Raw genomic sequence first — 57,671 nt, forward strand, 5'->3', positions numbered from 1 at the left:
TTTAAACGCCATGATTAAAACCAGTCAAAAGTGGAAGCCAGCTATGGCTAACTAAATGTTACTACTTGACAGAGAACACAGTTGCTCTGTGGCAACTGCTTTTTCCAGTTTTTTGTATCTGCTACTTCACCACCACCCCGTTCACCTTCAGGCTGCCGTTCTGAAGAAGCAGCTGTCCCCTTACCTCAAGAGTGTTGGCAGTTGAAGCGCCGCTGGTCACCGTCAAACCATTGTTCAGCGTAGTGGGCAGGTCACTCTTGGTCTGATAGGTGGCGCTCCAGCCACCGTTCAGGATGTAGCCTTTATTCAGAGAAACGGCACTATCATAGGACGTACCCAACAACAACAGTTCATCACCACTTACCGCTGATCTGGCCAGATCGGTCAGTGCATCGACAAGCGTCTGGTAGGCCTTGTTGTTGTAGGTTTTATTGATTGCAAGCGGGGCAAGGACAAAGGATGCGGTTACATTTTTCGCAGCATCCATGGTCACAACGCACGGGTCGCTGCTGCAGGCACCACTCCAGCCGCCAAAGGTGGAAATTGAGGAAGGATACTGGCTAAGGGTAACCACGGCTCCGCTGGCAAATGATGCCTGGCACATGGCTGGGCAACCGATTCCCGCGTGGTCCGCATCACTGGTAACCGTGCCGCTACCGCTGCCTGACACGCTGACGGTCAATGGCCAGGTTGGTGCCACCCCGGTACCGTTCAGGGTGATGTTCCGGGTTGCTGTTGTCGTTCCATTGGAAGCGATGTTCAAGGTTGCGTTTTTTGCTCCAAGAGTTGCAGGGGTGAATATAACCGAGACCGTACAGCTCGCCCCCGGAGCCAGGGTTATGGGTGCGGCTCCGCAGGTACCGCTACCGACAGAGAACCGGGAGCTATCGCTGCCGCCGGATGTAATGCTGCTGACCACCAGATTGCCGTATCCACCACTGTTACTGATGGTGATGTTCCGGCTGACGGGTGCATTAATTGGCTGGCTGCCGAAATCAATGGCTGCCGGTGAGGCGGTCAGGCCGGAATAGACGAACGTGCCGGTGCGTACCGGCCAGAGTAAATAGTTCTTGTCATAATCTACAATCGTCCCACCGCTGTACATATTGACAATATAGTAGAAACCTACGCTGCCGTTACCATAGTCAGTAGATGTCCAATACAGTGATCCCGAAACTCCACTAAAACCGGCTGAGTTAAGGGTAGCGTACCGGTAACTGTCCGGGGCGGCAACCAGAGATTCCAGCTCTGTCTTGGTCGGCGCGTGCCAATCACCTGCTACGGATCCATCGACCAGTTCGCATGCGCCTGAGGCCAGTGCCGCAGACTTGGTATTGCTTTCCGAAAAAGTTGCGCTCCCCAGACAATTGGCCTTTTTCAGCCAGCGCAGACTATTGGCTGTATCCAGCATGGTGCCATCAGCCAGATCAACAAAGCGCCTGATAGAAGTGGTGAAGGCCATGTCATTGCCATAGGTCGTTCCGGTTACTCCATTAACCGCTTTGATACGATAGTGATAGGTTTTATTAAACTCCAGGTTGCTTATGGCCGCGCTGACAGAAACATCGGTACCGCCGCTGACCGGACTCTGGCTGATAGTTGCCGTGTTGCCATACGCTGTTGTTGTGCCATATTCAAAGCTGACCGTATCACTGCTGTAGTTGGCATTAACCGTAGCATTCAGAGTTGCACTGGTCGTTGTAATGGCAGTTGCGGCTGTCGTGGTCAAGGTTGGAGCAATGGCAGCAAAAATGGTGAAGCTTTGGGTGGTCTGGGTCGCTTGATTGTAAATACCCAGGGCCGGTTGGTTGGCGGCGATGGTGCAGGTTCCCTGGCCGATACCGCTGACTACCGTGCTGTTGATGGTACAGATTGCCGGAGTGAGTGAACTGAGTGTTACCGGAAGACCGGAACTGGAAGTGACATTGACCATACCATTGCCACCAACAGCGATGGTTGGCGCTTCGCCAAAGGTGATAACCTGATTGATCCTGGCCGTACTAAAGCCGGCACTTCCAACGCTGTAGATACTTTGAATTTCCGTTACCGTCAAAGCGCGGTTAAAGATATGCAGCTCATCCAGCAGCCCGGCATAAAAACCATAGGAATTTCCGCCAAACTGGCTGGAGGGGTAGACCGTTCTGCCGCTGCTCAGGCCGGTCTGTTTTAGCACACCGTTGATATACAGCTTGGGGATCTGGTTTTCATAAACCACGGCAATATGCAGCCAGCCATTGGTGGGAATCTCTCCGTCAGCCAGAGGATACACCAACGGCGCCGGCAGATAATCACCGGCATGTTCAGTGACCATGATGCCGTTGGTGCCAACGGATACACCTGCACCAGCCTCTGTTGTACTATCCTGCATTTCCGGAAAGATGGCATAGCGTTGGCCTGATGTACCGGCATACCCACTGGTGGTCTGGGATGCGGCCAGATTGGTGATGGTTGCTGTTGGTTTGGCCCAGAACTCCATGGTAAAGGAACTGCTTGCGCTGCTGGAGGCGATCCCTTTGTGGGTTCTCCCCTGAGTAATGTTGTCGGTTGTACCATTAAAGCTGAAAGCCGAACCAACCTCGCCTGCGGCGTAGGTAACTCCGGTGGCGACACCATTGTTTTGCGAGACCAGATCCTGCACATCGTTTTCAGCCCGCCACCAGCTGACAAGCCCGGAGGGAACAATCATGGCGGCAGTCCACTTCGCGTAAAGATTTACGCTTGAGGTGATGGTAAATGCACTGCCGACATTATAATTGGTACCGCTGCCATCTGTGTTGCTGTTCCAGCCGTTAAAATTGTAACCGGTTTTTCCAAGGGCTCCGCTATTGCCCAAAACCGTAACCGTTGCGCCGGAGGCGTAATTGGTACTGTCATGTGGCGCCGAACCGGACGTCTGGCCATTACCGGCATAGGTGACAGTAAACGCATAACCGGTAACGGTCAGGGGGAGATCTTTGGTGCCGCTGGCCGTGGCGAGGGTAAGGGTGGCAGTTTTACTACCCGACGATGTGGGTGTGGCCTTTACAGTGACAGTACACTTGGCGCTTGCTGCCAGAGAGGGAGTCAGACTTGAACAGGCGTCCGGAGCGTCAAGAGCCAGACTGAACTGGTCCGCATTGCTGCCGCTGATGGTAATACCTGTTATTGCAAGCGGGTTGGAACCTGTATTTATCAATGTTAACGCGCCGGTGGACGTACTGTTTAACAATTGATTTCCGAAGCCTGTTTTCCCGCCGATCACTAAAGAACCTTGAATCCAGTACTGCTCATTGCGGACAGGCCAGGTGCGCATATAACAGTTTTCCTTGCCGCAGGTTCCTGAGGATCCATTGCCGATGTTGATAATCCATGCCTCGCTGGCATCATTGGCATTGGGAGTGGACGTCCAGTACCCCGCCCCCACATTGGTAAACCCGGCGTTAATGAGATTTGTAGCTCTATAGTTGTCCGGGAGGGCGATCAAGGAATAGAGTTCATCAAAGGTCGGCAGGTGCCAGTCGCCGGCAGCCGAGCCATCGGTCAATCCGCAACTCCCCGTCGCCAGGCTATTTGCCTTATTGACATCGTTATCCCAAAGATCACCGCCCCCATTGTAGCTGCTGTAGCAGTTGGCGTCCCTCAACCAGCGCAGGTTGGTTGTGGCATCCAGTACCGTGCCGTCATTCAGGTTTACGAAACGGTCCGCCAGGGCGGAATTGCATACCAACAGAAATGTAAACAGCACCAGCACCATCAATTTACCTTGTCGCATACCCAAACTCCTTGAAGAATATGTATCCTGTAAACCTGAAAACGGCAGGTACTCACGCGAAGCCGCGAAGCTCGCGGAGGAAAACAATATAGAGATCTAACAGCGACCTCTTTACTTTGCCGTCTTTTCTTGTAATCCTCTATGGCAACTGCTTTTTTCAGTTTTTTGTATCTGTTACTGTACCACCACCCCGCTTGCCTGCAGACTACCGTTCTTGATGTTCAAAACGCCTTTGACGGTTACGCTGTCCACCTTGGCAGTGCCGCCGTCCACCGTCAGGCTACCGTTCAGGGTGGTGGGCAGGCTGCCCTTAACGTTAAACATCTCATCATAACCACCGTACAGGTTAAGCGAGGTGCCAAGAGTAAAGTCGCCGTCAAACTGACCACCATAAGCCCGGATATCCTCAACAATTGATGTTGATGCAGCAGAGATCGCCCCTGCAAGGGTGCTGTAGGGGGTGTAGGGATTGGTACTATGATTTTGGGCCTGATACTGCAGGGTGTAGCTGAACTGGTCAAAAGAGCTGGTGGCGCTGGTGCCGCCCGGTGTGGTGACGGTGATATCCACGGTCTGGCCAACCAGACCGGCTGGTGAGGTGGCGGTAATCTGGGTGTCGGAACCAGCAGAGAAACCGGCAGCATCCGTTGCGTCAAATTTGACGGCAGTTGCGCCGATCAGGTTAGTACCGGTAATGGTGACGGTGGTACCGCCAGAAGCAAAGCCGCTGGATGGTGAGATGTTGGTGACGGTTGGGACAAGTGCCAGCCCGGCTGGTCCGGCACTATAGATACTCAGGATTTCAACAGCGCTCAGGGATCGGTTAAAGATCTGCAGTTCATCCATCAGGCCGGAGTAAATGCCACCATTGGATTCAGTAAACCATTTGCCCATCTCAAGCGGGGCGCTGTTGTCCAGATTCCACCCGTCATCGGTCATGGAACTGTTCTCAACGCCGTCAATGTAGAGACGGTAGTTCCGGGGCGTACCTGCCGGGTCTCTGCTGACGGCAATATGGTGCCATTTCCCGTCATTCACGGCAACACTGGACGACATGCTGACACCGGCGGCTATTTCAAAGGTTACTGCACCGGCAACAGGGCCGTTGAGTGTCAGCGAATACCAGTTACCGCTGGTTCCCCGTTTGGTGACCAGACGTTTCCAGGTATATGCGGCGGAGGGAAGCGTTGTCTTGATCCAGGTGGCGATGGCAAAGTCGTTGGTGCCGAAATTAAGAGAAGCGCTATTGGGCGCATCAACGTACTCCGTTGTTGCCCCGCTGAAGCTGAAAGCCTGACCGACCTTGCCCGTTGCAAAGGCAAAACTTGAGGCACTGTGAAGCGTGCCGTTGTTTGCTCCCAGGGCATCCAGCCCGTTCCCTTCCCCGCGCCACCAGGAGACCAGCCCTGACGGCGGCGCAATGGGGGCTACCCATCTGGCATACAGCGTGGTTGGTGCGGCAATGCTGAAGGTTGCACCGGGCTGGTAACTGGTGCCGTTACCATCAGCAGCTGTGTTCCAGCCGTTAAAGGCGTAGCCGCTCTTTGCCAACCCGCCGCTGTTATCCAGAACCGTGGCTGTGGCGTTCAGGGCATAGCCGGTGCTGTCAACCGGCACACTGCCGCTGCTGTTGCCATTGCCGTTATAGGTGACTGACAGCGCTGCGCCAGTGGCGGTCAACGGGACGTTTATACTCAATCCACCTACAGTAGCGGTCAGGTTGGCGCTTTTGCTGCTGATGGTTGTTGGTTTGGCGCTGACCAGCACGGTGCAGCTTGCACCACCAGCCAGGGTAAGCGAGGTAAGGCTGCTGCAAGGGTTGGCTCCTCCAGTAGCCACTGCAAACTGGCTGGCATCAGTGCCACTCAGGGTAACGGAACTGATCAACGGTGAGCTTGCCGAGCTGTTTTTCAGGATAAATGAATGGCCGGATGATGTGGAACCGACAGGCACACTCCCGAAATCAGCACCTCCTGAAACAATCAAAGAATCCAGTGTCCAATACTGTCCGCCTCGAACGGGCCAAACATAGCTAGCATTGAACTTGCCGTCGAAATACGAGTTGCCGTCGGTCAATTTTACGTCCCAGGCAAAATTTGAGATATCTATGTAGGGACTGGGGGTCGTGTAGGGACTGGAGGACCAATACCAGTAAGCCTGAACATCAGCAAAGCCTGCTGCATTGAGTGTGTCATAACGGTAGTTGTCCGGGGGCGCAACCAGGGTTTGCAGCTCTTCAATGGTTGGCAGGTGCCAGTCACCTGCCACCGATCCATCCGTCAGGCTACATGCAGGCGCAGGCGCTGCCAGACCGGCTGCTGTGGAGATAGCCGCATCCCATTTCTGCTTCCCCAAACAACTGGCATTCTTCAGCCAGCGCAGGCTGCTGCTGGTATCCAGCATGGTACCATCGTTCAGGTCAATAAAGCGGGGCAAAGCCCAACCGGCGCTGCCGGCATTGTAGATGTTTGCTATCTCTGAGGCGGACAGGGTGCTGTTGAACCAGCCCAGCTCATCAAGCTGCCCGTTGAAATTCGCACCGGAATAGCTGGCTGCGATCAAAGGATTGTTGCCCAGATACAAGGTGCCGTTGCTGTCACCAACGTCATTATTGGCAGGTGTACTGGCACTTAGCGCCCCATTGATATAGATCTTCATATTTGCGCCGTCATAGGTTGCAGCCACGTGGGTCCAGACGCCGGTTTGCAGGGCAGCGGTTGAGGAGACACCGGAACCGGCGGTCGTGCCAAACAGATAGTAGAAAACCTTTCCGTCGGCGTTGATGTTGATCTGCTTATGTTCTGCCGCATTGGTCCACTTACTGACCACATAGTACGCTTTACTGGCAGGAGGCAGCGTGGTGAGCTTGACCCAGAAGGAGACGGAATGGGTGCCATAGATATTCAGGAATGAAGAGGAAGGTACGCTGACATACTGGGCTGTGGCGTTGTCAAAATTGAAGGCTTGCCCCACCAATCCGGGGATATAGGTAGCGCCGCCCTGTAATGTGCCGTTGTTTCTCCCCTGGGTGTCGGTAGCGTTGCCTTCTCCACGCCACCAACTGACCAGACCGTTTGGCGGTGCTGTGGGCACAGACCACTTGGCATAGAGCGTAACAGGCCCGGCATAGCTGAAGGTAGCGCCGGGCTGGTAGTTGGTGCCGCTACCATCAGCAGCCGTGTTCCAACCGTTAAAGAGATAACCGGTCTTTGCCAACCCGCCGCTGTTATCAAGTACGGTGACGGTTGCACCTGCAAGATATTCCTGGCTATCAGTCGGTACTACGCCTGCGGTACTGCCGTTGCTGTTGTAAGTAACTGGTATAACCCCAGTAACCGATAGCGGAGCAATCATGCTCTGGCTATTAGCAGTAACGACCAAGTTGGCGCTCTTGCTGCCGACAGTTGTTGGCTTGGCACTGACCAGCACAGTACAGCTTGTACCGGCTACCAAGGTAAATGATGTAAGGCTACTACAGGGGGTTGTTCCACCTAGCGCCAGGACAAACTGATCGGCATCACTGCCATTCATGGAGATTGCCAAAGAGGTCAAAACCGAACTGCTGGCGCTATTTTTCAGGATAATCTGATGGCCTGTTGAAACAGAGTTAACTGATATGCTACCAAAATTACCGTTTCCCAACATAATATAGGGGTCTACCGACCAATACAGCACAGGACGAACAGCCCAGGCTCTACCCGCGCCACCGTTGCTGCTCTCCCAACCGCTCTCCATACTCACACTCCAGGCGTTACCAGTAGAAGCGTCAATAGTGGAAGAATGGAAGTAACCCCAGGGATTTGTAAATCCTGCTGCAACAAGCGAATCTTCACGGTAACCGGCGTAAGTAACCGCACGTAATTCATCCAAGGTTGGCAGGCGCCAGTTCCCGGCCACCGAACCATCCGTCAAACCGCAGACACCTGATGCGAGTGCAGCGGATAATAACGTAGATTTTTCCCAGTTATTATTATAGTAACAACCGGCATTTTTCAATCGTAGCAGGCTGCTGGCCGTATCCAACATGGTGCCGTCGTTCAGATCCACAAAACGATCCAGTGACCAGGCCTGACTGCAGAAAAGCAGCGTTGAAAATAGTACCATCAGCATCAGCTTCAATTGTCGCATACCTAAACTCCCTGAAGAATATGTATCCTGTAAACCTGAAAACGGCAGTTACTCACGTCTTTTTGATGGGGGGCCAAAACCGTTTATCTTGTCATGCACGGGGTTCCTGCAAAAGCCACAGCACATACATCTGCGGTCTGATGCAGACCGCATCACTTGATAATCATCTTCTCCACCACCAGTGTTCCTGCCCCGCTTATCGCCAATTTTCCGCCTATTGTCGTATATCCGGAATTTTGTAAAAAGCTGCAATCATACCCCCCCTTGAAGGTAACCCGACCAGGCTGGGAAAACAGCAGATCTCCCGTAAAAACATGGGCAGTGGCACTGATCACACTGAGGCTACCGGCATCATTCATGGCCTGTTGCAGTGAAACTGAGGGCACAGCATCGATCCTGACCGTAGAAGAGCAATGGGGAATGGCAACATCATCCACGAATATATTTGTTAGATTCGATGATGAAACGTGGGTCGTAGACTGAAAGCTGAGGGTGTGACACATCCCGTCGGCATAGGAGGAAAGGTCCAGGTCTACCAGGGTATAGCCGCCGGTATAGGCGGGATTCCCTGCCAGCATACCGAAAACTTCGTTACCATCAACAAACACCTTGAGAAAATCTGTGTTATCACTACCGATAGCTGGATTATAGAGATAGAAATTGAGCCGCGGCAACGAATTGGCTGGTATCAGTACCGATTGTGTCATAGAACCAATTTCATCAGCTTCTCTTATCCCCCCGAACCATACCCACCAGTTTCCCGTTCGGACGGCGCCCGACGGACCACCGCAAGTTCCAAAGGTACACAACGGCGTACCAAAATTTGTGGATGCCTCAGTCCAGTATGGATTAGGCGTTCCCGCTTCAAAACCGCCATCATTCAGGAGTGTGCATCCAGGAGTAGTAAAGGTCATATCATCACCGTAACGTATGCCGCCAGTACTGGCCCCCTTAACTCGATAATGATAGGTCGTGCCTTTATTGATACCTTCAATGACTGCACTGACCGGTGTATTCAGGTCGCCACTGACCAGATTGGGAGACGCAACAGCAGTACTGCCATACGATGAACTGGTGCCGTACTCAAAGGTGACTGTTGTATCAGAGTTATTGGCACTTATCCTGCCGTTCAGGGTAGCAGTAGTTCCGGTGACAGAACTGGCTGCAAGTGTGGTGGCGGTTGGTGCCGACACGAGATAGGTAAACTGGTCTGCGCTGCTGGTGGCACTGATGCCGCCGGGGGTGGTGACGGTGATATCAACAGTTCCAGTGGAACCGGCAGGCGCTACAGCGGTTATCTGGCTATCAGAGTTAACCGTAAAGCCGGTGGCAGCCGTACTGCCGAACATCACTGCAGTTGCGCCGGTCAGGTTGCTGCCGGTGATGGTGACGATGGTTCCGCCGAAAGCCGGACCGCTGGAGGGCGAGATTCCGGTGACGGTTGGAACAAGTGCCAGACCGGCTGGTCCGGCATTGTAGATGCTCTGAATTTCCGTGACGGTCAGGGCACGGTTGAAGATATGCAGCTCATCCAGCAAGCCGCTGTAAAAACCATATGATGTGCCGCCAAACTGGCTGGATGGGTAGACGGTTCTGCCGCTGTTCAGGCCGGTCTGTTTCAGTACGCCGTTGACATACAGCTTGGGGGTCTGGCTCTCGTAGACTACAGCGATATGCAGCCAGCCATCAGAGGGCATATCCCCGTCAACCAGAGGATACACCAGCGGCGCAGGCAGATAGTCACCGGCATGTTCAGTGACCATGATGCCGTTGGTGCCAACGGAGACACCTGCACCAGCCTCGGTTGTACTACCCTGCATTTCCGGAAAGATGGCATAGCGCTGGCCTGACGCACCCGCATACCCACTGGTGGTCTGGGATGCGGCCAGATTGGTGATGGTTGCTGTCGGTTTGGCCCAGAACTCCATGGTGAAGGAACTGTTGGCACTGCTGGAGGCGATCCCTTTGTAGGTTTTGTCCTGGGTTACATACTCGCTGCTACCGTTAAACCTTATGGCTTGACCCACCTTGCCGGTGGGAAAAGCGCCGGTGGACACCGTACAGGTCAGGCTCAAAGTACCGCTCTTGGCCGTTCCGATGGCCGGATCGGTGCAGTTGGCGTTGCTATAGGTGACAGAGCAACTGTTGGCTCCGAAGGTACAACTACCGCAACTTATCGTTTGTGAACCAGCACCGTAGATTGAACTGTATGACACTATGATTTCGCCGCTGTTACAGGTTGCGGTGGCCGTTGCGTTTTCCGCCGCAGTGGCTGTGACAATGCCGGTACCAAGGTGAGACGTACCGGTATTACCCCCGACCGAGTCAACAACAGCTCCTTCACCTCGCCACCAGGATATCAGACCTGATGGTGGCGCAATGGGGACAGTCCACCTGGCATACAGGACAGTGTCCGCCGATATGGTAAAGGTTGCGCCGGGCTGATAGCCGGTGCCGCTGCCGTCAGCAGCCGTGTTCCAGCCGTTAAAGATGTAGCCGCTCTTTGCCAGCGCACCGCTGTTATCCAAGACCGTGACGCTCTGGCCGGTGGCATACGCGGTACTGTCAGTCGGCACGCTGCCGCTGCTGTTACCGTTGCCGCTGTAGGTTACGGACAGAGGTGCTGAACCAGTGGCGGTCAACGGGACGTTCAGACTTGAGCCGCCTGAGCTTACCGTCAGGTTGGCGCTTTTGCTGCCGGAAATTGCTGGTTTGGCGCTGACCAGCACGGTACAGCTTGCACCGCCGTTCAGGGTGAGCGAGGTAAGGCTGCTGCAGGGGTTTGTGCCACCAGCGGCAAGGGTAAACTGGCCGGAATCAGGGCCGTTTAAGGCGATTGAAGTAACCGACAACGAACTTGCGCCGCTGTTTTTCAGGGTAAACGGATGGCCGGAGGATGTAGTGCCTACAGATACCGTTCCAAAATCAACAGCCCCCAAAATAACCAAAGGGTCCAATGACCAATGCTGTCCGGCACGAACGGGCCACACGTAGTCGACGTTGGTCTTACCGTCGATGTTCATGTAGCCGGTTCTCATGTCCACGGACAAGGCGAAGCCTGCGTTGCTCGTGTAGGTACTGGAAGACCAGTAGGTGTAAGCCTGGACATTACTAAACCCGGCGGTATTGAGGGTGTCGTAGCGGTATTTGGCTGGGGCAGCAACCAGGGTATTCAGCTCGTCAATGGTGGGCAGGTGCCAGTCACCGGCAGCAGATCCATCGCTTAAGCCGCAGGCAGGGGCTGCCAGGCCAGCTGTGGACGACATAGCTGCATCCCAGTTTTGCCGCTCAAAACAGTTGGCATTTTTCAGCCAGCGCAGGTTGTTGAACGTATCCAGCATGGTGCCGTCATTCAGATCAACAAAACGGTCCAGCGACCAGGCAGAGCTGCTACACAGCAGAAGCATTGAAAACAGCAGCACCAGCATTAGTTTGAATTGTCGCATCATAGTAGCCTCCTCAGCTGAGGTTTATAAAAATCCATGAATATCAGATCTGGTTATTTTTGCAGGTAGCCAGGGTCCGGTTTGCCAGACTCTGGGCAGCTTGCGGACTAAGGTGGCGCTTGCCAGCCAGAAGATCCGCTAATGCGGCAAGCAGAACTTCATCGGCTTCACACTTGGTAACATAGCCAGTGGCTCCGGCAGCAAAGGCCCCGGAGATGGAGTCTGCATCTTCACGCATGGAGTAAACCAGCACACTAATACCAAGCTGACGCGCCGCTGCTATCAGCCCCAGCCCGCTTTCGGCACCAAGTGCAAGATCCAGCAAAACCAGATCAGCGCCGGATTCCTTTAGCTGTTCAGCGGCTTCTGCACTGCTACCGGCCTCGCCACAGATGGTGTGGGCCTGTTGCAGCAGCAGGGTCAGCCCCTGACGTACGGCAGGATGATGATCAATTAAAAACAGACGGGCCACACGGTTCTCCAGGTAATGAAATGATTCCAGTTACTCTGTATACCGCAACAGGAGAAGCGTGTCTGTCCGTGAAACCCCGGACATTACTAAAAAAACAGGAGAGGAAATTGATTATTAGGAAGGAGTTACTGGCGGTGATTTTTGATGGCAAAACGCCTGAGTTCTTTCATCCCTTCAAGACTCAATTTGGTAATGATCCGGTTACAGTAAGTTTCTACGGTACGGACACTTATTCCAAAATCAGCGGCCATATCCTGAAGGCCATCCCCCTGGCCCAGCATGGCTAATAGTTGTTGTTCCCGTTCACTGAGCAGGGCTTCCGGCCTGGGCAACGGCGTGGCAGCAGGGTTGGCTAGCAGCGCCTGGGTAATGCGGGGGCTTAAGTAAGCTCTGTCTGCCAGCAGTTCTGTTACCGCCACCAGCAGGATATCTTCCGGTTCCCGTTTGGAGACATAGCCACGGGCGCCTGCACTTCGGGCCTTCTGAATGGTATCGGCATCCTCATGCATGGAGTAGATCAGCACACTGATACCAAGGGCGCCAATAACCGGGATAAGATCCAGACCACTCTCATCACCCAGGGAAAGATCCAGAAAGGCGATCTCTGCGCCGGATTGATCAATCAGTGCAAGCGCCTCTGCAGTGCTGTCGGCCTCGCCGCAGATACGGTGCGATTCCTGGAGCAACAGTTTCAGACCTTTCCGCACCGCAGGGTGGTCATCGATCAGAAAAATGGTGCCGGCTTGCACGTTATCAGTCATGGGGCACAGCCCTCCGTTGTCTGCAGATCACAGGGGATGATGCAGCTGACCAGAGTCCCCCCGCCTGCTGCATCAGTCACCGTCAGGTTGCCGTTGATCAGACGGGCGCGATGGGCCATGATCCCCATCCCCAAACCGCCTCTGGTCCGTTTGGCCTGATCTCTGCCAACACCATTATCCTGAACCGTCAAGGTCAGCTGTCCCTGATTCAGGCAGGCAAGTTCCACAACAATCCGGCTGGCCCTGGCATGCTTGACCGCGTTGGTCAGCGCCTCCTGGGCGATGCGGTAGAGCTGGGTCACCCCTTTGTTTGTACAGGCCTGGCAGGTGCGCTGCTGGCGAAACTCAATCAGAATACCACTGGCCTCGGCCATACGACGGGTCAGCTCTTCCAGTGAAGGGCTCAGCGCGTTGCAATCATGCTCCACCGGCCAGAGCCCACGGGAAAGGTCATAGGCATGGTTAACCGATTCTTCCAGCAGGGATGATACTTCCGCCACTTCCGGCTTCTGGCGGTCAACATCGGACAGCTGCCGCCTGAGCGAGGAAAAATGCAGCCGGGTCCCGGTCAAGAGCTGACAAAGCCCGTCATGCAGCTGGTGGCTGATACGACGGCGCTCTTCTTCGCTGATGTTGACTATCTCCCGCTCCAACCGGGTCCGCTCCGCCATTTCATCTTCCAGTGTCCGGTTTTTATCAAAAAGCTCACCGGAAAGCTGCTCAACGGCATAAAAGGAGCGGGAAAAACGGAACGAAAGGGCGATTGCCTGGAAGAAGATAAAGATAAACATGCCGATATGAATCAGATAGACGGACTGAATCAGCTGCAGGTCATAGAGCATGTCATTGATACCGGTTGCCCCCATCACCAGAAAACCAGCCAGAATCAACACGGCGGCTTCCCTGCCGGTACGCATAGCACGCAACAGCATGACCAGACAGTAGAGGATCATGGCCATGGCAAACAGGTAGAACGCCGGGACAATGGTGGTAAATGCCATGGTGGGCAGGATCAGCCCCAAAACAGTAGCAACCAGGGCCACAAACAGGGTGATCTGCTGCAGACGACGGGAAAATTCAGCGGGATACAGGGTGCGGAAGAAGCTGTAGCCAACCGGCAGCGACAGCACAAAACAGATCAGGTCAAAGCGGTTGATAAACCAGGGCGGATAATGGGCCACCAGCAGGTTTACAGCCCAGTCCGTAGCGTTTGAAGTAAGCGAACTGCCTGCCCACAGCAGGCTGTAAATGCCGAAATAGAGCGGGGCACGGTCCTTCTTCCTGATACCGTACAGACCGATGTGGTAGAACCCCATCACCAACAGGCTGCCGATGCAGAGCAGAGCCAGAGCCCATTGTTTCAGCTGCGCTGATTCCAGCTTTTCCGTTGCCCCCAGCCTGATCGGGCCAACAACGCCTCCGCTGCGATGATGGTAGTTGGACACCTGCAGCAACAGCTCAAGCGGTTGACCATCAAGTTGCAGACGGGTTTGCCGGATGGCTTGGGCCGGTATCTCTGCGGTGCTGTTTTTCCCGATTACCCCGTTTTCAACACACAAGCGACCGTTTACCCAGAGCCGATAGGCAGAATACAGCTCACCAAGCTGAAGCGTCAGTTCCTGTCGGGCCGGGCCGGGCAGTATCCGCAACCGGAAGGTGGCGTAGCCTGCACTTTCACGTTTTCTCCCGTTACTCAGCGTATCGTTCCAGGCTGCAGGAAGCGCAAGATAGCCCGGCGTTTGAGGTGGCTGACCGGCTTTAAAATCAGCGGGGGTTAACAGCTGTTTCCAGTAGAACTCCCAGTCCCCGTCCAGACGGATCGGATCAGCCTGCTGCAGATCAAGCGCAGAAAGATCAACGACCCCCTGCCGGGCACGGGGCAGCGGATCATCACTGACGCGACAGCCGCTGCAGAGGCAGAGCAGTGCCACAACGGAGAGCAGCAGTAGCAGATGTATGATTCGGTGGTTCATAACGTTGGCACTATAGATCAATGATTTCGTACTATTCAAACAAGCTTTTGAGGAAATTAAGGCAACACGGTGACGTTGTTCACCCGCAGACTACCGCCCTGGATGGTCAAAACGCCCTTAACATCCGTTTTTTCAAGGCTTGAATCACCACCCTGCACGGTCAGGTTACCATTCAGCACCGTAGGCAGACCGCTAGTGGTCTGGTAGGTGCCATACCAGCCACCTTTCAGGGTCAGACTCTGATTCAGGGTAACAGCCCCATCCAGTTGAATCCCCAGCAGTCTGATTTCATTCTGTTCTTGAGCTTCTCCAACTGAAACTGCAGTGGCAAGGCTGGTGTAGAAAAGAGTACGGGTCTGATTTTTAGCCACCGGCGCAAGCACAAAACTGGCAGTTACGGTTTTGTCTGCGGCCATGCCGAAACCACAGGCCCCGCTGCCACTGCAAGCACCGCCCCACCCGCCAAAAACAGAAGCGGCATTGGCTGCCTGCGTAAGCGTAACATTTGTCGTTGCAGGAAAGCTGGTTGTACAAGGCCCAGAGGTACAGGAAATACCAGCAGGATTTGTCCCCTGGGGATTACTGGTAACCGTTCCGCCGCTGCCAACGCCGGAATTGGCTACGGTCACGCTTAGTTGCGACATCGGTATAACCTGGGCTGATCGAACAGGCCAGACACGGAACAAGTGTGATTTAGTACTACCAAATACAAGACCGTACCTCATGTCTACTTCCCACGCGAGTACGTAATTGTTGTTAGTTTGAACACCGGTGCTGGATGACCAGTATTCGTTTTCGGCAACATTGTTGAAGCCCTGCATCTGCAACCAACCAGCCTGGCTTTCATACTGCACGTTAATCAGACTTTGGAGCTCATTACGGTTTGGCAGACGCCAATCGGTATGTCCAAGATAGCCATCGGTATTGAGGGTTTTGATGTAATCCAGAGCCTCCAGCCAGGTTTTTGTCACCCCTGCAGGATTCCCGCTTTTTGTCCAGATCAGCCCGGTCAGGTTGTCGGTCATCGACAGATCTGTCGGTGTTACAGAGCTGTTATCCGTAAAGCGGGGGCTGGGCCAGGCAAGCCCGATTTGTGTTTCAGCATCTTCACCAGTGCCGGTGCATGACCGTTCTGCCCCGCTGTCTCCATAGCACAATGTCTGACCGGTCACCGGCAGGCTTACGGTGCCAGCCCCATCCGAACGGACCGGTAGAAAATAATGATAATGCGTCTTGTCATCGCGTGTTACATAGCCTTGCCACATATATACTTCCCAGGCGAGACCTCCAGCATAGGTGCTATCGAGATCAGAACTTGAGGTCCAGTAGTGGTTTGATTGAATATTCTTAAAACCTTGTGAATTTAACCAGACGTTTTGATCCGTCACCTGTTTATTGACAAGGCTTTCAAGCTCGTTCCGGTTTGGCAGACGCCAGTCATTGTGTCCCAGATAGAGGTTGGTGTTAAGGGTTTTGATGTAGGTGAGAGCTGCCTGCCAGGTAACCGTATCTCCGGCAAGCTTACCATTTTGCGCCCAGATCAGCCCGGTCAGGTTGTCAGTGACTGACAGGTTCTCCGGGTTTGCGATACTATTGTCAGTAAAGCGGGGTACAGGCCAGGCAACCCCTGCCTGAACAGCACCATCCTGCCCGGTTTCAGCACAGTCAATGACCGCATCTGATGAATTGTAACAGATGACCTGTCCGGTAACCGGCAGTTGAATGGTGGCCGCAGAGGAAAACGGCACAAAGCAAAAGCAGCATAACATCAAAATAATACCAGGTTGCTGCAGGTTCATGGTGATAGCTTCCTCTCGTTACTGCCCATAATTTTAAAAAAGATCAACAATCTGAAACTTATACCAGAGATCGACGGGAGCACAATCGGCACAGCAAAATATATTCTGCTACAAAATTACTCGGAATAGCACCTGGATGAGCCTGACTCCGATTGACACTCAATCTACAATTGTCATATAGTTTTTAGATGCAAGATTTCAAACATCTGACCCGACGCAAAAAGAACTTTTTTCAACGCCACTGGCAAAGCGCCGCTCTCGGTACGGCTGTGGCACTTCTGTTCATCCCCCTGACGGTTATGCTGGTTCGCAAAGCTGCCCAGGCGGTATCTGTCTGGCAGGATACCCGCAGCCAGATAGAACTGAAGGCCCAACCGATCTCTTTGGGGGATGATCTGTTTGCCATTGCCAGCGGCCTGCTTCCTGCCGCTGTTAGCTCGGGAGAAACTCTGACAGCGACCGCCCCTGATGGTACGTCACTGAAGCTTTCAATCAACCCGGCGCTGCAGCAGCGGGTCCAGGGCTATCTGGAGCAGACCCGCCCCCCCTACGCGATCTTTGTTGCGGTTGAACCGGCCACCGGCAGGGTGCTGTCCCTGGCTGGTTACTCAACCGTTGATCAGAACTGGCAGCAAAATGCGGCCTATCAGGTCTATCCGATGGCCTCACTGTTCAAGATGGTGACGGCTGCTTCAGCTTTGGAAAATAACAAGATTAACCCGACCACCGTACTGGAGTTCCGGGGGCGTCTGGTTTCTGAGACCCCGAAGAACTGGGACCCCAGCCCCAAAGGCCGTAACAACAAAATGGATGTGACAGAGGCGATGGGAAAATCGGTCAATCCGATCTACGGCAGGATTGCCAGTGACCTGCTGGGCAAGGAGAGACTTAAGCAGACCTGCAACAACTTTGGTTTTAACCGTCCACTGCTGTTGCCCGGTGTTCCTGCGGTTCCCAGTCCTGCCCCGGCGGTAGAGACCAGCAATGATCTGCGCCTGCAGGGTTGCGGGCTGGATCACGGCCTGCAGGTTTCACCGATACATGCCGCTGCCATCACCGCAGCCATAGCCAACCGGGGCAGGATGATGGCCCCGCGGCTGGTTGATCAGGCAACCCGTAACGGCAAGGAGCTGAAGGTACCGGCCACCCGTGAGCTGGCAAAGGTTATCAGCCCTGAGGCCGCCGACAACCTGACCCGTATGCTGCTGACCACAGTTACCAGCGGCACGTCACGCAAGGCGTTCCACAGCCCTGAAGGCCGCAGGCTGACCAGCGATATGAAGATTGCAGCCAAGACCGGCTCGATTGATGGAGATAATCCCAAAGGCCACTATTCCTGGTTTGCCGCCTATGCGCCAGCGGACCAGCCTCGCATTGCACTGGTGGCACTGGTGATTAACGGTGACAAGTGGAAGATCAAGGCCTCACAGCTGGGGGAACAGGCCTTGGCAGAGTTTTTCAGGCAGGGTAAGTAAGCAGACGGAAGCTGCCGTCAACCAGCTCGGCATAGGAGTAGTGGGAGATCCAGTCTCCCAGTGAAACCAGGCTAAAGTCCTGCTGTTGATCGATAAACGGCTGATGGAAATGCCCCAGCACCAGGGCATCAGCCCCCTGTGCATGAATTGATGCTGCATAGCTGCGGATCATGCTACTATAATCCCAGCGCTTCCGATCTTTATGGTAACGCCCCTTGCTGGAACGCTGCAGCCTGCTGCGCAGCCCCTGCACCGCTGACGCAGGGAGCATACGACCGATCTGCAGGGTTACACGGCTACGCAAGGTTCGATAGAGCAGCCGATAGCGCCAGTCAGCCTTGTTAATCAGATCGCCATGGCAAAGAAAGACCTGTTTGCCCTGTAACTCAAGCAGCACCGGCCCTGGGTAGATCTCGGCCCCCAGCCGTGCAGCCAGATCAGCGCCAAGCTGGAAGTCGTGATTCCCTTCCAGCCAGATCAGACGGGTACCGGCAGCATGCAGCTGTTCAAGGGCCTTTAGCAAAGGTTCCTGTTCATCAAAGGCCAGCGCGGGTAGACCAACCCTGAAATCAAACAGGTCGCCCAGGATACAAAGCGTATCCGCGGTACCCTGCAGAGACTGAATAAAACGAAGTAGCAGACGGTAGTTGGCGTCATCCGGGTGATGCAGGTGGGCGTCGGCAAGAAAGATAGTACGCATAGTGGGCAGATTGTGCCGTTGCCGGGGCTGGCTGTCAACTGCTAGAAAAACAGGGAGTACTTTTCATGATACACAGCGTAGCCATAGCCTGGGATGATCTCCTGAGGGCGTTCTCAAATATGGAGCAGGACCGGGTCTATTTTTTTGATCGGATGACCGGTGAGATCTTCTCTGTCCGATCAGACAGCGAGGATGATTTCTGGGACCAGATTGAACAGCAACAGGGGCGTTTTTTGGAGATCCCTGTTCTGGATACGGCTGCAGAGCGCACACTTATCAACGGTTTTCTTGAAAAACAGGCCAACCTGGAACTGCGCGGTCTGCTGGATCATGCCCTTTCCGGGCGCCCCCCCTATGCCAAAACCGCTGACATTCTGTCGTTCTTCCCGGAAGAAGAGCTGCAACTGTCAGAACTGCGTGACACCTTCCTGAGCAACCGCGTCAAGCACTGGCTGGAGGAAAACGAGCTGTTTTCCCTGAGCACCTCCCTGAGCGCAGTCCACTAAAGGAGTCTTACATGTCTCCGCTGGAAACCTTTAAAAACCAGCACCCAATCAGCCAGATCAGGCTGATTGCAGGCATACTGACGGTTGCTGCCATTGCCTGGCTTGGTCATGCCTTAAGCCACACCCTCTCCTGTTTCCTGCTCTCCTTTGTGATCGCCTATCTGCTTGATCCGGTGGTGGTTCGTCTTGAAAACAGGCTACTCAAACGGATTCACGCCATTGCACTGCTGTATGTGGTGCTGGGGATTATCTCCACCTTCAGTCTGGCCTTCCTGCTGCCGATGCTGACCATCAGCTGGGACAGTTTCCTGCACAACCTGCCCCAACAGCTGCAACAGATCAAACAGGCGCTGCTAAGCTGGCAAAGCACGCTGCCGACCCGTTACGGTTCAGAAGAGATCACCTGGCTGCTGGACAACGTGATCGGCAATGCTGACAGCATGGCTGAAAAGGCAGGCATCTGGGCCTACGGCTTTGCCACCCGTATGTTCTTCAACGTCTTCAACCTGATTCTGGCGCCAATCCTGGTTTTCTTTATGCTTAACTACAAGCAGAAGATTATGGAAACCACGGCGCTCTGGATACCGGAGGCCCGCCGCGACCTGATTCTGCAGATCGGCAGAGAGATTGACAGCAGTGTGGGTGGGTATATCCGGGGACAGGTAATGGTCTCCATTGTAGTGGCCCTGGCCACCATCCCGACCCTGATCTGGCTGGGAATACCCCACCCGATTCTCTGCGGCATCTTTGCCGGGGCAGCCAGTATTCTACCCTTTGTGGGGGTGATTCTGGCCATGCTGCCGCCACTGTTGTTTGCCTGGCTGACCTACGGCACCGGCGCCATCATCATCAAGGTACTAATCGCCTTCGGCATCATCTATTTCCTGGAAGGCTATCTGGTCAAGCCGCTGGTCTTCAAGGAATCGATGAACCTGAACCCGCTCCTGACCATCATCATGGTAATGGCCTTTGGCGAACTGATGGGGTTCTGGGGCATCCTGCTGGCGTTGCCGATCACCGCCGCTCTGCTCATCGCCTCACAACACTGGCTTAAGGGCGATTTTGCAAACCCGGAAAATGAACCATGACCACACTTTCTTTGCAGATAACCGGCATGTCCTGCGTCAACTGCGCCGGGCGGGTAGAGCGGGAGATCAGCACGCTGACTGGCGTGGAATCCGCAACTGTCAATTTTGCCATTGCCCAGCTGACTGCTTCGTTTGATGAAACCGTTATCAGCGCTGACAGCATCATGGAAAAAGTCCAGTCATTGGGCTACGGCGTGGTGAAACCGGAACCGCCGGGGGAGCTGACCTTTTCCATCACCGGCCTGCATTGCGCCAACTGCGTAGCCCGCCTTGAAAAAATCCTGCGAGAGCAGCAGGGAATCAGCACCGCCGTGGTCAATCTGGTGGCAGCCACCGGCTTTGTCCGCTTTGATCCTGCCCTGTTGGACAAAGGGGCCATCTTCAGGATTGTGATTGATGCCGGTTACACCCCGGCTGAGCTGGAAGCGGGCGAAGAGGCGGAAGCAGGAGAACTGACCAGCCAACGCAACTGGTTCCTGTTCTCGCTGGCCCTGTCTCTGCCGATCATGGCCACCATGACCCTGCACGGTCTGCGCAGTGTGGGCTGGATGAACCTGGTTCTGGCCACCATTATCCAGTTCAGCGCCGGTCTGGCCTTTTACCGTGGTGCCTGGTCTGCCGTGAAGAGCAAAAGCAGCAACATGGATCTGCTGGTGGCCTTGGGTACCAGTGCTGCCTGGGGCTACTCACTGCTGGCCTTCTTTGGTCTGCTGGGGGATAGCCATGAGGTCTTTTTCGAGACCTCGGCCTGGCTGATCACCTTTATCCGCCTGGGCAAGTATCTGGAGGCACGGGCGCGGGGCAAGGCTGGTGAGGCGCTAAAGAAGCTGCTGCATCTGCAGGCCGACAAGGCCCGACTGGTTACTGCTGACGGAGAAAAAGAGGTGCCGGCCTCGGTGATCCGGATCGGTGATCTGGTGGCGGTTCGACCTGGTGAAACCATACCGGTGGATGGCCTGGTGGTGGAAGGTGCATCCAGCGTTGATGAGGCGATGGTCACCGGAGAATCACTGCCGGTTACAAAACAGGTGGGTGATACGGTCACCGGTGCCACCATCAACAAAAACGGGCGCCTGATCGTTAATGCCACCCGGATTGGCGAAGAGACCCTGTTGGCCCAGATCGTCAGGATGGTCCGGGATGCCCAAGGGGACAAGGCACCGATCCAGCGTTTTGCTGATGCAGTCTCAGCCTGGTTTGTACCAGCCGTCATCACCCTGGCACTGGTAACCTTTGGCAGCTGGTTCTGGCTGCTGCATGCCCCGTTTCTGGTGGCCTTCAAGTTCGGCGTTGCGGTGGTGGTAATCGCCTGTCCCTGCGCCATGGGCCTTGCCACCCCCACCGCCATCATGGTGGGTAGCGGGGTTGCCCTTTCCCGCGGCATCCTAGTTAAGAAGGGATCTGCCCTTGAGACCATTGCCAAGCTGCAGGTGATGCTGCTGGACAAGACCGGCACCCTGACCAGCGGCAAACTGGCCATGAGCAATCTGGTGACCGCACCTGGCGTTGATGAACAACGGCTGCTGGAATGTCTGGCAGCTGCCGAGGCATCCTCCAGCCATCCACTGGCCCAGGCTGCCGTGGCTGCAGCAAAAGAACGGGGCTGCGTCCCCGGCGAGGTGAAGGAGTTTCACGAGTTAGAAGGACATGGTGTCACCTGCAGCTACAACGGCATCCGACTGGCAGTCGGCAACCAGCGCCTGATGGATGCAGAAAAGGTAAAGACCGCCCACCTTGAAGAGGCAGCTGAAGAACTGGCAGCAGAAGGCAATTCATTGATGTATGTTGCGGCAGACCAGGTATTAGTGGGGATTGCCGCCTTCAGTGACACCATCAAGCCCACCTCCTGCCAGGCGGTTGCAGAGTTGAGGCAGTTGGGTATCCGCACCGTGATGATTACCGGCGACCATGCCGCAGTGGCTGCCACGGTTGCTGCCCAGGCTGGCGTAGACAGCTTTGATGCCCAGGTACTGCCTGGCCGCAAGCAGGAACTGGTCAAGGAATGGCAACAGAAGGGGCTGATAGTGGGGATGGCCGGTGACGGCATCAACGACGCCCCTGCCCTGGCTGCTGCTGATGTCGGCATCGCCATTGGCGGTGGTACCGATGTAGCCAAGGAAACCGGCGATATCGTGCTGATCAAGGATGACCTGTTGGATGCAGTACGGGCCATCAAGATTGGCCGAGCCACCCTGTCCAAGGTGAAACAGAACCTGTTCTGGGCGCTGTTTTACAATGTGATCGGCATCCCGGTGGCAGCAGGTCTGTTTGTCGGTTATGGCATCTTCCTGAAGGCCGAGTTTGCCGGGCTTGCCATGGCCTTTTCATCGGTATCAGTGGTGCTGAACTCACTGCTATTAAAACGAATTGCACAGAAGCTCTAACGCAAAGTTTGAAAGCAAGACACAGAGGCGCAAAGAGTAGAATCGTGTGGTTACGTCATGTCACTTTTTTGCCTGTATAGGTTGTTCCCTGTTTCAGGTAACTACTTAACTTTCTCCGCGAGCTTCGCGGCTCCGCGTGAGTAACTGCCGTTTTTAATTGGGTTTATATGCTTTTCTCTGTATCTCTGCGTCTCTGCGTAAAAAAACATCTGGGGGTTACACATGAAGGTCATCGCATTTAACGGCTCTGCCCGCAAGGATGGCAACACTGCCAAACTGATCAACTACGCCTTTGAGGAGCTGGCAAAAGAGGGGATTGAGACGGAGTTGATGCAATTGTCCGGCAGGCCGATCCACGGCTGTATCGCCTGTTACAAATGTTTTGCCAGCAAGGATCGCCGTTGCGCCGTGACCGATGACTGCGCCAACGAGTGCATTGAAAAGATGGATGCTGCCGACGCAATCATCATCGGCTCTCCCACCTACTTTGCCGCAATAACGCCGGAGGCCAAGGCGTTAATTGATCGCTGCGGTATGGTTTCACGGGCCAATGGTGACATGTACAAACGCAAGGTTGGGGCGGCAGTGGTCTCGGTACGTCGGGCAGGCGCCATCCATGTCTTTGACACCATCAACCACTTCTTTACCATTGGTCAGATGATTATTGTCAGCTCAAGCTATTGGAACATCGGAGTGGGCAGGAATATCGGCGATGTGGATGGTGATGAGGAAGGGATCAAGACCATGCGTGACCTGGGCAACAACATGGCCTGGTTGCTGAAAAAGCTGAAAGACTAGAGATCTTCCCTCACAACGCCAACCGGCTTACAGTTGTGGTAGAAACAGTAACTGTGCTTACCGCTACGCTTAACCTTATACATGGCGTCGTCTGCTGTTGCCAGCAGACTATCGCCATCCTGGGCATCATCAGGAAAGACACTGATACCGACGCTTGCACCGATTGAATCCTGCTGCCCGTCCGGCAGGGTGATTGGCCGACACAATGCATCAAGAATCTTGCTGGCCACCTGACCGGCATCTTCGTCGTGGGACAGGGTTGCGAGCAGAACAGTAAACTCGTCTCCACCGATCCTGCCTACGGTATCTGAGATCCTGATGCAGGCCGCCAACCTGGCAGCAACCGTTTTAAGCACCCGGTCACCAGCCTCATGGCCATAGGAATCATTGATCCGTTTGAACCCGTCCAGATCAATAAACAGGAGCGCAAAGCGCTGCTCACTGCGCTGGGCAATTGCAACGGTCTGGGACAACCGATCCAGAAACATCCTGCGGTTGGGTAGGCCGGTCAGCATGTCAAATTGCGCCATCTGCTCCAGCCGGTCCCGTAACTCCTTCCGTTCTGTGATATTTTCCTTAACGGCAACAAAACTGAGGATCTCTCCTTTTTCGTTCAAAATAGGCGAGATAGAGGCCATTTCCCAAAACAGGGAACCATCCTTGCGCTTGTTATGAAACTCTCCGCGCCATTCTTCTCCTCGCAGCAAGGTTTCCCACAACTCCAGATAAAACTCTTCCGGCTGATCTCCTGCCTTCAGGATGCGTGGATTTTTCCCCAGCGCCTCCTGCATACTGTAGCCGGTCAATCGACTGAAAGCCGGGTTAACATATTCAATGGCTCCGTCCCGGTCAGTAATTACTATTGAAGCTGGACTATGCTCTACCGCAGCCGAAAGTTTGCGTAGCTGTGCCTCTTTTGCCCGACGGGCTGTAACATCCCGCAATGTTGAGGCACGCATGGTATGTCCACCACTTTGAAAAGTTTTGCCACGCACCTCCAGTAGATAACGGCTGCCATCTGCATGCATCCCTTCGATCTCATAGGGACCATCAAAACCGTCATCGATAGCTCTACGAACCATTGCGTGATACTCAGCAGCGATCAGGTCATAGAGCGAGCATTGCAACAGCTCTTGACGGCTGAATCCGCTCATCTCGGAGGCCCGTTCATTACAGTCACAGATGGTGCCGCCATTGCGTGAAAGAATAATCCCTTCAAACGAAGCCTCCGCCAGATTGCGGAAATGTTCTTCGCTCATACATAAGCGCCGACGCGTATTCAGATACCACGCCATCACTGCCAGCAACATGCTGCAAACCAGCAGCGTCAGTGGCAGCAGCACAGCGTCCCATCGATGTATATATGTTTGGTATGATTCGTAAAAAGTATGTGTATGCGTAGCCACTAGTATCTCACGATTTAATTTGAATACCGAGGGAGTGATACATTACTGTCTGCAGATGCCACCCTTATTGAAAATCAAACAAAGCACAAACGATGCCAGACCACGCAATCGCCACAACTACACCAAACATCAACATATTACAGACCACAAACAAAGGGCTGTCTCTAGTGACAACTCAGACCCGTATCATAATGAGACAAACACGATTCAGGATTGAGCCTGAGACAGCGACACACGCTGGGTAAATTTTCATCTGATTTTTGGCGGCTTAACTTGTCATGTTGCCAGCAATGTCACAAATTCATCCTCAGAAAGTACCTTGACCCCTAGAGCCCTGGCCTTCTCCAGCTTGCTGCCAGCCTCTGTGCCCGCCACCACGTAATCGGTCTTTTTTGAGACTGAACCGGTCACGTTGCCACCTTCTGACTCAACCAGCTTTTTGGCCTCATCACGTCCCAGATGGGCCAGTGTGCCGGTAAAAACAAAGGTCAGCCCTGTCAACCGGCCACCAACCCGTTTTTCTTCCACGGTCGGTGCAACACCGGCTTCTTTCAGCCGTTGCAGCACCGCCTGATTAGCCAGGGCATCAAAAAAAGAGCGGATGCTGATTGCCACTGTTGGCCCCACATCACGGATGCTGGTCAGTTCTTCCAGGGTAGCAGCCTGTAAATTATCAATGCTGCCGAACCGCTCTGCCAGCGTCTTTGCGGTCCGCTCCCCCACATGCCTGATCCCCAGGGCAAAGATGAAGCGGGCCAACTCCTGCTGTTTACTGGCGGCAATGGCAGCCAGCAGGTTTTCCGCCAGCTTGTCCCCCATCCGTTCAAACTGCATGAAGTCATCACGGGTCAAGCGGTAGAGATCAGCAATATCCTTGACCAGCCCCAGGCTGATCAGCTGCTCGATATACTTGCTCCCCAGCCCGTCAATATCCATGGCATCGCGGGAGGCAAAGTGGATGATCGACTCAGCCAGCTGCGGCGGACAGGCCAGCCCCCCCTGACAGCGTACTGCCACCTCTCCTGGTTCCCGGGCTGCCCTGGAACCACAGACCGGACAGAGATCCGGCTCCGGCAGTTCCTGTTCTGCACCGCTACGCTGATCAAGCAGCACCTTAACTACCGCCGGAATCACGTCCCCTGCCCGCTCCACAATCACCCGGTCACCTACCCGGATATCCTTGCGTCGCATCTCATCCCAGTTGTGCAGGGTGGCCCGTGAGACCGTGACACCAGACAGCTCCACCGGTTCCAGATTGGCCACCGGCGTGATCACGCCGGTCCTGCCCACTGAAAGGATGATCTCGTTGATCCAGGTGGTTGCCTGCCGGGGAGGGAACTTGCAGGCGATAGCCCAGCGAGGTGAGCGACTTTTTTCCCCCAGTTCCTGCTGCAGTCGCAGATCATCCACCTTGATCACCATGCCGTCGATCTCATACTGCAGGGAATCGCGCCGCTCTTGCAGATCCAGAAAGCAGGCAACCGCGTCTTCAATACCGCAGACCTGTCTGGCCTGATCACTGACCGGCAGGCCCCAGCCTGCCAACTGCGCCATGAGTTCAGTTTGTGTCCTGACCTCAGTTTCTATCATTCCCACCCCGTAACAGACCATGGCCAGCGGACGTCTGGCCACCACTGCAGGATCAAGCTGGCGGATGGACCCGGCTGCAGCATTACGGGGGTTGGCAAAGGGTGGCTCTCCTTCTTCTTCCCGCTGCTGATTCAACTGTTGAAAGGCAGCCAGCGGCAGGTAGACCTCTCCGCGCACCTCCAGCAGGCCAGGTAGCTGTTCACCAGACAGACGCAGCGGCACATTGCGGACCGTGCGGATATTGGCGGTCACCTCTTCACCGACCTCCCCATCCCCACGGGTTGAGGCCTGCACCAGCAGACCATCCTGATAGACCAGCTCCATGGCCAGACCATCCATCTTTGGCTCACACTGATAATCAACTACGACATCATCAGGCAGGGCCAGCAGGCTGCGGACACGCTGCTCAAAACCCCGTATTTCCTCCTCCTGCAGGGCGTTTTCAAGCGAAAGCATCGGCAGCCGATGGCGAACCTGAGAAAAACGGGGCTGAGCTTTACCCCCCACCCGCAGGGTAGGCGAATCAGGGGCCAACAGGTCCGGGCGCTCTGCCTCAATCGCCTGCAGCTCACGAAACAGGGCATCGTACTCGGCATCGCTGATCTCAGGGGCATCCAGCTCGTAGTAGCAACGATTATGGTATTCAAGCTGCTGGCGCAACTCTGCTGCCCGTAATTGGGCTGTATCAGGAATAACAACAGAATCTAACAGGGAAAGTTGCTGCATAACGGCTCCTCTATCGGACATTGGGTTTCGTACTATAGCAAAAATTTCAAAACGCCCCTTGATTTTTCACGGGGCCATCGCTATATTCCCTCTCGTTAGCACTCAGCCCAATAGAGTGCTAGCAGACACAACACACAACACCACACACCATAGCAACGAAAGGAGTAGTACCAATGAAACTGAGACCACTGCATGACCGTATCATCGTGAAGCGCCTTGAAGGCGAAGAGAAGACCGCAGGCGGCCTGTTTATCCCTGACACCGCCAAGGAAAAGCCCCAGAAAGGTGAAGTAATTGCCGTTGGTAATGGCAAGAAAAACGATGAAGGCAAGTGTGCTCCCCTGGATGTAAAAGTTGGCGATTCCATTCTGTTCGGCAAGTACGCCGGTACTGAAGTTAAGGTTGACGGCGATGAGTTCCTGATGATGCGTGAGGACGATGTCCTGGCTGTAATCGAGAAGTAATGAAAACCTTAACGCAGAGAGGCATGAGGGGCAGAGACACAGAGAGGTCATAAAACTCTTTTATTAGAGTCTGTTTTGTTTTTCTCTGCACCTTTGCGTCTCCGCGCCTCTGCGTTAAAATATTTTCTAAAAAAACCAAAATGGAGGAATAGTCAATGTCTGCAAAAGAAATCCGTTTCAATGAGGAAGGCCGTAATGCCATCCTGCGTGGTGTTAACGCCCTGGCTGATGCAGTAAAGGTAACCCTGGGTCCTAAGGGCCGTAATGTCATCATCGAGAAGTCTTTCGGCTCCCCGCTGATCACCAAGGACGGCGTTTCCGTTGCCAAAGAGATCGAGCTGGAGAACAAGTTCGAAAACATGGGCGCTCAGCTGGTCAAAGAAGTAGCAAGCAAGACCTCTGACGTTGCCGGTGACGGCACCACCACTGCAACCGTACTGGCTCAGGCCATCTACAAGCAGGGCTCCAAGCTGGTTGCTGCCGGCCACAACCCGATGGAAATCAAGCGCGGCATCGATAAGGCGGTTGAGGCGATCGTGGCTGAGCTGCAGAAAATCTCCAAGCCGATCAAAGACCACAAAGAGATCGCCCAGGTTGGTACCATCTCCGCTAACAACGACAAGACCATCGGTGATATCATTGCCGAGGCAATGGAAAAAGTCGGCAAGGAAGGCGTTATCACTGTTGAGGAAGCAAAGGCGATGGAAACCAGCCTTGAGACCGTGGAAGGGATGCAGTTTGACCGCGGCTACCTCTCCCCTTACTTTGTGTCTGATCCAGAGCGTATGGAAGCAACCCTTGAGAACGCTACCATCCTGATCTACGACAAGAAGATCTCCAACATGAAGGATATGCTGCCGGTACTGGAGCAGACCGCCAAGTCAGGTCGTCCCCTGATGATCATTGCTGAAGATATCGAAGGGGAGGCGCTGGCTACCCTGGTGGTTAACAAACTGCGTGGCGTGCTGAACGTCTGCGCTGTCAAGGCCCCTGGCTTTGGCGACCGTCGCAAGGCTATGCTGGAAGATATCGCTGTACTGACTGGCGGTACCGTCATTTCTGAAGATATGGGCTTTAAACTGGAAAACGCCACCATGGAGATGCTGGGCCGCGCCAAGCGTATCGTGGTTGACAAGGACAACACCACCATCATCGACGGTGACGGTTCCGAGGCTGATATCCAAGGCCGCGTCAAGCAGATCCGCGCTCAGATTGAAGAAACCTCTTCAGATTATGACCGCGAGAAGCTGCAAGAGCGTCTGGCCAAACTGGTTGGCGGCGTTGCCGTGATCAAGGTTGGCGCTGCAACTGAAACCGAAATGAAAGAGAAGAAGGCTCGCGTTGAAGATGCACTGCATGCTACCCGCGCAGCTGTTGACGAAGGTATCGTCCCTGGCGGCGGCGTTGCGTACATCCGCGCCCTGAACGCCCTGAACAGCGTAACCCTGCCTGCTGAGCAGCAGTTTGGCGTTACCATCATCAAGAGCTCCCTGGAAGCACCGATCCGTCAGATCGCCGACAACGCCGGCATCGACGCATCCATCGTGGTGGACAAGGTCAAGAACGGCAAGGAAGCCTTCGGCTACAACGCTGCCGACGACACCTATGTTGATATGCTGGAAGCCGGCATCATTGACCCAACCAAGGTGTCCCGCTGCGCACTGCAGAACGCCTCTTCCGTGGCGGGCCTGATGCTGACCACCGAGTGCATGATCGCCGAGAAGCCCAAGAAGGATGGCGGTATGCCTGCTATGCCCGGCGGTATGGGCGGCATGGGTGGTATGGGCGGCATGGATTACTAAGCCAACCACACCCAGTTGTAATTACTGCAACCAGAACGGGCAGAGAGTTTCTCTGCCCGTTTTTTGTTGAACCTCGGAAACAGGCCCCAGAATGATCGGTTTTATCTAGACAGAAACACCCCGCATAGGGTAAAAAAGTCAATCAATTTCAGTTTATGGAGGCTTAATGTCACTCCTCGCGGTCGTCAGCTACGACGCCGATGCCATTCGGATCGTCACTGCTCAAAAGACACGAGACAGCTTGATCTGTAAACAAGCTCTGACGCTGACCGATGATGAGCTTGAGGGATTTCTTTCTCAAGATCAAAGTAAAGCCTATCTAATAACCGTCAACCCGCCCGACGCACTTTATGAAACTATCTCCATCCCACCGGTCGATGACAAACTTATTGCTCGCATTGTTGATGCAGAACTCAAACGGATGCACCCGGAGTTGTCGGCGTTCAGCATAGGTTTTCAGGTTATTGGTGACAGTGTACAGGATGGCAGAACCATCCGCAGAGTGGCCTGCTGTCTTATGCCCGATGAACTACTCAACATGCTGCTTGAGCCGTTCATTCGTCATAATAAATCTGTACGCATGATTGCAGCTACCCCGCATGCTCTTGCCGGGCTGGTTATCAACACACCGTCAGACCTACCTGACACCTTGCTTTGTGCATATGATGAAGGCGAACGCAAAACGTTGCTGGTACTGGAGAACGGCGCAGTACTGTTTACCCGTCAAGTCCCTTCGGAATGCCGTGGCTGGAACAGCCTTGACCGGCAGAACGTTACCATGACTATCGATTACTGTTTTCAGACGCTGCGGGTCAGACCAGGAGGTGCCATAGCCATTAACAGTGAAGACCCACCACCACCCTTTGTTGCATTTGAACCACTTATTCCTTCTGGTTTTCCCGCTGCTATTATCAACGAGTATCCGGCTCAGTTGGCATTACTGATGTACCCTCCACCTGCATCTCAAGACCTGCGACCCGCGGCCTACTGTTCTGCCCTGCGGGAACAGGATCTGATCAAAAACACCAGCCTGGGCTTTGTCGCTGCGACAGCTCTCGTTATCCTTCTGCTCATAGTACATGCCTTTTTAATCACCGCCATGCAAACGGATCTGGACAGCCTGCGTCAGCCACCTGATTTGCTGCACAGTGTCATTACAACACATCAAAAAGCCATGGAAAAGCGAACGGCAGTTGAGCCGTTGATCAGCATACTCAACAGCCAGCATGCAGAACCATCGATCCCCGGCTTGCTGGCTACACTTGCCCTTGCACCTCTCACGGATGTGACGATCAGCAGCATGACAGCCAAAAGGGATAAAGACGCTATCGGGCTATCTCTAACCGGTGTAATCTCCAAACCCTCTCTTGCAGATGCGCAATCGCAGCTGGAGGCACTCGGTGCCCAACTTTCCGCGACCAAGGGGATGACCCTAGGCAACCGCACCCTAGACCCTAAAAATAATAAATTCAGTGTGGAGGCCACTCACAAGCCATGATTGCCGCCATGCAACGACAGACCCGACAAAAACTCATCAAGCTGGGGATTATACTTATCTGCTTTACCCTGTTAGCATCACTGCTAAGCGTTGTTATACGGTACAAAGAGATGCTTGCACGCACGATCATCAACCAGAAAACCATTTTTCAAAATGTGGGCAGAATGCGCCTTGCTGCAAAGGATGCGGATAAAACAGTAGCCGATTTCAAGTCCCTCCTGCCTCCGGCTTACGGGACACACACTCCCGAATGGCTGGCATACAGCAGGATTGATGACTTAAAGTCCCGACTACAGGCAACAGAAATGGTTGTTAAAGCAATAGAAAACAAAGAAGGCATGGTGGCCGTTGACTTCACAGCTACACTGCCACTACGTGACTCGGGCACCTATAGCAGAATTATCAACCTGCTTGGCAAGCAGGAAACACTGGCCTTTCCGTTTGTCAATGTTCGCAGCATACAGATTGACCAGTCCGGCAGAGAGGCACAACAAAGTTTAAAACTCGTCATGGAAGGGGTTGTGCAGATGCCAGCTCCGCAGGAAATCAGCCAATGACCATCAAACTTTCCAGAGAAGCCATCACAGCTTTGTGCTGCACGATTGCAGCCCTGATTATACCGGTAATAGCCTTTCTGACCATCAAATTCCAGCTAAAGCAAACTCCTGATGAACGATCGTTGCTGAGCTTTTCTCCAACGCCAATCACACTCAGCCCCCGGACCTGGCGGGAAGCATCCTTCAACTGCCCGGTAACCGTCACTTTACTGTCGTCTGAAAACCGGGCACTAGCAGCCCCTCTGACCGACCAGACACGCAAACAATCAGAAGCCGATCCGGCACACCTACCACAATTGACGTTTATCCTGTACGAAGGCAATCCCAAGAAGGATACTGCCATCCTGGATGGACATCTGCTACGACAAGGGAATAGTCTCAATGGATGGCGCGTCACAAAAATTGAACAAAAACGGGTACAGTTAGCAGGCAGGAAAGGAACACAATGGCTCAGCATGGAATAACATACGTATTTGCACGGATACCCCTGTTGGTTACCTTGACACTACTGAGCGGCTGTGCATCCAGCAGCATCAAGCAGGCAACCACGCCGCCCCGCTCTGCACTTGACACCTCTCTGTCTGCTCCTGCGGGAAAGCATGACCCGTTTGTCCAGCAAAACATTAAGGAGCTACAGAGCCAGCAAAAGCTACCTCCCCTCACAACACCAGACTATCAACCGGTAAGTGATGATGTTTCTCCCGCCAAAACCCGTTTGGTTAATATTCAAGCCCGGAACAGTGCTTTGGGGGATATCCTGCATGTGATTGCCGATACTGCCGGACTAAACCTGATTATTAACGATGGCGTACATCAGGACCGACCAGTCACCCTGACGCTCAAGAGAGTGACGGCCGATGACGCCCTTGCAACTCTGCTTAATTCCGCTGACTACTACTACACTATTAAAGACAACACCATCACTGTAGATGCGACCGGAACCAAGTCGTTTGAACTGGGCCACCCTGCCATGGTACAGAGCTTTAACGTAGAAGTCGGGGGTGATATTCTTGGAAGCGGCGCGGCACTATCTGCCGGTGGAGGTGGTGGCGGTTCATCAAATGTCAAGGGAACCATCTCCCAGACGACCAAAAACGACACCAAGGCGTTTGATTTCTGGGAGTCACTGGAAAAATCGCTACAAGGAATGATTGACAAACCGGCAGCACAGTCCGGCAAGGTGGAGACTGCCACTCTGACCAACAGAACCAATGCTGCAGGCGTCACCACAACATCCCAAACCAAAACGATTATTGAGCAGCCACCAAAGCCCGTAATCGCATCCCCTGCACACGAATCATCCGCTAGTGGTGAAGATTCTGGTCCTCGCCAACAGATTGTGGTAAACCGCCTGACCGGCACCATTATGGTCACTGCTACCCGTAAGAACCTGCAGCGAATTGAGACCTATCTGGACCTGCTACGCAAGACCCTTAATCGTCAGGTACTGGTTGAAGCCAGAATTATTGAGGTACAGCTTAATGATTCATTGAAATTTGGAATTGACTGGGATTTTCTTGGCGACATCAGGTGGTTCAATACAGCTGGGGCGCCTCTTGGAGGTTTTGGTAATGTCACCACCTCGCTCGATGCGTCTATCAAAAACGGTACCTTCCGGCTTGGCTATAAAGGCGGCAACGCCAATACCCTGCTTACCGCTCTTAAGACGCAGGGAGAGGTCAAAACACTTTCCAATCCCAGAATTAACGTTATGAACGGCCAGACGGCATTATTAACCGTCGGTCGTAATACTAACTACATTGCAAAGGTAACCACCACGACTACAACAGCTGCTGGTAGTGCGCCTACCATTTCCTATTCAGTAGAAACCGGCAATGTACTTTCTGGCATCATGTTAGGGCTGGCTCCCTTTATCAACAACCGGGGAGAGATCAGCATGACCATTTCTCCCATCATCTCTGATCTGGTCAAGCTGGAAGACAAAGCCATCGGAGGTGACCCGACCAACCAGATTACCATTTCCATACCCACGGTGGACCTCAGAGAGCTCTCCACCACCATTAAAGTAAGAAACGGTGAGATGATTGTAATTGGCGGCCTGATCTCCAACAAGCAGAACCTTAAGGATGAAAAGGTTCCTTTGCTGGGTGAAATCCCCTGGCTTGGCGGCCTCTTTACCCGTAAGGACAACACTGACACCCGCTCTGAGCTGGTTGTAGTGCTGCAACCATATCTGATTAACAACGACTGACGGAGGTATCGTCAATGGCCGCACCTATCAAGATTGGTGAACTGCTCCTTTCCCAGGGGGTTTTAACCCAAAAACAACTCCAGATAGCCCTGGAACAGCAGCAGGTCACCGGCGCTATCCTGGGCGATTTACTGATTAAACTGGGATTTATCACGGCCCCTGAATTTGCACGAACTATTGCTGTTCAGAGTGGTCTTGAGTACCTTGAACTGTCGGAATTTGAACCTGAAGAAGAGGCGCTGCGTCTCATCCCCAAAGAAACTGCCGAAAAAATAGGGGTAATTCCTCTTGCTTTAGTAGAAGGTCAACTTACGATAGGGATCACCAACCCAAGTAACATCGTTGCAGTGGATACCGCGACCAAAGTCACCGGTAAACCGCCCAAGGTATATCTGGTGGATAATGACCACTACCAATCTACCCTTGAAAAAGCGTACTACTTCATTGCCCACCCGATTCAGAAACGGATGCAGGAGATCATTAGCCAGCTGCGCCAGGCCACCGGCGTTATTCCTGGAGCAACAATCTCTGAGCTGGTAGAGCTGATCATGATGGATGGCATCCGCAAACAGGCTACGGACATCCATATCTCGCCCACTGAAGATGTTACTAACATTTTTTATCGAATTGACGGGGTGTTACAGCATGGACACTGCATCCAGAAGCAGGCCCACGCTGGCATTGTCTCAAGGATTAAAATCCTGGGGCAACTGGATATTGCGGAGCAACGCCTGCCCCAGGACGGATCGTTCTCTCACGCCTTCCTCTCTAAGAACTTTGAAGTCAGGGTCTCAACGGTTCCCTCAATATTTGGCGAAAATCTGGTTCTGCGTCTTCTGGCAGGGGCCGGCCCCTTACTGCGCCTGGAGGCACTGGGAATAAGCAGCATAACCGTGCAGCAGATCCGACGGTTGTTCAATAAATCCTACGGCATCATACTGATTGCCGGCCCTACCGGCAGTGGTAAGACCACCACCCTCTATGCCGCGTTACGGGAACTGAATCGTCTTGAACGAAATATTTTAACGGTGGAAGATCCTGTTGAATACCGCTTAAGCTTTGTCAAGCAAACCCAGGTAAACGAAAAAGCGGGCTATGATTTTGCCCTTGCCGCCAGGAACTTCATGCGACAGGATCCTGATGTCATGTTGCTGGGTGAGATTCGGGATGAGGAAACTGCCCAGATGGCGGTACGGGCCGCCATCACCGGCCACCTGGTGTTATCAACACTGCACACCAACGATGCGGCAACGGCAATCCCCCGCCTGCTGGACCTTAAGGTGGATACCTTCCTGCTATCTTCTGCGCTGGTAGCGGTCATTGCACAACGCCTGGTGCGTAAAAACTGCAAATACTGCAGTGAAGAATACCTGCTTAACGATGACGAACTGCAGGTTTTCAGACAACACCAGCTTGAGATCACGAAAGGTCGTCGTGGCGTTGGCTGTTCAAAATGTGGCAACAGTGGTTTCAGCGGCCGCGTATCAATCTGCGAGGTACTGGTGGTAGACAGCAGGATTCGTCAGTTAATCTTTGAAGGAGCATCCACCGGCGCGATCATGGAACTGGCAGTAGCTGAAGGGATGATACCCCTACAGCAGGATGGCATCAACAAGGCTGCCGCCGGAATCACAACGCTTGCAGAAGTACTGCGGGTGGCAGGATGAAGCTGTTCACCTACCAGGTGGTTGATGCCTCCGGCAGCACGATCAAAAGCAGTATTGAAGCAGAATCAATTGAAGAAGCAACGGCAAGCCTGGTTAGTCGCGGACTCTATATCCTCAAAATATCGCAATCATCCAACTTTTCAGCTATTTTTGAAGGGTTATTGGGCCGTAAGAAGGTCAAACGTGCTGAGATAATCGATCTTGCCAACAACCTTTCAGTTATGGTTGGAGCAGGTCTGCCACTGTTGACCACCCTGGGAGATATTGGTGCAGCCGTTACCAACCCACATTTGCAGGCTATTATTGCAGAAATAAAGCAAAGCGTTGAGCAGGGCACCAGCTTTTCTGATGCACTGGAACCCCACGCCAGAGTATTCCCTGATGTTTTCAGACGTCTGGTACGGGTAGGAGAAGAAACCGGCAGTTTTGAGAGAAGCCTCAAAGATGTAGCAGAACACCTTCAGAGAATGGAAGACCTGTCTGGATCAATCAAACGAGCGCTGATCTATCCGGCATTTGCCATAGCCACCACACTGGGCGCCCTGGCATTTTGGATGATCTACGTTCTACCCAAAATTATTGTGACGCTGAAAGGTCTGGGAGTCAAACTTCCTCTTTTAACCAGAATATTAATCGTTACCAGTAACCTGTCACAGCGTTTCTGGTATGTAGGTATTATTTTACCGATCACTCTGTTTGTACTTATTAAGTTGTTCAAGCAAACTGAACGTGGTCGTTATCTGGTTGACCTTGCAAAACTAAAACTACCAATCTACAAGCTCATTGAATACAATCGACTATTAGCACTCTTTGCCGAGCAGATGCGTATCCTGATTGTTGCCGGACTCACGGTTGACCGGACACTAAATATAGTCTCAGATATTATGGGAAATGTCATATTCCAACAAGCCATAACCACCATTCGTGACGAAATAACCTACGGCAGCACGATTGCTGAAGCACTGAAACGTCAAAAGGTTTTCCCTCCTCTGCTGGTTCGTCTGGTGAGTGTTGGAGAAAGCAGCGGTACTCTGGATGAACAGTTCAGCTTTCTGGCACGCCACTATCTTAAGACTATGGACGATGTATCGGATAAGCTTGGTAAAATCATTGAGCCGCTGGTTATCACCGTTGTTGGTGTGCTGTTTGCTGTTATTATCAGTGGTCTTTTATTACCGATTTACGACCTCGTTTCCAAAGTTGGTAAAGGATAGCCGTGAACGCCACCTACCTTAATTTTTTCGGATTACATGATGACCCATTCCGGCTTACCCCGGATCCGGCCTACTACTACCCCTCTCACGACCATGCCAATGCCCTGCTATCACTGGACTACACCCTCAATAACCGGGAAGGATTTTGTCTACTGACCGGCGAACCAGGCACCGGCAAGACCACCTTGTTGCGTATATTCATCAACAAATGGCAGGATCAGGCCGAAATTGCGCTGATCATGACTCCACGTTTGTCCCCTGAAGAATTTCTACAAGCAATCCTGGATGACCTCGGGGTCATCTTTCCGCTCTCCGGCAACAAAAATGATATGATCAAGGAATTCAGGGATTTTCTGCTGGGACACGCAGAGAATGGGCGACGGGTAGTCATTATTGTGGATGAGGCGCAACAACTGCCCGATGCCACCCTTGAGGAACTACGCCTGCTGTCAAATCTTGAAACCACTAAAGAAAAACTGGTGCAAATTATTCTGGTAGGTCAGCCGGAACTGGCTGACAAAATGGAGCAGGACCAGTTCAGGCAGTTGAACCAGAGGATATCGGTTCGGGCCTCATTGTCACCATTGGCAGAACGGGCTACCGCAGACTATCTGACGACCCGGCTTATGAAAGCAGGTGCCCTGACCGCAACTTTCTTTGACAAAGCAGCACTGGACACTATTTTCCGACTCTCCTGTGGCATCCCCCGCCTGATCAACCTGATCGCATCAAGGGCGCTGATGGCAGCTTATCTGGAGGGGAAACCCGGCGTTCAGGAACGACAGGTGATCATTGCCGCAGCAGAAGTTATGAAAAAAGAACGAAAGAAGATGGGTTCACCAAGGAGAAACCAACTACTCTGGTGGGCAATTAGTGGGTTGGTTGTAATTATAGCGCTATTGTCAGTCTTTAAAATTCGTTTCTAATGCAAACAATTACCGATCAAGCACGTTAATCCGCTCTCTAGCTGCCTCACGCACCCGTTGCCCTGCTTCAGGCAGCGCTGTCACTTCACGGTACAGACGCAATGCATCCTGATGCTCTCCACGTCGCTCCCGTATTCTCGCCATCCCCAACATCCCCTGTGCATCGCCCGTGTCAGACAGACGACGATAACTGCTTAACGCATCATCCAGCAATGCACTGCGTTCCTGTGACAAGGCCAGATTATACAATGCCATACGATTAACAGGATCAACAGCAACAGCACGACCGAGCATTATACGAGCACCATTTTCATTACCTAATCGCCCCTGAGCTATACCACCATTAACCAGCGCGGAAACATAATCCCCCTTCAGTTGCAAAGCCCGATTTGCATAGCCAAGCGCATCAGTAAACATCCCCATACTGAGACTGGTGCTGGCAAGATTATTCAAAATCCTATAGTTATGCGGATCTGCCTCAAGGGCCTTTCGGTATTGATGCATAGCCTGACTGTAATCACGGCGTGCCTCGGCACTACGTGCAGCAAACAGATAGGCATCCAGAGAGGCCCTATCTTTTACCACCGCTTTACGCTCTACAGCAGGGGTTTCCCGTGGAGCAGTCGAAGCGGCAGTTGCATGCTTTGCTCCTGTTGCCTGTAGGTGGCGGGGGGAAGGAGCTGTCTTTTCAGCTGTCTGGCGAGCCACCGGCACCTTTGTTTTTAGCGTAGAAGTCACAGGTGCAGCCACCGTACGAACAGAGGACTGCTGCATCTGCGGCACTGGTGTTTCCACTACCTTAGCTGCCATCTGCGACTGTGGCGGTATTACCTGACGGGTCAGCGAAGGAGAGCTGGGAATCCGGGTTTGCAGATAGACCACTAACAACCCGCCACCAGCGACAGCAGCTGCAGCCACGGCACCAATTACCAGATAGGTTCGCCGACTGTTTTTCCCAGGGGCGGCACTGGACACAGACTGCAACAATCCAGGTGGAATTTGACCAGTTTCTTGGCTTAAATCATTTTTTTTCAGCAAATTTGCAAGAATACTCATATCTGATACACCTGTAATTTATTGAATGTACATCGAAAAATCGAATAGCAGGCCAAAGGCTGGAAGTCAATACAATTCAAAATCCGTCTATTCAATATTGATGATAAAATCACACACTCTCCTTTCAACCCTATTTTACTTGATTTTTTTAAACAAATAGCCGATTTAAGAAACCTGTCTAAATTAATAGGTGCGATAAAACAAACAATACAGGAGGTCAGACATGCGCAGTAACAAAGGTTTTACCCTGGTAGAAATGGCAATAGTTCTTGTTATCATAGGTCTTTTACTAGGAGGAGTATTAAAAGGACAAGAGCTGATTGATAACTCGAAAGTTAAAAAGGCTGTTAATGATTTGAATGCCATCTCTGTTGCTTACAATGGCTATTTAGACAGATACAACCGGATTCCAGGTGATGATGGCCCACTGGCAACACTGCAAGCACGTGGAGCAAATTGGAACATCACTGCCGCCGGCAACGTCAGCGGTATTCTTGGAATTACTCCGGCACAAACATTTACTGGTGGGGGAGAAAGTGTTGCTTTTTGGCAACATGTAAAAGCAGCAGGCTTTATTGCTGGCAACCCTGCAGATGCTGCTGTAGCTGCGCTACCAATCAATGCCTTTCAGGGGTTAATTGGAGTTTCCAATAACACCACCGCAATAACAGGTATGGGGACAGGACTGTCCGTATGCATCAGCCAAATCCCCGGTAAAGCGGCGGCACAAATCGATGCACAGCTTGACGACCGCAACCCGTCAACCGGATCCGTTCGCGCAACACTGGGGGTAGCTGGTGCAAACACAGCGCCCGGTGCAGCTGCAGCTGCGTATTCGGAAAACTCGCAATATACTGTCTGTCGAACATTATAAAGCAATCCTGTTCGTTTAAGGAGGCCTAACGGCCTCCTTTTTTTATTTATGCAATATGCTATAGTGAAAACATGAAAAATATTCGTCTCAATAGCCGCGGTTTCTCTCTGGTTGAAATGGCTCTTGTACTGGTTGTCGTTGGTATTGTGATCGGCATCGGCGCTGGCATGATCGGCCCGCTAACCACCATGAGCAAGGTCAGGGAAAGCCGCGAAATTATTGAAAGCAGTATAGTTTCTGTAAGCGGTTGGTCAGCAAGTAACAATCGCCTGCCGACATTTACCCCAACCCTGCCTGATACCGCCAGGTTTGATCAAATTGTCAAAAGCCCTATTGACTCATGGGGGCGCCCATTAATTTACCTTTTTGACGCTAATCTTGCACCTTCAGGAGCTAATTTACCAACCAAAGACACTATCTGCGGAAGAAAAACAACCGCAATTTCTATTACGGACAACACTGCTATCCCGGCTGTAACCATAACTAATGTTGCTTTTGCCATAACAAGCCAAGGAGAAGACGCACTAACCCAGACCACTTTAAACGGCACTTTAAACGGGGCAGTTATAAACGGTGTAATCACAGGTTCTGGCACAGCTACCGGCACGATTACACTGGACCCTACAGTAAGCGACATTGCCCGCTGGGTAACACTGGATGAACTGCGCAGCAAGATCGGTTGTCAGGGGGCACAGCTAAAGATTTTAAACAATGAGTTGCCAGCCGGATCAGCTACTACTGCGGCATACGCTGTTACCATGACTGCTGACGGAGGCATACCCTACCCTTCCCCCAACCTGTATCGTTGGTGTATTCAGACAACAACAGGACTAACTCCCAATGCTAATATGACGTTCGCTCCTGCAGTTTTTAGTGCAAACTGTGCGGCACTGGCTGAAGGCTCATGGGGGCAGGCCGGACAGCTTGCCATTTCATGGCCTCTTGGAACGGCTCCACCCTCAGCGGCCTATTCATTCACCATCTTTGTCCGCGACAACAATGACGCAGCAGCCACCAACGACAACATCGCCTCAAAAGCGTTTGTGCTCACCGTAAACCCCTGATGGGATTTATCCACAAAACATACGGCTTTACCATGCTGCCGCTAATCCTGTTCATGTTTGTAATTGTAGGGTTATTAAGCGCAGGCTACATGATGCTGGGACCAAAGGTGCAGCTGGGCAAGACAGTTGAGACAAAGGCAGGGCTTGAAAAGGCTGCTGATGCAATTATCAGTTGGTCGGTGGCTAACGGACGCTTACCGGATACTGTTTTACCAGCAACAAACCCAACGTATTTCTTAAATATCATTCCGTCTCAGACTGATTCCTGGGGAAGACCTTTTGTCTATCTATACGAAAACACCTTGGCGAATCAGGCATCCGGCGGCATTTGTGGAAGAACCACAACATCCTATCCCGCAGGCTGTACTGATGAAACAACGTGTAACGCCTTCATACTCATAAGTGGCGGTGAAGATCAGACCGTCAACTCCGTACCTGCTACTTCGCAATCGTTTCCTGCAACTATTACACTTGACAACAGAGATCTAACGAGAACAGTCACCCTTGCAGAGCTAAAAAACCGTGCCGGATGCTACGGCAGCACCCAGGGACGGCTAAAAATCCTGAACAATGAACTGCCCAAGGGCTGCAGTGGAACAGCTTACTCCGCAACCATTTTTGCTGGCGGCGGTGTGCCCCCTTATCCGACCTATACCATCACCGGTCTGGCTGGTACTGGACTTTCTGCCTTAGGTGCCAACATTTCTGGTTCGCCTTTGACCACAGGCAGCTTCCCTGTTTCCGTGCAGGTTACCGATAGCCATACACCGACAGCTACTACGGTTCAAAAAAATCTAACTTTGACTGTCAACTCATGTGGTGCATCACTACCCACGCCCACCGCTGCCTGGAATTTCAATGAAGGTGCCGGGAACACCATCGGTTCCGGCTCTACCCTGGGCACCATCACCGGCACGGCAAACTGGGTAGCGCGAGGTGGCGGCTATGCCCTGCTTCTTAACGGCACCACCAACTATATCTATTTCAATGATATCAATTATTTCAACATTGGCACCGGAAACGTTACACTCTCTGCCTGGGTTAACTTCAGTGGCACGCCAGCGCAACACTGGTGTGATTCTGCTACAGGAACAGATATGGCCATTGGTGCCATTGCAGGTAAGGGATTCCTCTATCCGGCAATCGGCTACGGTATGTATGTAACCCAAACCCGCCCATGCCCTTCATGCACCTCATGTAGCGGAGCCTGGAGCAATTACAAGGTGGCGTTCCAACTGCGTAACCCAGCCAACAGCGACATCCATAGTGTCTACTCGGACTCCGTAATTGCCGGCGGCAGCTGGGCTCATGTCGTAGCGGTTCTTGACAGAAACGCATCTCCAGCAACAGACCAAATCAAACTGTATATCAACAACGTCAAGCAAACCGATGCATCAAACGACTACCAGTATACCAGCCCAACGGCACTCAACTTCGACAACACCTTTAAATTTACAATTGGTGCTCGACATGATGGTGGTTCAGGCTATGGATTCCCTTACTGGGGCTACATTGATGATGTCCAGTTGTACAAGGCTGCCTTGACTGATGCACAGATCAGCGCCCTCTACACCACCGGGCTTAATCCCTGAAATAGTACCACCGAACGAGGCTAGACTTTTCACGAAGACAAAAAGGGTTAACCATGACAGATACCGCCGTTATTCTGCTTCAGATGGGTGGACCGGATTCTCTGGAAGCGGTCAAGCCGTTCCTGCTAAATCTGTTTTCTGATCGAGAAATCATCAAGATCGGTCCGGCCTTGCTGCAGCCGTTCATCGCCCGGATGATCGTCAGACGACGCGCCCCGGTGGTGGCGGAGAAGTACCGCGAGATCGGCGGTAAATCGCCAATTAAAGAACTGACCCAGGCCCAGGCAGATACCCTTGCTACCGAACTGGGTATGCCCTGTTTTGTCGGTATGCGCTACTGGCATCCATTTACCAGAGAAACCTTGCTCCGGCTACGGCATAGCGGCATTAAAAAGCTGGTGGCGCTGTCACTCTACCCCCACTATTCCCGCGCCACCAGCGGCTCAAGCTTTAACGACCTGACCCGCTGCCTTGCTGATCTGGATAGCGACTTTGAGCTTATCCGGATTCCCCATTTTTACGATCATCCACTCTACATTGACGCCCTGACTGAAAAAATTGAAGCCGGGCTGGCCAGCTTCCCTGACCGTGATACCGTACAGCTGTTATTTTCAGCTCACTCTCTACCGCAATCATTTATTGACGAAGGCGATCCCTACCTTGAGCATATCCAGACCACGGTCCGGCTGGTGATGGAACGTTTTGAGGGGGTGCAGCACCAGCTGGCCTTTCAATCACGGGCCGGGCCGGTGAAATGGCTGGAGCCCTCCACCGATGACAAGCTGAAGGAGCTGGCAGCAAACGGCTGCAAAAACCTGCTGATGGTACCGCTTTCCTTTGTGTCGGATCATATTGAAACCCTGCACGAAATTGATATTGAATACGCTGAAGAAGCCCATAAAATGGGTATCAGCGACTTCCGCCGCATAGAATCACTCAACAGTTCCCCGACCTTTATCCGCTGTCTGGCAGAGTTGGTACGAACAGCCCTGCAACAAAATTTGAAATCTTCATAATTGTTCATAATCCCTTCACAGGTTCTTCCATCTCCCTTGCTATGGTAGCACCATCAAAACAAGGTTGATTACCAACCACTACCAAGACACGGAGGAACAGAATCATGAAAAAATCTTTTTTAGCACTCACCGCAGCAGCAGCCCTTGCCATCGCCGGTTCAGCCATCGCCATGCCCGGTATGGGCGCAGGTCAGGGCATGGGACCTGGCATGAGGGGCCAAATGGCTCAACCAGGCACCATGACACCGGAAATGAAAAAGTTCATTGCCGACACCATGCCGATCCGTGAAGAAATGCATGCCAAGCATATGCAACTGCAGAAGGAGATGATCAAGGATGCGCCTGATCAGACAGCCATCAAGAAGCTGCAGGGTGAGATGGTTGAACTGCGCAAAAAGATGATGGATGCCCGCGCCAAGGCAGGGCTCCCCATGGGCAAGATGGGTAAGCGCGGCCATAAAGGGATGCGCGGCGGCGGCATGGGCATGATGCAGATGGATTGCCCGATGATGCCAACTCCTCCAGCACCGGCCAAGTAACAAGGTCGAAATAGATTAAGACCATAACGCAGAGAGGCATGAGGTGCAGAGTCACAGAGAATCAGCTTACAGGCCATATTTTGAATTTCCCCTGGTTTTCTTATCTTTCTCTATATCTCTGCTTCTCTGCACCTTTGCGTTGAGATTTTGTAGGGGTTCCTGATGAAGTATTTTTTATCCACATATTTCCTACTATCCCTTCTGCTCCTCACCGCCCTACCGGCAGCAGCAGAAGAACCTGAGCCAGGTCAAGGCCGGGGCTGGCGCGGTGGACGCACGCCTGGCGAGATGGGACCGCCTCCCTTTGGTGATTACTGCCCCCGCCGTCATGCCGACCACTACGGAGCACGCCAACCGTTACAGACGCCGGACGAGGCAAGGCATCGGCTGCGGCTCTTTTTTAACGTTCCCCCTGCTCAAATAACCCTGCGCAAAGAGGTTCGGATGGGGTATATTGCTGATATCACCAATGCCGATGGATCACTGTTTGACCGGGTAATTATCGACAAACGGTCTGGCAGAATACGTTCTATCCGCTAATGGGACAGCCATGCAGCCACCGATTCTGATTGTTGAAGATGACCAGAAGATTGCCCGGATCATCAAGGCCTACCTTGAAGGGGCTGATTTCCGGGTCATCCATGCCGACACCGCCCGCGCCGCACTAGAAAAGGCTGAGGCTGAACTGCCCCTGGCAGTTATCCTTGATCTGGGCCTGCCGGACAGAAGCGGTGAAGAGTTGTGCCAGGATCTGAAAGAACTGGGATCATTTCCGGTTATCATGCTGACCGCCAAATCATCTGAAGAAGAGCGGATCACCGGCTTTGCCCTGGGGGCAGATGATTATGTAGTCAAACCGGCTTCCCCCCGTGAGCTGGTCTACCGGGTCAAGGCGGTACTGAAGCGCTACGATGGAGCAGGCTCCGGCGAGCAGGCGCTCAGCTTCAACAACGGCACGCTGATCCTGGACAGCCGCCGCCACACCGTAACCTGCCGCGGCGAACAGCTGAGCATCACTCCCACCGAGTTTAAATTACTGCAAACCCTTGCCGCTGTTCCTGGCCGAACCTACAGTCGGGACGAGCTGGTTTCAAAGGCGCTGGGCTACCAGTTTGATGGCTACGAACGCAGCATTGACGCCCATATCAAAAACCTGCGTCAGAAGATCGAACTGGACAGCCGCAAACCTGAGTTCATCAAGACCGTCTATGGCATCGGCTACCTGTTTTGTGGTGAGCGGGATGCGGTTTAGCCTGCAGCGCAAACTGCTGGTGCTGCTTGGGCTAGTGATTCTGATCGCCCTCTCCTCCTCTGTCCTGCTCAGAAATTTTGTGATCCGCGACTTCAAGGCCTTTGGCGAAGGCCGGATGCTTGATCGCCTCTATCAGGTACAGGCCGTGCTTGAAGGACGCTACCAGCAGGCAGGCGGCTGGAAACGGGAGCAGGTTGCCAATGATCTGGTCTGGGCCTGGCTTTCCGGCATTGAACTGCGGCTCTACAATGCAGACAGCCAGCTGGTGCTGGACACCAGACAGGCCCTGGCAAGCCTGCCCCCGGTGATGCAGCAGCGGATTGCCGCTTCAACCAACAGACGCCCGCTACCGCCGGACTCCACAGAATTCCAAAGCTACCCGCTCTTTCTGAAAGGTGAAGAAATAGGTCACCTTGATCTGCAGCTCCCCAGACCGGTTCACGAATCCTTCTTTATCCGCTCCTCAAATTTGTTCCTGATCTATTCGCTGCTGGGACTTGGCTTAACCGCTGTCATACTCAGCTTTCTGGCAGCCCGACGTATTTCACGTCCCCTGCAGGAGCTAACCGCTGCCGCAGAAGGGCTGGCCAGTGGTGATCCTGCCCAGAGGGTACTGACGGAAAGCAGTGATGAAATCGGCCGTCTGGCAACCACCTTCAACCGGATGGCTGACCGCCTGGAGGCACAGGAGCAGCTGCGTAAACAGCTGGTATCAAATGCTGCCCATGAGCTGCGTACGCCGTTGATGATCATTCGAGGTGAACTGGAAGGGATGATGGACGGCCTGCTGCCTGTCACCCCTGAGGCGTTGCAGTCGCTGCATGATGAGGCCAGCCGCCTGACAACCATCCTTGACGGTGTTGATGAACTGACCAGGGCACAAACAGCCGCACTGCAGCTTCATCAGAAGGAAATCGCGCTGCTGCCGTTTCTGCAAGGGATTGTTTCCCGCTTCAGTCACACAGCCGAGGAACAACAGGTCACAATCAGCGTTATTGGTGATCAACACAGCACCGCCTGGATCGACCCGGACCGTTTTACCCAGATCATGGTCAACCTGATTGCCAATGCGCTAAAGGCAATGCCCAACGGCGGCAGACTGGAAATTCACCTTTCAGCAACAGCGCAAGCACGCTATATTGAGGTCATCGACACCGGACCAGGTATCCCGGCTGATCTGCTGCCCCATGTTTTTGAGCGGTTTGCCAAGGGCAAAACAGGTGGCCTGGGATTGGGACTGGCCATTGTCAAAGAGCTGCTTACTGCCCATGGTGGCAGCATTTTCGTCGCTCGTTCATCTGACAAAGGCACCTGCTTCCGTATCGAACTGCCTGATAAAAATGGAGGATCAGCATGAGCATGACCGACGAACTGGTTGGATGGAGCTGGGAACAAAAATGTCAGAAGGCTGTGGAGGCGCTGGGGACTAACAGTTTTACCGCCGTCTACTGCCAGACCCCTGACGATGCCCGTCAGTATATTCTGGAAGCAGCAGCAGATGCAGCAACTATAGGCTTTGGCGGCTCCATGACCATTGCAGACCTGGGAGTACAACAGGAGCTGGCCACCCAAGGCAAAGAGATCCTGAACCACAGCATTAGCGGACTGTCTCGAGATCAGAAAATGGAGATCATGCGCCGTCAGTTGACCTGCGACCTGTTTCTCTCCGGCAGCAACGCCTTGACCACGCGGGGCGAGCTGATCAACATCGATGCAACCGGCAACCGGGTGGCAGCCATGTTCTTTGGCCCCAAAATGGTGATTGTGGTGGTGGGACGTAACAAGCTGGTGGACGGCACACCGCAGGAGGCGATCCAGCGGGTGAAACAGTGGGCAACGCCCCCCAATGCCAAGCGCCTCAACTTCAACACCCCCTGTGCCAAGACCGGTTTTTGTAGCAACTGCAACTCGCCTGACCGGCTCTGCCGGGTTACCACCATCATTGATCGCAAGCCACGCTTTACTGATCTGCGGGTGGTGGTGGTCAATGCAGAGCTGGGGTTCTAAACAGCTGGTCGGCGTGCTGCAGACATTGGGCAGGGCATTGCAGGATCTGCTGCTGCCGCCCCGCTGCCCTATCTGTCATGAGCTGGTCGCAGGTGCGGACCAGCTGCATATCTGTGCCGATTGTCTGGCAGCCCTGCCAAGGGTGGCTTCACCGGTCTGTTCAATCTGCGGTATTCCATTTGATGGCGCAGGTTCCGATCACCCCTGCAGCCGCTGTCTGCAGACGCCACCGCCCTATGCTGCAGCCAGGGCTGCACTGCGTTATGAAGGGGCCTGCCGCGATCTGATCCACCGCTTCAAGTACGATTTCAAATCGCACCTGCGACGCCCCCTTGGCCTGCTCACAGCCCACCTGCTGGCTGATTTTGCAAACCAACAGCAACCTGATCTGCTGGTGCCGGTTCCACTACATGTCAGCCGCCTGCGCCATCGCGGCTTTAATCAGGCCGTATTACTGGGGGAAGTTCTTTCCCACCAGTGGCAGATTCCTTTGCTGCGACAGGGTCTAAAACGGACCCGCCCCACCACTCCCCAGATTGAACTGACCTTTGAACAGCGCACCCACAACCTGCATAACGCCTTTAGCGTCACCAACAGCAGCGCCATTCGTGACCGACGGATCATGCTGGTGGATGATGTCTTTACCACCGGCAGCACGCTGGCTGCATCTGCCCTGGCACTACGTCAGGCAGGCTGCCATTCTGTATCTGCTGTTACCGTTGCCCACGCCCCTTAGCACCATCCATGAATACATAGGTAATCATTGGACAATCCCCGACCAAAGTTCTTGACAACGGCACTGCAGTATCATATACCGATACCCTGTATACAGATTTCAGGAGGAGCATGTTATGCGGTTGTCAACCAAGAGTCGATATGGTCTGCGGGCGCTGTTTGATATTGCGTACAACAACAATACTGCCCCGGCACAGATTCAGGATATCTCACGCCGTCAGCAGATTTCCCCACGCTATCTGGAACAGATCTTCCAGAATCTGAAAAAAGCCGGTGTCCTGAAGAGCAAGCGGGGACCTCAGGGTGGCTACACCCTGGCACGCAAGCCAGATCAGATTACGGTGCTAGAGATCATCCAGGCCACTGAGCAGGATGCCTTGATGGTGGATTGTGGTGGCCAGGGCAAAAAGACCCGCCGCCGCAAGAACGAGTGCCCCTTTGAAGGCAACTGCGTGACCCAGACCGTCTGGAAGGATGCCAATGACCTGTTGGCTGAACTGTTTGGCAAGATGACCCTGGAAACCCTCTGCCAGCGTGGCCAGGAGATGGGTGTGGAAAAGGATCAGGACGCCAAGATGATGTACTATATCTAACCCTGCATCCCGGACTTTAGATCAGGTCACCCAAAGGTAGGTTTTCGTCTGCTACGGGTGCGAAACATCGGAACCGAGCCCGGCTGGAACGTGAAGATGGGGAGCTGGCACAGGCCATGCTCCCCACCACTATGCTGATTCAGCTTAAACTATCCTTGAATTAAAACTGATACATCAGCAACATCCCGCCACCGGCTGCCGGACTTGCATCAGTAAAGCCTGCCAGGGCATACAGCTCCCACGACATCCTGCGTGACTGCAGAAAATTCAATTTCACCCGGCCCTCAACCGGTGCTGTACCGCCATCAACCCGGCTAGACGAGCCTTTTGCGTACAGGGAGACAAACAGGCGATCCGTTGCCTGAACCCCGCCACCAGCGCTGTAGCTGACATAGTTTTTACCCTGGTAATCACTGGTACTGTCCTGAAAGATATACGCCCCTTCTGCAAAGAGCTGAATATCCCCCAACCATTTTGAGACAGAAACACCGGGACCGCCTTCAAAGGTACCGGTACCCAGACCATGCTCCTTATCGCCGGTCGGCGCCTTCAGATAAAGTGTCGGCCTGATCTTCGGGGTCTGCTCTCCATCCGCCAGTACGGTCCAGCCAGCAGAAAGACTGATATCCCCCAGACCTGCTTCTGTGGCTGTCGTGGTAACGGCAGCTGTGGTTGTCGTAGTAGCACTGCTTGGCCTGCGCCCCCGTCCGCCGCCGCCAGACTGGGTCACCACCACACCGCTTCCGCTTTTGCTGGTTAAAAAGACCATTGGCAGCTCAAGTGTGAGATCAATGGACTCAGTCGGGTTAACCGCCAGCAGTACCGGCAGGGTAACCACCGTTGCATCGGCATTGCTGCCATAATCACCATGGGAAACTTCAGCGCCGATACCGGCGGCAAACGAGACACCCTGGCCCAAACGATGCTCACTGTTTTCAGCCCTTGCGGCAACAGCTGCCAGCAAGATGACCAGACTGACAATCAAACTATAGATAATCCTATGTATCTGATTCATTTCATGGGTACTATGCACACAATCCTCCATCAGCGGCCTCTGCGCCCGCCGCCTGTTCCGCCACGTTGCTGCTGACCTGCACCTTGTTGCCCGCCCTTAAAACCACCTGCCCAGGCAGGTCGGCCGGTTTCATTACGCAACACCAATGGACTACCGGATGGACTACTGATCCATTGGGCCAGCAGATAGCTGCGTCCATCCTTGCCCTGGGCCTTGGATCCACGCACCGTTACGGTGTCACCAATCTTCCAGTCCAGATGGTCGTCTTGCAGATACCAACGCGGTCCTAACACCACAACAAACCGTTCTGATCCGGCAACCAGCTCAATGGTTACCGGATCAGCCGACGAGTCAGGGGCAGCCGCAACACGGCCAACAGTTGTTACCACCGTGTTGCGGTCATACCCCTGCACCAGATCCAGGCCACTTGTTCCTCCCTCGCCACCGGAACCAAAGCCCCAAAACGCTTCAGCCGGTCTTTGCAGCATGACCACCACAATCGCTGCTGCAATCAGGAAAAAGAATGATCTGAATCTGCCCATGGTAAAATTGCCTTTCTACGGAGTCGTCGTTGTAGGGGTTGTTGCATTCACGCCCGTGCCATCCATGACACCACGACCATTAGCCGGACGGGTGGTTGAACCGTTTGCCGTGGTTCCGGTCTGCAGAAAGGTACCGTCACGGCGCTGCGAACCTTCAGGACGGGTCTGAGTCTGGGTAGCGGTCTGTGATTGGCTGCGGGTCTGGGTCATTGTCCCTTTCCCCATAGAAGCACCATTTCGGGCGCCGCCCCCCATACTGCCACCACCACCGCCGCCACGGGCAAAGGACTCTCCACCAAATGCCAGAACTGCTGCTAATACGGCTGCCGTGATCAGAAGATTACGTGTTTTCATGATTGTCTCTCCTTACAATAGTTTCGAGATCCGCGCTCGTTAATCATAGGGATTACAGCAACCATGCCAACATCAAGCAATCAAGTAACAACCAGATATCACACACTATTTTAAAAACCACTTGGTCATCGGCGCAATGCAGCTGGTGCAGCATTTGCACTACCTGCTGCAGCTCTTGCACCATACTCTTTATGGTTCAACCAGCCCATACTCCTTAAGGCGGTACTGCAGGGTCCGCTTTGAGATGCCCAGTTTTTCTGCTGCCAGCCGTCGGTTATTATTGCAGCTTGCCAGCGCCTCCAGAATACTGGCTCGCTCACGATCCCTCAGACTCCCGCCTTCTCTTGTGCTAGCGTTTGTCACGACAGGTTGGCGCAAGGCATCAGGCAGGTCTGCAGCTGTTAGTGCCCCTTTACAGAGAATGACCGCCCGTTCAATCACGTTCTGCAACTCACGGATGTTGCCGGGCCAGCTGTATCCAGACAGTATCTCCAACGCCTGTGGTTCAATATCCTGCAGATCACGACCGGTCTGCAGGGCCGCCCGCTGCAAAAGATAGCGGACCAGAACCGGTATCCCGTCACGGCGATCACGCAGTGCCGGCAGCTGCAGCGGAAAGACGTTCAGGCGGTAGTAGAGGTCTTCACGAAAACGGCGTTCCCTGACCTCTTCTGCCAGATCTCGGTTGGTGGCAGCAACAACCCGCAAATCAACGCGAATCTCACGACTGCCCCCTACCCGTTCAAAGAGCCGTTCCTGCAGCACCCGCAAAAATTTGGATTGAAGCGCCAATGGCAGTTCACCGATCTCATCCAGAAAAATGGTGCCGCCCGATGCCAGTTCAAACTTGCCCTGTCGGGCCTGGGTGGCACCGGTAAAAGCCCCTTTTTCATGGCCGAACAGTTCGCTCTCCAGCAGAGTTTCCGGTATGGCGGCGCAGTTAAGCGCCACAAAGGGAGCATCCCGACGGGGGCTGGCCTGGTGAATCATCCGGGCAGCCAGCTCTTTACCGGTACCGGATTCACCGCTAATCAGCACCGTTGCCTGGGTGGAGGCGACATCCACAATCAGACGCCTCACCTGCTGCATGGCCTGTCCGGCAAACAGCACCTCATCGGGCGGCAGACCGGCTGTTTCACGCTCTTTCAGCACCTTGAGGGTGCGTTCCTGCTGACTGCCAGCCAGAACACGCCGCACCAGGGTCCGCAACGTTTCCGGATCTTTGAGCGGTTTGGTCAGAAAGTCAGCCACCCCTTCCTTGATGGCTGCAACCGCCTCTTCCACGGTGCCAAAGGCGGTCAGCAGGATAAACGGTGGTGCAATCCCTTCTGCCTGCGCCCTGCGAAACAGATCAAGCCCGTTCAGGCCGGGCAGACGCAGGTCTGATAACACCAGGTCAAAGGACTGCCCCTGCAGTGTCTTCAGCGCTGCCTTGCCATCCTCCCGCTCCACCAGCTCATACCCGTCATCATCAAGGATTGCCGCCAGCAGTGAACGAAAGGTGGCATCATCCTCCACCAGCAGTATCCGCGCAGTTTTACTCATGCACACTCCTTTACCAGCGGCAGTTGCAGGGTCACGTTGGCACCGCCTGAACTGCCATTGGCAACTGTCATAATTCCACCGTAGCCTGCGACAATCTTGTGGCAGACCGCCAACCCCAGACCACTGCCACTGGCCCGGGTGGTGTAAAACGGATCAAAGGCCCGTTTCAGGCTTTCCTCTGCAAAACCGGGGCCGCTGTCAGAGATCAGGATCGTTGCCTGCTCACCATCATTTGACAGGTTAATCTGCACGGTTCCCCCATCAGGCATGGCTTGCAGGGCATTGCTGAACAGATTCAACAACAGTTGCCGCAGACGATCCGCCGGGCAGGCAACCGGCCGAGCGATGGCACCGGTTATCTGCACCCCTACCCCGGCCTGTACTGCCTCTGCCACAAACGACTCCCAGGCATCCTGCACCAGCTCCAACACCACTGCAGAGCCTGACTGCATCGTTTCCTGACGGGTATAGGTCAGCAGATCGGTTACCAGCCCTTCAAGCCGCTCTGACTCGGTCACAATCTTGCCGGCATACTCCTGTTGTCTGGCATCTTGTACCCGTTCCCGCAACAGCTGGGCAAACCCCTTGATGCCGGCCAAGGGCGTCCGCACCTCATGTGCCAGCACCGCCCCCAGCTCTCCCAATCGTACCAGCTGCTCATGGCGGGTCATCTCCTCACGCCGCTGAAGATCCCGTTGCTGCAGACGTAACACCCACAAACCAAAGCCCCATGCGACGGTCAACAGCACCACAATTACCATCAGACCGGTACGGGCCCTACGGATAATCTGATCTGCCTGCCAGGTGTGCAGCGCCAGCCGTAAGACCATCGTCTCACTAGGCAGATGCAGCTGTTGTTGTGTCTCAAAGACCACCTCACCGGTGCCAAGCCTGATCCGTTCTTCAGTTATCACCGGAGCAGCAGCAACCGGCAGGTAGCGCTGATCCTCAATCCGGCTGCCGATCAGGTCTGGATTTCGGTGAAACCGGATCACACCTTGCCTGTTGATCAGGGAGAAATAGGCACTGTCATGGGAACTGAAGTCAGCCAGGGCCTTCAGGGAAGGATCACGCACCGCCAATGCCTCTATGGCCTGCCCCAGCGAAAGCGACATACCGCGCAGGATAGACTGGGCAACAGGCTCGGCATTACGGTAGTTGGCAACCGCAAACCAGAGCAAAAGGGATGTCAGCAGCAGACACCCCCAAAGGATGCTATGCGTAAATCTTGATCGAGGCATGTCACCTATACTAACTGCCGATTATCTGGCGTCAAGGCCGATATGAAAGGTATGTATAATGATTACGGGAAATCCGCTGATAACAATTGACATACGGCCAATACCCGCTAAAATTTTGGTACATCCACCCAGACAGAAGACAAGGAGCTGCGCAATGAAGACACTCCTCCAACTTATACTTGCAATCCTTCTCGCATCCCCCCTGTATGCGGCGCAGACCCTGGTGCTGGGGACGGCTGACCGCCCCCCGCTCTCAACCGAGGATCATAAAGGCTTCTCTGACCGGGTGATCATCGAGGCCTGCAAGAGGCTGGGAATTGAAGCCAAGATTATTCCGCTGGCGTCTGCCAGAACACTGAGCAATGCAGAGCAGGCACTGGATGATGGCAATTTCCTGCGAATTGCAGGGGCGGAAAAGAAGTTCCCAAACCTGGTCCGGGTACCGGAGCCGATTATTGAGGTGCAGTTCGTAATCTTCTCCAAAAACAAAGAGCTGAAGACCCCCAGCTGGGAAAGCCTGAAGCCGTACCATGTCGGCCATGTGCGGGGCTGGTTGATTGCCGAAGAAAAGATCAAGGATGTGCGCCAGATCACGGTGGTTGAAAACAGAACCAGCTTGTTTAAGGTATTGGAAAATGACCGGATTGAGTTGGCCTTTGCCGAGCTGTACGGAGGCTACTATCTGATGCACACCCTGAATCTACCACACCTTTCCATTGCCCAACCACCCCTGGCCACCAAGGAGATGTTCCTCTATCTCAATAAAAAACATGAAAAACTGGTGCCAAAACTGGCCAAAGCACTGCGGGAGATGAAGCGTGACGGCAGTTATGATGCCATCTTCAAGCAGACCCTGGCCCCCTATTTGCCTGCAAAGTACCATAGAAAACCGTGACTGCTGACCGGATCATACCAAAATCATTCGGGATTGCGCGCAGATTCATCCTTGCCATCGTCATCTTCAGCACAGTCCTGACCCTGGCAGGGACCTGCCTGCAACTGTATATCGACTACCGCAAAGACCTGCGTGATATCAGCCGCCAGCTGACCTACATTGAAACCAGCCATATACACAGTCTTATCAACGACATCTGGCTGTTTAATGATCGCGGGCTTGAGGCCCAGATGAAGGGAATTCTGGCGCTGCCGATGATTGAAGCCTTACGGCTTGAACGTAAAGACGGCCCGGAGCTGGCCGTTGGCAAGGCAACATCCAGGCATCTGATAACACATAACATCCCGCTTTCTTACCAGCATCTTGACAAAACCGTACCACTCGGCACCCTGCATATTACCGCCAGTACGGGCCATGTCATCCAGCGGATGAAGGAACGGGCACTACTGATCCTCTTCACCCAGGCAGTCCTGATTTTTTTCATCTCAACCTTTATCTTTTTACTCTTCTATCAGCTGATCGGGCGTCATCTTGCGATTATGGCCCGCCATGCTGCGGCGCTCACCATCAGCACGCTCCATGAACCGCTTAATCTTGAACGTAACCAAAGCCCGCAGCGTGCTAAAGATGAGTTGGATCTGCTGGTGGATTCACTCAACAGCATGCAGGCCCAGATCAGTGAGTACCTCCAAGAACGCAGGCAGATTGAAGATACCCTGCACGAGCAGGCAACCCTGCTGGAAGACGAGATTGCCCAGCGGCAGCAGACCCAGGAAGAACTGAATGTTATCAACAGCTCCCTTGAAGAGCGGATCGCCGATGCCATCACTGAACTCCGCAAAAAAGACAATCTGCTGCTGCAGCAAAGCAAGCTGGCGGCCATGGGTGAACTGCTGAACAACATTGCCCACCAGTGGCGTCAGCCGCTTAATAATATTGCGGTCTCGATCCAGACCATGCAACTCCTGAGCAAGGCCGGTGAGTTGAGTCAGGAAGAGATGGACCGTGACATCAAAGCGGTGATGGATATCATCTTCTACATGTCAGGTACAATTGACGACTTCAGAGGTTTTTTCATCAAGGATCGTGAAAAACGGGAATTTGTACTGCAGGAGGTTGTGGAAAAAACGCTGAACCTGCTCAGATCAGCCCTGGATGACAAAGGGATCATGGTCAGCGTGACAGCAGAACCGGATATCCGAGCCATCGGCTACCCCAATGAGTATGCCCAGACCCTGATGAACATCCTCTATAATGCCCGTGACGCGCTACTGGAACACCAGGTGGCAGAGCCACGGATCAGCATTTCGATCCATCAGAAAGAGAGCCGTTCTGTACTGACCGTGTCGGATAATGGCGGAGGTATTCCGAACCAAATCCTGCCCCAGATCTTTGAACCCTATGTCACCACCAAGGGACCGAGCCAGGGTACCGGTATCGGTCTCTATATGGCCAAGACCATGATTGAACGCAACATGGGCGGCACTCTTTCCGCTCGCAACACAGCAGAAGGGGCTGAGTTCAGGATAGTGTTATAGCTCCATGGTCATGGCATTTTCATCGCAATCCGGGAACTTGGGACACTTGATACAGTCACCCCAGACCTTGTGAGGCAAGGTTGCCTTATCAACCAGCACAAACCCCAGTTTGCCGAAAAACTCCGGCTTGTAGGTCAGACAGAAGATCCGCTTCAGCCCCAGCTCACGGGCCTCATCAATACAGGCGTTTACCAGCAGACTGCCGACCCCTTTACGCCCGGCATCCTCCACCACCGCCACGGAACGGACCTCAGCCAGATCATCCCAGACAATATGGAGGGCCGCTGCCCCCAGAATCCTGCCGTCGTCGTCCACCTCAACATAAAAATCCCGCAGTGCTTCATATAACTCTGACAGCGAGCGGGAGAGCATATCCCCCTTGCTGGCGTAGGTGGTCAATAACTTCTGTATTTCCTTCACATCACCGATCTGGGCCTTACGGAGCATGATATCCCCCCTTACGTTTTAACTACTTTGTGCCCTGCTTAAACAGGGTACTACCCACCCACTGGTTGGCAAACTGCAACGCAATCCTGCCGCTATTGTCCCCCTTCTGACGGGACCAGAGGATGGCCGCCTGACGCGCCTCCTCATTCCAACGCAGACTGGTGCCGCTTCGCTCACAGAGCCGCTCCACCCACTGGCGGGCCACCTCCAGAAACTGGTCCTGGCTAAAGGGGTGAAATCCGATCCACAAACCGAAACGGCCGGACAATGATATCTTTTCCTCCACCGTTTCACCGTGGTGGATCTCGTTATTCACCAGCATGGCGCCCCGGTTGTCGCTTTCGTACTCAGGCAGCAGGTGCCGCCGGTTAGAGGTAACATAGATCAAGACATTTTCAGGCGGGGCATAGACCGAACCATCCAGGGCGCTTTTCAGCATCTTGTAGCTGGACTCACCGGTCTCAAAGGAGACATCATCGGAGAACAGGATAAAACGGTACGGCTGGCGCTTGATCTCATCCACTATCGCCGGCAGATGCACCAGATCATCCTTGTCCACCTGAATCACCCGCAGCCCCTGGGAGGCATAGCTGTGCAACAGGGCACGTACCAGTGTTGATTTACCGGTCCCACGGGTCCCCCACAGCAGGGCGTTGTTGGCGGGCAGACCAGCCAAAAACTGGCAGGTATTTTCCTCAATCGTCTGCTTCTGCTTATCAATCCCCAGCAGGTCATCCAGATGAAAGGCCTCTATCTCCGGCACCGGGTCCAGATAGCCGCCGGTACCCCGACGACGCCAGTTGGCAGCATGGGTCTCGGCCCAGTCAATCGTCGGCACAGGTTTGGGCAGTAGCTGTTCCACCGCAGTCAATACCCGCCGCAGCTGTTCAACCATCTCTTTATCAAGGGTTAGTGAGGGCATAATTGTGTACCTTTATGTTCATTTGGCATAGCCGACCCGCACCGGGATCGGCTGCAACAGGTTCGTCAGATCAGCCGGAGCAAGCCCCACCAGAAAGCCGCGCTTGCCACCGTTAATGTAGATTTTTGGTAGTTCCAAAATAGTTTCTTCAACATAGACCCGGAGCTGTTTCTTTGTGCCAAAGGGAGAGGTGCCGCCGGTCAGGTAGCCGGTATGTTTCTGGGCTGTTTCCGGCTTGCACGGTTCAACCGAGCGGGCTCCGATCAGCCGCGCCAGTTCCTTGGTGGATACCTGCAGATCACCGTGCATCAGCACGATCAGCGGTTGCTTGCGGTCATCCTCCATCACCAGGGTCTTGATCACACTATGTTCATCAACACCTAGTTCCCGTGAGGAAACGGCGGTGCCCCCCTTCTCCTCGTAAGCATAGGGATGATCCGTAAAGCTGATCCCAGCCCCCCGCAATGCCCGTACTGCCGGAGTAACCGGCGTCTTGTCCTTGGCCATAAACTGGACTCTCCATATAAAAACTTAACGCAGAGGGGCATGAGGAGCAGAGATACAGAGGAAACCACATGTATTTTTTCCTGTATTGGCTTGCCTTTCTCTGCGTCCCTGCTGCTCTGCAACTCTGCGTTAAAAGCCTTTCCCGCTCAACAGATTCTGGGCAGTTGCTCACCCGCCAGCATCTCCACCACCCGCATCCCACCAACCGTTGTCCGCATCCGCACCCGTCCCGGTTCTCCTGCCTCCACGGTGCCGATAATGGCTGCCTGCTGTCCCAGGGGATGCTGCTGCATCCTCGCCAATAACGGTTCTGCAGATTCCGGCGCCACTATGACCAGCAGCTTGCCTTCATTGGCAACATAGAGCGGATCCAGCCCAAGAATACCACACACACCGCGCACCTGCGGACTGACCGGCAACTGGTCTTCCTCAAGCTGAAGCGTCACACCGGACTGACCGGCAATTTCCTTCAACGTTGTAGCCACACCGCCGCGGGTAGGATCACGCAGCACCCTGATCCCCTCGCCTGCCTCTTCCAGCATCTGTTCAACCAGACTCCAGAGCGGGGCGGAATCGCTGGTAAGCCCTTCAACT

At 53.6% G+C, this 57,671-nt stretch carries 47 protein-coding genes (1 of these 47 running past the window's edge); 27 read left to right on the forward strand and 20 right to left on the reverse strand.

The genetic code is table 11. The features are described 5' to 3' along the window. Positions 1–121: 121 nt before the first annotated feature. The 7 genes from B5D39_RS08340 to B5D39_RS08370 all read right to left on the reverse strand — a co-directional run bounded on the left by B5D39_RS08340 (position 122) and on the right by B5D39_RS08370 (position 16,330). On the reverse strand, positions 122–3,751 hold the full coding sequence (locus B5D39_RS08340; RefSeq protein WP_078790011.1) for a choice-of-anchor D domain-containing protein: 3,630 nt from the start codon (positions 3,749–3,751) through the stop codon (positions 122–124). Positions 3,752–3,925: 174 nt separating this feature from the next. Beyond that, positions 3,926–7,879, reverse strand: a complete 3,954-nt coding sequence (locus tag B5D39_RS08345) for a LamG-like jellyroll fold domain-containing protein (RefSeq protein WP_078790012.1) — start codon at positions 7,877–7,879, stop codon at positions 3,926–3,928. Positions 7,880–8,031: 152 nt separating this feature from the next. After that, positions 8,032–11,328, reverse strand: coding sequence for an Lcl domain-containing protein (locus B5D39_RS08350; protein ID WP_078790013.1), 3,297 nt, complete (start codon positions 11,326–11,328; stop codon positions 8,032–8,034). A 40-nt stretch (positions 11,329–11,368) separates the two neighbouring features. Then, positions 11,369–11,797, reverse strand: a complete 429-nt coding sequence (locus B5D39_RS08355) for a response regulator (RefSeq protein WP_244161378.1) — start codon at positions 11,795–11,797, stop codon at positions 11,369–11,371. A 125-nt stretch (positions 11,798–11,922) separates the two neighbouring features. Continuing rightward, positions 11,923–12,558 carry a response regulator transcription factor gene (locus B5D39_RS08360; protein WP_078790015.1) on the reverse strand — a complete coding sequence of 212 codons (636 nt, stop codon included), beginning with the start codon at positions 12,556–12,558 and terminating at the stop codon, positions 11,923–11,925. Then, on the reverse strand, positions 12,555–14,531 hold the full coding sequence (locus tag B5D39_RS08365) for a sensor histidine kinase (RefSeq protein ID WP_078790016.1): 1,977 nt from the start codon (positions 14,529–14,531) through the stop codon (positions 12,555–12,557). Before B5D39_RS08365 ends, B5D39_RS08360 begins: the two co-directional genes overlap by 4 nt. Before the next feature lie 56 nt (positions 14,532–14,587). Beyond that, entirely contained in the window at positions 14,588–16,330 is a 1,743-nt protein-coding gene (locus B5D39_RS08370) for an Lcl C-terminal domain-containing protein (protein ID WP_078790017.1), read from the reverse strand. Between the two features lie 188 nt (positions 16,331–16,518). Here B5D39_RS08370 and B5D39_RS08375 point away from each other — a divergent pair, with 188 nt between their 5' ends. Continuing rightward, positions 16,519–17,805: a penicillin-binding transpeptidase domain-containing protein gene (locus B5D39_RS08375; RefSeq protein ID WP_078790018.1), complete on the forward strand. Its 1,287-nt coding sequence runs from the start codon at positions 16,519–16,521 to the stop codon at positions 17,803–17,805. Here B5D39_RS08375 and B5D39_RS08380 read toward each other — a convergent pair. Then, positions 17,789–18,505, reverse strand: coding sequence for a UDP-2,3-diacylglucosamine diphosphatase (locus B5D39_RS08380; RefSeq protein ID WP_078790019.1), 717 nt, complete (start codon positions 18,503–18,505; stop codon positions 17,789–17,791). The genes B5D39_RS08375 and B5D39_RS08380 overlap by 17 nt on opposite strands. A 65-nt stretch (positions 18,506–18,570) precedes the next feature. On the opposite strand from B5D39_RS08380, the gene B5D39_RS08385 reads away from it, so the two are divergent. From B5D39_RS08385 to B5D39_RS08400, 4 genes are all read left to right on the forward strand, one after another. After that, complete coding sequence (locus tag B5D39_RS08385; RefSeq protein ID WP_078790020.1) at positions 18,571–19,011, forward strand: UPF0158 family protein; 441 nt, start codon at positions 18,571–18,573, stop codon at positions 19,009–19,011. Positions 19,012–19,022: 11 nt separating this feature from the next. Then, positions 19,023–20,099 carry an AI-2E family transporter gene (locus tag B5D39_RS08390; protein ID WP_078790021.1) on the forward strand — a complete coding sequence of 359 codons (1,077 nt, stop codon included), beginning with the start codon at positions 19,023–19,025 and terminating at the stop codon, positions 20,097–20,099. After that, positions 20,096–22,483 (forward strand): heavy metal translocating P-type ATPase, encoded by a 2,388-nt coding sequence (locus B5D39_RS08395; RefSeq protein ID WP_078790022.1) that lies wholly within the window; start codon positions 20,096–20,098, stop codon positions 22,481–22,483. The genes B5D39_RS08390 and B5D39_RS08395 overlap by 4 nt, the downstream gene beginning before the upstream one ends. A 222-nt stretch (positions 22,484–22,705) precedes the next feature. After that, positions 22,706–23,281: a flavodoxin family protein gene (locus B5D39_RS08400; protein ID WP_078790023.1), complete on the forward strand. Its 576-nt coding sequence runs from the start codon at positions 22,706–22,708 to the stop codon at positions 23,279–23,281. On the opposite strand, the gene B5D39_RS08405 is transcribed toward B5D39_RS08400, so the two are convergent. Together B5D39_RS08405 and ligA are read right to left on the reverse strand one after the other, a co-directional pair. After that, positions 23,278–24,540 carry a sensor domain-containing protein gene (locus tag B5D39_RS08405; protein ID WP_161947454.1) on the reverse strand — a complete coding sequence of 421 codons (1,263 nt, stop codon included), beginning with the start codon at positions 24,538–24,540 and terminating at the stop codon, positions 23,278–23,280. The genes B5D39_RS08400 and B5D39_RS08405 overlap by 4 nt on opposite strands. A 423-nt stretch (positions 24,541–24,963) precedes the next feature. Continuing rightward, positions 24,964–27,003: an NAD-dependent DNA ligase LigA gene (ligA, locus tag B5D39_RS08410; RefSeq protein WP_078790025.1), complete on the reverse strand. Its 2,040-nt coding sequence runs from the start codon at positions 27,001–27,003 to the stop codon at positions 24,964–24,966. A 173-nt stretch (positions 27,004–27,176) separates the two neighbouring features. Between ligA and groES the strand changes: the two genes are divergently transcribed. From groES to B5D39_RS08455, 9 genes are all read left to right on the forward strand, one after another. Beyond that, positions 27,177–27,467, forward strand: a complete 291-nt coding sequence (gene groES / locus B5D39_RS08415; protein WP_012470960.1) for a co-chaperone GroES — start codon at positions 27,177–27,179, stop codon at positions 27,465–27,467. Positions 27,468–27,622: 155 nt separating this feature from the next. Next, positions 27,623–29,269: a chaperonin GroEL gene (gene groL, locus B5D39_RS08420; protein WP_078790026.1), complete on the forward strand. Its 1,647-nt coding sequence runs from the start codon at positions 27,623–27,625 to the stop codon at positions 29,267–29,269. 166 nt (positions 29,270–29,435) lie between these two features. After that, complete coding sequence (locus tag B5D39_RS08425) at positions 29,436–30,767, forward strand: hypothetical protein (protein ID WP_078790027.1); 1,332 nt, start codon at positions 29,436–29,438, stop codon at positions 30,765–30,767. Beyond that, positions 30,764–31,324 carry a hypothetical protein gene (locus B5D39_RS08430; protein WP_078790028.1) on the forward strand — a complete coding sequence of 187 codons (561 nt, stop codon included), beginning with the start codon at positions 30,764–30,766 and terminating at the stop codon, positions 31,322–31,324. The genes B5D39_RS08425 and B5D39_RS08430 overlap by 4 nt, the downstream gene beginning before the upstream one ends. Then, a complete protein-coding gene (locus B5D39_RS08435; protein WP_078790029.1) occupies positions 31,321–31,788 on the forward strand; it encodes a hypothetical protein in 468 nt (155 codons plus the stop codon). Before B5D39_RS08430 ends, B5D39_RS08435 begins: the two co-directional genes overlap by 4 nt. A gap of 35 nt (positions 31,789–31,823) precedes the next feature. Next, positions 31,824–33,536: a secretin and TonB N-terminal domain-containing protein gene (locus tag B5D39_RS08440; protein WP_161947455.1), complete on the forward strand. Its 1,713-nt coding sequence runs from the start codon at positions 31,824–31,826 to the stop codon at positions 33,534–33,536. Between the two features lie 14 nt (positions 33,537–33,550). Next, positions 33,551–35,203, forward strand: a complete 1,653-nt coding sequence (locus B5D39_RS08445; protein ID WP_078790031.1) for a GspE/PulE family protein — start codon at positions 33,551–33,553, stop codon at positions 35,201–35,203. Further along, complete coding sequence (locus B5D39_RS08450; protein WP_078790032.1) at positions 35,200–36,417, forward strand: type II secretion system F family protein; 1,218 nt, start codon at positions 35,200–35,202, stop codon at positions 36,415–36,417. Before B5D39_RS08445 ends, B5D39_RS08450 begins: the two co-directional genes overlap by 4 nt. A 2-nt stretch (positions 36,418–36,419) precedes the next feature. Next, complete coding sequence (locus tag B5D39_RS08455; protein ID WP_161947456.1) at positions 36,420–37,343, forward strand: ExeA family protein; 924 nt, start codon at positions 36,420–36,422, stop codon at positions 37,341–37,343. A 9-nt stretch (positions 37,344–37,352) separates the two neighbouring features. On the opposite strand, the gene B5D39_RS08460 is transcribed toward B5D39_RS08455, so the two are convergent. Continuing rightward, complete coding sequence (locus B5D39_RS08460; RefSeq protein WP_208610566.1) at positions 37,353–38,318, reverse strand: tetratricopeptide repeat protein; 966 nt, start codon at positions 38,316–38,318, stop codon at positions 37,353–37,355. 304 nt (positions 38,319–38,622) lie between these two features. On the opposite strand from B5D39_RS08460, the gene B5D39_RS08465 reads away from it, so the two are divergent. From B5D39_RS08465 to B5D39_RS08510, 11 genes are all read left to right on the forward strand, one after another. Further along, the gene (locus B5D39_RS08465; protein ID WP_078790035.1) at positions 38,623–39,273 is read left to right on the forward strand and encodes a prepilin-type N-terminal cleavage/methylation domain-containing protein; all 651 of its coding nucleotides are present in this window, start codon (positions 38,623–38,625) and stop codon (positions 39,271–39,273) included. Between the two features lie 71 nt (positions 39,274–39,344). Continuing rightward, positions 39,345–40,337, forward strand: coding sequence for a prepilin-type N-terminal cleavage/methylation domain-containing protein (locus tag B5D39_RS08470; protein WP_078790036.1), 993 nt, complete (start codon positions 39,345–39,347; stop codon positions 40,335–40,337). Continuing rightward, a complete protein-coding gene (locus tag B5D39_RS08475; RefSeq protein ID WP_078790037.1) occupies positions 40,337–41,929 on the forward strand; it encodes a LamG-like jellyroll fold domain-containing protein in 1,593 nt (530 codons plus the stop codon). Before B5D39_RS08470 ends, B5D39_RS08475 begins: the two co-directional genes overlap by 1 nt. A gap of 53 nt (positions 41,930–41,982) precedes the next feature. After that, positions 41,983–42,945, forward strand: coding sequence for a ferrochelatase (hemH, locus tag B5D39_RS08480; protein WP_078790038.1), 963 nt, complete (start codon positions 41,983–41,985; stop codon positions 42,943–42,945). Positions 42,946–43,049: 104 nt separating this feature from the next. After that, positions 43,050–43,484, forward strand: coding sequence for a periplasmic heavy metal sensor (locus tag B5D39_RS08485; protein WP_078790039.1), 435 nt, complete (start codon positions 43,050–43,052; stop codon positions 43,482–43,484). A 162-nt stretch (positions 43,485–43,646) separates the two neighbouring features. Then, positions 43,647–44,024, forward strand: coding sequence for a hypothetical protein (locus B5D39_RS16770; protein ID WP_139366726.1), 378 nt, complete (start codon positions 43,647–43,649; stop codon positions 44,022–44,024). A 10-nt stretch (positions 44,025–44,034) separates the two neighbouring features. Then, positions 44,035–44,736, forward strand: coding sequence for a response regulator transcription factor (locus B5D39_RS08490; protein WP_078790040.1), 702 nt, complete (start codon positions 44,035–44,037; stop codon positions 44,734–44,736). Further along, positions 44,693–46,093, forward strand: a complete 1,401-nt coding sequence (locus B5D39_RS08495; RefSeq protein WP_078790041.1) for a sensor histidine kinase — start codon at positions 44,693–44,695, stop codon at positions 46,091–46,093. Before B5D39_RS08490 ends, B5D39_RS08495 begins: the two co-directional genes overlap by 44 nt. Next, complete coding sequence (locus B5D39_RS08500; RefSeq protein WP_078790042.1) at positions 46,090–46,743, forward strand: lactate utilization protein; 654 nt, start codon at positions 46,090–46,092, stop codon at positions 46,741–46,743. Before B5D39_RS08495 ends, B5D39_RS08500 begins: the two co-directional genes overlap by 4 nt. Further along, a complete protein-coding gene (locus tag B5D39_RS08505; RefSeq protein ID WP_078790043.1) occupies positions 46,724–47,479 on the forward strand; it encodes a ComF family protein in 756 nt (251 codons plus the stop codon). Before B5D39_RS08500 ends, B5D39_RS08505 begins: the two co-directional genes overlap by 20 nt. Positions 47,480–47,594: 115 nt before the next feature. Continuing rightward, on the forward strand, positions 47,595–48,071 hold the full coding sequence (locus B5D39_RS08510; protein WP_078790044.1) for an RrF2 family transcriptional regulator: 477 nt from the start codon (positions 47,595–47,597) through the stop codon (positions 48,069–48,071). 160 nt (positions 48,072–48,231) lie between these two features. On the opposite strand, the gene B5D39_RS08515 is transcribed toward B5D39_RS08510, so the two are convergent. From B5D39_RS08515 to B5D39_RS08535, 5 genes are all read right to left on the reverse strand, one after another. Further along, on the reverse strand, positions 48,232–49,104 hold the full coding sequence (locus B5D39_RS08515) for a transporter (RefSeq protein ID WP_161947458.1): 873 nt from the start codon (positions 49,102–49,104) through the stop codon (positions 48,232–48,234). 11 nt (positions 49,105–49,115) lie between these two features. Next, positions 49,116–49,628 (reverse strand): MamS/MamX family magnetosome protein, encoded by a 513-nt coding sequence (locus tag B5D39_RS08520; protein ID WP_078790046.1) that lies wholly within the window; start codon positions 49,626–49,628, stop codon positions 49,116–49,118. A 15-nt stretch (positions 49,629–49,643) separates the two neighbouring features. Further along, entirely contained in the window at positions 49,644–49,982 is a 339-nt protein-coding gene (locus B5D39_RS08525; RefSeq protein ID WP_078790047.1) for a hypothetical protein, read from the reverse strand. A gap of 189 nt (positions 49,983–50,171) precedes the next feature. Beyond that, the gene (locus B5D39_RS08530; protein ID WP_078790048.1) at positions 50,172–51,527 is read right to left on the reverse strand and encodes a sigma-54-dependent transcriptional regulator; all 1,356 of its coding nucleotides are present in this window, start codon (positions 51,525–51,527) and stop codon (positions 50,172–50,174) included. Continuing rightward, the gene (locus B5D39_RS08535; RefSeq protein WP_078790049.1) at positions 51,524–52,768 is read right to left on the reverse strand and encodes a two-component system sensor histidine kinase NtrB; all 1,245 of its coding nucleotides are present in this window, start codon (positions 52,766–52,768) and stop codon (positions 51,524–51,526) included. Before B5D39_RS08535 ends, B5D39_RS08530 begins: the two co-directional genes overlap by 4 nt. Before the next feature lie 154 nt (positions 52,769–52,922). On the opposite strand from B5D39_RS08535, the gene B5D39_RS08540 reads away from it, so the two are divergent. Both B5D39_RS08540 and B5D39_RS08545 read left to right on the forward strand, forming a co-directional pair. After that, complete coding sequence (locus B5D39_RS08540; RefSeq protein WP_161947459.1) at positions 52,923–53,663, forward strand: substrate-binding periplasmic protein; 741 nt, start codon at positions 52,923–52,925, stop codon at positions 53,661–53,663. Next, a complete protein-coding gene (locus B5D39_RS08545) occupies positions 53,660–55,201 on the forward strand; it encodes a sensor histidine kinase (RefSeq protein WP_078790051.1) in 1,542 nt (513 codons plus the stop codon). Before B5D39_RS08540 ends, B5D39_RS08545 begins: the two co-directional genes overlap by 4 nt. On the opposite strand, the gene B5D39_RS08550 is transcribed toward B5D39_RS08545, so the two are convergent. The 4 genes from B5D39_RS08550 to hypE all read right to left on the reverse strand — a co-directional run. Further along, complete coding sequence (locus B5D39_RS08550; protein WP_078790052.1) at positions 55,196–55,648, reverse strand: N-acetyltransferase; 453 nt, start codon at positions 55,646–55,648, stop codon at positions 55,196–55,198. The two genes, B5D39_RS08545 and B5D39_RS08550, sit on opposite strands and share 6 nt — an antisense overlap. 22 nt (positions 55,649–55,670) lie before the next feature. Continuing rightward, complete coding sequence (locus tag B5D39_RS08555; RefSeq protein ID WP_078790053.1) at positions 55,671–56,570, reverse strand: ATP-binding protein; 900 nt, start codon at positions 56,568–56,570, stop codon at positions 55,671–55,673. An 18-nt stretch (positions 56,571–56,588) separates the two neighbouring features. Beyond that, positions 56,589–57,077, reverse strand: a complete 489-nt coding sequence (gene ybaK, locus B5D39_RS08560) for a Cys-tRNA(Pro) deacylase (RefSeq protein WP_078790054.1) — start codon at positions 57,075–57,077, stop codon at positions 56,589–56,591. Positions 57,078–57,223: 146 nt separating this feature from the next. Continuing rightward, on the reverse strand, positions 57,224–57,671 hold the 3' portion of the coding sequence (gene hypE / locus B5D39_RS08565) for a hydrogenase expression/formation protein HypE (protein WP_078790055.1). Its footprint extends 563 nt past the window's final position; only the last 448 of its 1,011 coding nucleotides appear in the window; the start codon falls outside the window, past its right edge; it ends in the stop codon at positions 57,224–57,226.

Source organism: Trichlorobacter thiogenes, assembly GCF_900167465.1.
Lineage (GTDB): Bacteria > Desulfobacterota > Desulfuromonadia > Geobacterales > Pseudopelobacteraceae > Trichlorobacter > Trichlorobacter thiogenes.

Excerpts from the sequence above, each read along its gene's own strand:
- B5D39_RS08530 (WP_078790048.1), bottom strand. The coding sequence starts at position 51,527 with ATGAGTAAAACTGCGCGGATACTGCTGGTGGAGGATGATGCCACCTTT.
- B5D39_RS16770 (WP_139366726.1), top strand. The coding sequence starts at position 43,647 with ATGAAGTATTTTTTATCCACATATTTCCTACTATCCCTTCTGCTCCTC.
- B5D39_RS08400 (WP_078790023.1), top strand. The coding sequence starts at position 22,706 with ATGAAGGTCATCGCATTTAACGGCTCTGCCCGCAAGGATGGCAACACT.
- B5D39_RS08475 (WP_078790037.1), top strand. The coding sequence starts at position 40,337 with ATGGGATTTATCCACAAAACATACGGCTTTACCATGCTGCCGCTAATC.
- B5D39_RS08435 (WP_078790029.1), top strand. The coding sequence starts at position 31,321 with ATGACCATCAAACTTTCCAGAGAAGCCATCACAGCTTTGTGCTGCACG.
- B5D39_RS08450 (WP_078790032.1), top strand. The coding sequence starts at position 35,200 with ATGAAGCTGTTCACCTACCAGGTGGTTGATGCCTCCGGCAGCACGATC.
- groL (WP_078790026.1), top strand. The coding sequence starts at position 27,623 with ATGTCTGCAAAAGAAATCCGTTTCAATGAGGAAGGCCGTAATGCCATC.
- B5D39_RS08525 (WP_078790047.1), bottom strand. The coding sequence starts at position 49,982 with ATGAAAACACGTAATCTTCTGATCACGGCAGCCGTATTAGCAGCAGTT.
- B5D39_RS08430 (WP_078790028.1), top strand. The coding sequence starts at position 30,764 with ATGATTGCCGCCATGCAACGACAGACCCGACAAAAACTCATCAAGCTG.
- B5D39_RS08365 (WP_078790016.1), bottom strand. The coding sequence starts at position 14,531 with ATGAACCACCGAATCATACATCTGCTACTGCTGCTCTCCGTTGTGGCA.
- B5D39_RS08490 (WP_078790040.1), top strand. The coding sequence starts at position 44,035 with ATGCAGCCACCGATTCTGATTGTTGAAGATGACCAGAAGATTGCCCGG.
- B5D39_RS08380 (WP_078790019.1), bottom strand. The coding sequence starts at position 18,505 with ATGCGTACTATCTTTCTTGCCGACGCCCACCTGCATCACCCGGATGAC.
- B5D39_RS08505 (WP_078790043.1), top strand. The coding sequence starts at position 46,724 with ATGCAGAGCTGGGGTTCTAAACAGCTGGTCGGCGTGCTGCAGACATTG.
- B5D39_RS08370 (WP_078790017.1), bottom strand. The coding sequence starts at position 16,330 with ATGAACCTGCAGCAACCTGGTATTATTTTGATGTTATGCTGCTTTTGC.
- B5D39_RS08520 (WP_078790046.1), bottom strand. The coding sequence starts at position 49,628 with ATGGGCAGATTCAGATCATTCTTTTTCCTGATTGCAGCAGCGATTGTG.
- groES (WP_012470960.1), top strand. The coding sequence starts at position 27,177 with ATGAAACTGAGACCACTGCATGACCGTATCATCGTGAAGCGCCTTGAA.
- B5D39_RS08465 (WP_078790035.1), top strand. The coding sequence starts at position 38,623 with ATGCGCAGTAACAAAGGTTTTACCCTGGTAGAAATGGCAATAGTTCTT.
- B5D39_RS08390 (WP_078790021.1), top strand. The coding sequence starts at position 19,023 with ATGTCTCCGCTGGAAACCTTTAAAAACCAGCACCCAATCAGCCAGATC.
- B5D39_RS08345 (WP_078790012.1), bottom strand. The coding sequence starts at position 7,879 with ATGCGACAATTGAAGCTGATGCTGATGGTACTATTTTCAACGCTGCTT.
- B5D39_RS08510 (WP_078790044.1), top strand. The coding sequence starts at position 47,595 with ATGCGGTTGTCAACCAAGAGTCGATATGGTCTGCGGGCGCTGTTTGAT.
- B5D39_RS08495 (WP_078790041.1), top strand. The coding sequence starts at position 44,693 with ATGGCATCGGCTACCTGTTTTGTGGTGAGCGGGATGCGGTTTAGCCTG.
- B5D39_RS08385 (WP_078790020.1), top strand. The coding sequence starts at position 18,571 with ATGATACACAGCGTAGCCATAGCCTGGGATGATCTCCTGAGGGCGTTC.
- B5D39_RS08555 (WP_078790053.1), bottom strand. The coding sequence starts at position 56,570 with ATGCCCTCACTAACCCTTGATAAAGAGATGGTTGAACAGCTGCGGCGG.
- B5D39_RS08540 (WP_161947459.1), top strand. The coding sequence starts at position 52,923 with ATGAAGACACTCCTCCAACTTATACTTGCAATCCTTCTCGCATCCCCC.
- B5D39_RS08470 (WP_078790036.1), top strand. The coding sequence starts at position 39,345 with ATGAAAAATATTCGTCTCAATAGCCGCGGTTTCTCTCTGGTTGAAATG.
- B5D39_RS08500 (WP_078790042.1), top strand. The coding sequence starts at position 46,090 with ATGAGCATGACCGACGAACTGGTTGGATGGAGCTGGGAACAAAAATGT.
- B5D39_RS08550 (WP_078790052.1), bottom strand. The coding sequence starts at position 55,648 with ATGCTCCGTAAGGCCCAGATCGGTGATGTGAAGGAAATACAGAAGTTA.
- hemH (WP_078790038.1), top strand. The coding sequence starts at position 41,983 with ATGACAGATACCGCCGTTATTCTGCTTCAGATGGGTGGACCGGATTCT.
- B5D39_RS08535 (WP_078790049.1), bottom strand. The coding sequence starts at position 52,768 with ATGCCTCGATCAAGATTTACGCATAGCATCCTTTGGGGGTGTCTGCTG.
- B5D39_RS08350 (WP_078790013.1), bottom strand. The coding sequence starts at position 11,328 with ATGATGCGACAATTCAAACTAATGCTGGTGCTGCTGTTTTCAATGCTT.
- B5D39_RS08375 (WP_078790018.1), top strand. The coding sequence starts at position 16,519 with ATGCAAGATTTCAAACATCTGACCCGACGCAAAAAGAACTTTTTTCAA.
- ybaK (WP_078790054.1), bottom strand. The coding sequence starts at position 57,077 with ATGGCCAAGGACAAGACGCCGGTTACTCCGGCAGTACGGGCATTGCGG.
- B5D39_RS08445 (WP_078790031.1), top strand. The coding sequence starts at position 33,551 with ATGGCCGCACCTATCAAGATTGGTGAACTGCTCCTTTCCCAGGGGGTT.
- B5D39_RS08360 (WP_078790015.1), bottom strand. The coding sequence starts at position 12,558 with ATGACTGATAACGTGCAAGCCGGCACCATTTTTCTGATCGATGACCAC.
- B5D39_RS08395 (WP_078790022.1), top strand. The coding sequence starts at position 20,096 with ATGACCACACTTTCTTTGCAGATAACCGGCATGTCCTGCGTCAACTGC.
- B5D39_RS08485 (WP_078790039.1), top strand. The coding sequence starts at position 43,050 with ATGAAAAAATCTTTTTTAGCACTCACCGCAGCAGCAGCCCTTGCCATC.
- B5D39_RS08340 (WP_078790011.1), bottom strand. The coding sequence starts at position 3,751 with ATGCGACAAGGTAAATTGATGGTGCTGGTGCTGTTTACATTTCTGTTG.
- B5D39_RS08425 (WP_078790027.1), top strand. The coding sequence starts at position 29,436 with ATGTCACTCCTCGCGGTCGTCAGCTACGACGCCGATGCCATTCGGATC.
- ligA (WP_078790025.1), bottom strand. The coding sequence starts at position 27,003 with ATGCAGCAACTTTCCCTGTTAGATTCTGTTGTTATTCCTGATACAGCC.
- B5D39_RS08405 (WP_161947454.1), bottom strand. The coding sequence starts at position 24,540 with ATGAGCGAAGAACATTTCCGCAATCTGGCGGAGGCTTCGTTTGAAGGG.